The organism is Pseudomonas sp. QD4 (genome assembly GCF_049199125.1).
Lineage (GTDB): Bacteria > Pseudomonadota > Gammaproteobacteria > Pseudomonadales > Pseudomonadaceae > Aquipseudomonas.
The window spans coordinates 1,841,036-1,887,475 of record NZ_JBLZOM010000001.1; the positions used below are offsets into that span (position 1 = coordinate 1,841,036).

The 46,440-nt window shown below is 65.3% G+C and carries 51 protein-coding genes and 1 pseudogene (1 of these 52 running past the window's edge); 31 read left to right on the forward strand and 21 right to left on the reverse strand.

The window, feature by feature from the left end; all coding sequences use genetic code 11:
* A protein-coding gene (gene ftrA / locus ACOZJV_RS07980; protein WP_201130396.1) for a transcriptional regulator FtrA crosses the window boundary here: on the forward strand, positions 1 to 414 show its 3' portion. 561 nt of this gene lie to the left of the window's left edge; 414 of the gene's 975 nt are visible here — the last part of the coding sequence; its start codon lies beyond the left edge, outside the window; the stop codon is at positions 412 to 414.
* Positions 415 to 429: 15 nt separating this feature from the next.
* Here ftrA and cobF read toward each other — a convergent pair whose 3' ends face one another.
* Positions 430 to 1,191, reverse strand: coding sequence for a precorrin-6A synthase (deacetylating) (cobF, locus tag ACOZJV_RS07985; RefSeq protein WP_421547286.1), 762 nt, complete (start codon positions 1,189 to 1,191; stop codon positions 430 to 432).
* A gap of 58 nt (positions 1,192 to 1,249) precedes the next feature.
* Positions 1,250 to 1,813, reverse strand: coding sequence for a histidine phosphatase family protein (locus tag ACOZJV_RS07990; RefSeq protein ID WP_421547287.1), 564 nt, complete (start codon positions 1,811 to 1,813; stop codon positions 1,250 to 1,252).
* Positions 1,814 to 2,240: 427 nt separating this feature from the next.
* On the opposite strand from ACOZJV_RS07990, the gene ACOZJV_RS07995 reads away from it, so the two are divergent.
* The 5 genes from ACOZJV_RS07995 (at position 2,241) to ACOZJV_RS08015 (ending at position 7,368) form a co-directional block, all read left to right on the forward strand.
* Positions 2,241 to 3,095 carry a MurR/RpiR family transcriptional regulator gene (locus ACOZJV_RS07995; RefSeq protein ID WP_078473686.1) on the forward strand — a complete coding sequence of 285 codons (855 nt, stop codon included), beginning with the start codon at positions 2,241 to 2,243 and terminating at the stop codon, positions 3,093 to 3,095.
* 2 nt (positions 3,096 to 3,097) lie between these two features.
* On the forward strand, positions 3,098 to 3,742 hold the full coding sequence (locus ACOZJV_RS08000) for an isochorismatase family cysteine hydrolase (protein ID WP_201130388.1): 645 nt from the start codon (positions 3,098 to 3,100) through the stop codon (positions 3,740 to 3,742).
* Positions 3,739 to 5,091, forward strand: coding sequence for a glutamine synthetase (locus tag ACOZJV_RS08005; RefSeq protein WP_421547288.1), 1,353 nt, complete (start codon positions 3,739 to 3,741; stop codon positions 5,089 to 5,091). Before ACOZJV_RS08000 ends, ACOZJV_RS08005 begins: the two co-directional genes overlap by 4 nt.
* On the forward strand, positions 5,075 to 5,827 hold the full coding sequence (locus ACOZJV_RS08010) for an N-formylglutamate amidohydrolase (RefSeq protein WP_421547289.1): 753 nt from the start codon (positions 5,075 to 5,077) through the stop codon (positions 5,825 to 5,827). The genes ACOZJV_RS08005 and ACOZJV_RS08010 overlap by 17 nt, the downstream gene beginning before the upstream one ends.
* A gap of 191 nt (positions 5,828 to 6,018) precedes the next feature.
* Complete coding sequence (locus tag ACOZJV_RS08015) at positions 6,019 to 7,368, forward strand: APC family permease (protein WP_421547290.1); 1,350 nt, start codon at positions 6,019 to 6,021, stop codon at positions 7,366 to 7,368.
* A gap of 94 nt (positions 7,369 to 7,462) precedes the next feature.
* Here the strand turns inward: ACOZJV_RS08015 and ACOZJV_RS08020 are convergent, their stop codons facing one another.
* Entirely contained in the window at positions 7,463 to 8,548 is a 1,086-nt protein-coding gene (locus ACOZJV_RS08020; RefSeq protein WP_078473691.1) for a diguanylate cyclase, read from the reverse strand.
* 203 nt (positions 8,549 to 8,751) lie between these two features.
* Between ACOZJV_RS08020 and ACOZJV_RS08025 the strand changes: the two genes are divergently transcribed.
* The 3 genes from ACOZJV_RS08025 (at position 8,752) to hglS (ending at position 12,747) form a co-directional block, all read left to right on the forward strand.
* Positions 8,752 to 10,206: a flavin-containing monooxygenase gene (locus ACOZJV_RS08025; protein ID WP_421547291.1), complete on the forward strand. Its 1,455-nt coding sequence runs from the start codon at positions 8,752 to 8,754 to the stop codon at positions 10,204 to 10,206.
* Between the two features lie 25 nt (positions 10,207 to 10,231).
* A complete protein-coding gene (locus ACOZJV_RS08030; protein WP_078473693.1) occupies positions 10,232 to 11,173 on the forward strand; it encodes an alpha/beta fold hydrolase in 942 nt (313 codons plus the stop codon).
* Positions 11,174 to 11,352: 179 nt separating this feature from the next.
* Positions 11,353 to 12,747, forward strand: coding sequence for a 2-oxoadipate dioxygenase/decarboxylase HglS (gene hglS, locus ACOZJV_RS08035; protein ID WP_421547292.1), 1,395 nt, complete (start codon positions 11,353 to 11,355; stop codon positions 12,745 to 12,747).
* 68 nt (positions 12,748 to 12,815) lie between these two features.
* Here hglS and ACOZJV_RS08040 read toward each other — a convergent pair whose 3' ends face one another.
* A complete protein-coding gene (locus ACOZJV_RS08040; RefSeq protein WP_421547293.1) occupies positions 12,816 to 13,493 on the reverse strand; it encodes an SMI1/KNR4 family protein in 678 nt (225 codons plus the stop codon).
* A 117-nt stretch (positions 13,494 to 13,610) separates the two neighbouring features.
* Positions 13,611 to 14,519, reverse strand: a complete 909-nt coding sequence (locus tag ACOZJV_RS08045) for a LysR substrate-binding domain-containing protein (protein ID WP_421547294.1) — start codon at positions 14,517 to 14,519, stop codon at positions 13,611 to 13,613.
* A 157-nt stretch (positions 14,520 to 14,676) separates the two neighbouring features.
* Between ACOZJV_RS08045 and ACOZJV_RS08050 the strand changes: the two genes are divergently transcribed.
* The 18 genes from ACOZJV_RS08050 to ACOZJV_RS08135 all read left to right on the forward strand — a co-directional run bounded on the left by ACOZJV_RS08050 (position 14,677) and on the right by ACOZJV_RS08135 (position 24,157).
* On the forward strand, positions 14,677 to 15,801 hold the full coding sequence (locus tag ACOZJV_RS08050) for an NAD(P)/FAD-dependent oxidoreductase (RefSeq protein ID WP_421547295.1): 1,125 nt from the start codon (positions 14,677 to 14,679) through the stop codon (positions 15,799 to 15,801).
* A complete protein-coding gene (locus ACOZJV_RS08055) occupies positions 15,791 to 16,123 on the forward strand; it encodes a (2Fe-2S)-binding protein (RefSeq protein WP_421547296.1) in 333 nt (110 codons plus the stop codon). Before ACOZJV_RS08050 ends, ACOZJV_RS08055 begins: the two co-directional genes overlap by 11 nt.
* On the forward strand, positions 16,113 to 17,519 hold the full coding sequence (locus ACOZJV_RS08060; RefSeq protein ID WP_421547297.1) for an NAD(P)/FAD-dependent oxidoreductase: 1,407 nt from the start codon (positions 16,113 to 16,115) through the stop codon (positions 17,517 to 17,519). Before ACOZJV_RS08055 ends, ACOZJV_RS08060 begins: the two co-directional genes overlap by 11 nt.
* The gene (locus ACOZJV_RS08065) at positions 17,516 to 17,869 is read left to right on the forward strand and encodes a RidA family protein (protein ID WP_421547298.1); all 354 of its coding nucleotides are present in this window, start codon (positions 17,516 to 17,518) and stop codon (positions 17,867 to 17,869) included. The genes ACOZJV_RS08060 and ACOZJV_RS08065 overlap by 4 nt, the downstream gene beginning before the upstream one ends.
* A gap of 150 nt (positions 17,870 to 18,019) precedes the next feature.
* A complete protein-coding gene (locus ACOZJV_RS08070) occupies positions 18,020 to 18,802 on the forward strand; it encodes an ABC transporter substrate-binding protein (RefSeq protein WP_078473701.1) in 783 nt (260 codons plus the stop codon).
* Between the two features lie 129 nt (positions 18,803 to 18,931).
* Positions 18,932 to 19,348 (forward strand): GlcG/HbpS family heme-binding protein, encoded by a 417-nt coding sequence (locus ACOZJV_RS08075; protein ID WP_201130371.1) that lies wholly within the window; start codon positions 18,932 to 18,934, stop codon positions 19,346 to 19,348.
* Positions 19,349 to 19,521: 173 nt separating this feature from the next.
* Positions 19,522 to 19,815, forward strand: coding sequence for a type II toxin-antitoxin system RelE/ParE family toxin (locus ACOZJV_RS08080; RefSeq protein ID WP_201130370.1), 294 nt, complete (start codon positions 19,522 to 19,524; stop codon positions 19,813 to 19,815).
* Position 19,816: 1 nt separating this feature from the next.
* On the forward strand, positions 19,817 to 20,107 hold the full coding sequence (locus tag ACOZJV_RS08085) for an addiction module antidote protein (RefSeq protein WP_078473704.1): 291 nt from the start codon (positions 19,817 to 19,819) through the stop codon (positions 20,105 to 20,107).
* 154 nt (positions 20,108 to 20,261) lie between these two features.
* Positions 20,262 to 20,600 (forward strand): DUF7668 domain-containing protein, encoded by a 339-nt coding sequence (locus tag ACOZJV_RS08090; RefSeq protein WP_078473705.1) that lies wholly within the window; start codon positions 20,262 to 20,264, stop codon positions 20,598 to 20,600.
* A gap of 28 nt (positions 20,601 to 20,628) precedes the next feature.
* The gene (locus tag ACOZJV_RS08095; protein WP_078473706.1) at positions 20,629 to 20,928 is read left to right on the forward strand and encodes a DUF3349 domain-containing protein; all 300 of its coding nucleotides are present in this window, start codon (positions 20,629 to 20,631) and stop codon (positions 20,926 to 20,928) included.
* 145 nt (positions 20,929 to 21,073) lie between these two features.
* Positions 21,074 to 21,514 (forward strand): hypothetical protein, encoded by a 441-nt coding sequence (locus ACOZJV_RS08100; protein ID WP_421547299.1) that lies wholly within the window; start codon positions 21,074 to 21,076, stop codon positions 21,512 to 21,514.
* Positions 21,511 to 21,891 carry a hypothetical protein gene (locus ACOZJV_RS08105; RefSeq protein WP_421547300.1) on the forward strand — a complete coding sequence of 127 codons (381 nt, stop codon included), beginning with the start codon at positions 21,511 to 21,513 and terminating at the stop codon, positions 21,889 to 21,891. Before ACOZJV_RS08100 ends, ACOZJV_RS08105 begins: the two co-directional genes overlap by 4 nt.
* The gene (locus ACOZJV_RS08110) at positions 21,888 to 22,265 is read left to right on the forward strand and encodes a hypothetical protein (protein ID WP_421547301.1); all 378 of its coding nucleotides are present in this window, start codon (positions 21,888 to 21,890) and stop codon (positions 22,263 to 22,265) included. The genes ACOZJV_RS08105 and ACOZJV_RS08110 overlap by 4 nt, the downstream gene beginning before the upstream one ends.
* Positions 22,262 to 22,708, forward strand: a complete 447-nt coding sequence (locus tag ACOZJV_RS08115) for an SMI1/KNR4 family protein (protein WP_421547302.1) — start codon at positions 22,262 to 22,264, stop codon at positions 22,706 to 22,708. The genes ACOZJV_RS08110 and ACOZJV_RS08115 overlap by 4 nt, the downstream gene beginning before the upstream one ends.
* A gap of 62 nt (positions 22,709 to 22,770) precedes the next feature.
* Positions 22,771 to 23,121 carry a hypothetical protein gene (locus tag ACOZJV_RS08120; protein ID WP_421547303.1) on the forward strand — a complete coding sequence of 117 codons (351 nt, stop codon included), beginning with the start codon at positions 22,771 to 22,773 and terminating at the stop codon, positions 23,119 to 23,121.
* 39 nt (positions 23,122 to 23,160) lie between these two features.
* Complete coding sequence (locus tag ACOZJV_RS08125; RefSeq protein WP_078473712.1) at positions 23,161 to 23,610, forward strand: SMI1/KNR4 family protein; 450 nt, start codon at positions 23,161 to 23,163, stop codon at positions 23,608 to 23,610.
* On the forward strand, positions 23,607 to 23,849 hold the full coding sequence (locus ACOZJV_RS08130; RefSeq protein WP_421547304.1) for a hypothetical protein: 243 nt from the start codon (positions 23,607 to 23,609) through the stop codon (positions 23,847 to 23,849). The genes ACOZJV_RS08125 and ACOZJV_RS08130 overlap by 4 nt, the downstream gene beginning before the upstream one ends.
* Positions 23,846 to 24,157, forward strand: a complete 312-nt coding sequence (locus ACOZJV_RS08135) for a hypothetical protein (protein WP_078473714.1) — start codon at positions 23,846 to 23,848, stop codon at positions 24,155 to 24,157. The genes ACOZJV_RS08130 and ACOZJV_RS08135 overlap by 4 nt, the downstream gene beginning before the upstream one ends.
* 235 nt (positions 24,158 to 24,392) lie before the next feature.
* On the opposite strand, the gene ACOZJV_RS08140 is transcribed toward ACOZJV_RS08135, so the two are convergent.
* The 4 genes from ACOZJV_RS08140 to ACOZJV_RS08155 form a co-directional block, all read right to left on the reverse strand.
* A complete protein-coding gene (locus ACOZJV_RS08140; RefSeq protein ID WP_078473715.1) occupies positions 24,393 to 24,977 on the reverse strand; it encodes a hypothetical protein in 585 nt (194 codons plus the stop codon).
* Positions 24,978 to 25,138: 161 nt separating this feature from the next.
* Positions 25,139 to 26,221: a lipocalin-like domain-containing protein gene (locus ACOZJV_RS08145; protein WP_421547305.1), complete on the reverse strand. Its 1,083-nt coding sequence runs from the start codon at positions 26,219 to 26,221 to the stop codon at positions 25,139 to 25,141.
* Positions 26,211 to 28,691 carry an FtsX-like permease family protein gene (locus ACOZJV_RS08150; RefSeq protein WP_421547306.1) on the reverse strand — a complete coding sequence of 827 codons (2,481 nt, stop codon included), beginning with the start codon at positions 28,689 to 28,691 and terminating at the stop codon, positions 26,211 to 26,213. Before ACOZJV_RS08150 ends, ACOZJV_RS08145 begins: the two co-directional genes overlap by 11 nt.
* Before the next feature lies 1 nt (position 28,692).
* Positions 28,693 to 29,361, reverse strand: coding sequence for an ABC transporter ATP-binding protein (locus tag ACOZJV_RS08155; protein ID WP_201130360.1), 669 nt, complete (start codon positions 29,359 to 29,361; stop codon positions 28,693 to 28,695).
* A gap of 181 nt (positions 29,362 to 29,542) precedes the next feature.
* Between ACOZJV_RS08155 and ACOZJV_RS08160 the strand changes: the two genes are divergently transcribed.
* A complete protein-coding gene (locus ACOZJV_RS08160; protein ID WP_421547307.1) occupies positions 29,543 to 30,091 on the forward strand; it encodes a YniB family protein in 549 nt (182 codons plus the stop codon).
* Positions 30,092 to 30,103: 12 nt separating this feature from the next.
* Here the strand turns inward: ACOZJV_RS08160 and ACOZJV_RS08165 are convergent.
* Positions 30,104 to 30,251 (reverse strand): annotated as a pseudogene (locus ACOZJV_RS08165) (vancomycin resistance protein); the annotation flags it as partial.
* Between the two features lie 128 nt (positions 30,252 to 30,379).
* On the opposite strand from ACOZJV_RS08165, the gene ACOZJV_RS08170 reads away from it, so the two are divergent.
* Complete coding sequence (locus ACOZJV_RS08170) at positions 30,380 to 30,928, forward strand: YniB family protein (RefSeq protein WP_078473720.1); 549 nt, start codon at positions 30,380 to 30,382, stop codon at positions 30,926 to 30,928.
* On the opposite strand, the gene ACOZJV_RS08175 is transcribed toward ACOZJV_RS08170, so the two are convergent.
* The 11 genes from ACOZJV_RS08175 to pedF all read right to left on the reverse strand — a co-directional run bounded on the left by ACOZJV_RS08175 (position 30,902) and on the right by pedF (position 43,181).
* Positions 30,902 to 31,744 carry a VanW family protein gene (locus ACOZJV_RS08175; protein WP_201130359.1) on the reverse strand — a complete coding sequence of 281 codons (843 nt, stop codon included), beginning with the start codon at positions 31,742 to 31,744 and terminating at the stop codon, positions 30,902 to 30,904. The genes ACOZJV_RS08170 and ACOZJV_RS08175 overlap by 27 nt on opposite strands.
* Before the next feature lie 65 nt (positions 31,745 to 31,809).
* The gene (locus ACOZJV_RS08180) at positions 31,810 to 33,537 is read right to left on the reverse strand and encodes a NahK/ErcS family hybrid sensor histidine kinase/response regulator (RefSeq protein WP_421547308.1); all 1,728 of its coding nucleotides are present in this window, start codon (positions 33,535 to 33,537) and stop codon (positions 31,810 to 31,812) included.
* Positions 33,521 to 34,684, reverse strand: a complete 1,164-nt coding sequence (gene ercA / locus ACOZJV_RS08185; RefSeq protein WP_078473723.1) for an alcohol dehydrogenase-like regulatory protein ErcA — start codon at positions 34,682 to 34,684, stop codon at positions 33,521 to 33,523. Before ercA ends, ACOZJV_RS08180 begins: the two co-directional genes overlap by 17 nt.
* Before the next feature lie 233 nt (positions 34,685 to 34,917).
* Entirely contained in the window at positions 34,918 to 35,832 is a 915-nt protein-coding gene (pqqB, locus tag ACOZJV_RS08190) for a pyrroloquinoline quinone biosynthesis protein PqqB (RefSeq protein ID WP_421547309.1), read from the reverse strand.
* A 64-nt stretch (positions 35,833 to 35,896) separates the two neighbouring features.
* A complete protein-coding gene (gene pqqA, locus ACOZJV_RS08195) occupies positions 35,897 to 35,968 on the reverse strand; it encodes a pyrroloquinoline quinone precursor peptide PqqA (RefSeq protein ID WP_011060521.1) in 72 nt (23 codons plus the stop codon).
* Positions 35,969 to 36,197: 229 nt separating this feature from the next.
* Positions 36,198 to 37,718: an aldehyde dehydrogenase family protein gene (locus ACOZJV_RS08200; RefSeq protein ID WP_078473725.1), complete on the reverse strand. Its 1,521-nt coding sequence runs from the start codon at positions 37,716 to 37,718 to the stop codon at positions 36,198 to 36,200.
* A gap of 259 nt (positions 37,719 to 37,977) precedes the next feature.
* On the reverse strand, positions 37,978 to 39,750 hold the full coding sequence (locus ACOZJV_RS08205) for a PQQ-dependent methanol/ethanol family dehydrogenase (protein WP_078473726.1): 1,773 nt from the start codon (positions 39,748 to 39,750) through the stop codon (positions 37,978 to 37,980).
* 346 nt (positions 39,751 to 40,096) lie between these two features.
* Complete coding sequence (locus tag ACOZJV_RS08210) at positions 40,097 to 41,026, reverse strand: quinoprotein relay system zinc metallohydrolase 1 (protein WP_421547310.1); 930 nt, start codon at positions 41,024 to 41,026, stop codon at positions 40,097 to 40,099.
* 41 nt (positions 41,027 to 41,067) lie between these two features.
* The gene (locus tag ACOZJV_RS08215; RefSeq protein ID WP_078473728.1) at positions 41,068 to 41,829 is read right to left on the reverse strand and encodes a quinoprotein dehydrogenase-associated SoxYZ-like carrier; all 762 of its coding nucleotides are present in this window, start codon (positions 41,827 to 41,829) and stop codon (positions 41,068 to 41,070) included.
* Positions 41,830 to 41,838: 9 nt separating this feature from the next.
* Positions 41,839 to 42,714 (reverse strand): substrate-binding periplasmic protein, encoded by an 876-nt coding sequence (locus ACOZJV_RS08220; RefSeq protein ID WP_078473729.1) that lies wholly within the window; start codon positions 42,712 to 42,714, stop codon positions 41,839 to 41,841.
* Positions 42,715 to 42,719: 5 nt separating this feature from the next.
* Positions 42,720 to 43,181 (reverse strand): cytochrome c-550 PedF, encoded by a 462-nt coding sequence (gene pedF / locus ACOZJV_RS08225; protein WP_020299999.1) that lies wholly within the window; start codon positions 43,179 to 43,181, stop codon positions 42,720 to 42,722.
* A 252-nt stretch (positions 43,182 to 43,433) separates the two neighbouring features.
* Here pedF and exaA point away from each other — a divergent pair, with 252 nt between their 5' ends.
* Together exaA and ACOZJV_RS08235 are read left to right on the forward strand one after the other, a co-directional pair.
* Positions 43,434 to 45,329, forward strand: a complete 1,896-nt coding sequence (exaA, locus tag ACOZJV_RS08230; RefSeq protein ID WP_078473730.1) for a quinoprotein ethanol dehydrogenase — start codon at positions 43,434 to 43,436, stop codon at positions 45,327 to 45,329.
* Positions 45,330 to 45,519: 190 nt separating this feature from the next.
* Positions 45,520 to 46,179: a pentapeptide repeat-containing protein gene (locus ACOZJV_RS08235; protein ID WP_078473731.1), complete on the forward strand. Its 660-nt coding sequence runs from the start codon at positions 45,520 to 45,522 to the stop codon at positions 46,177 to 46,179.
* The last annotated feature ends 261 nt before the right edge of the window (positions 46,180 to 46,440 follow it).

A 46,440-nucleotide genomic window follows, 5' to 3' on the forward strand; every position in this document is an offset into this window, starting at 1 on the left:
CGGCGCCTGGTGATGTCGCCGCAGCGCACCGGCGGCCAGGCCCAGTTCATTCCGGCGCCGGTCAGCCGTACGCCGCGCAGCGACCTGTCGAAAGTCATGCAGTGGGCGCGCGAACACCTGCATGAGCCACTGGAGGTGCGCGATCTGGCCCGCCAGGCGCTGATGAGCGAGCGCACATTCTTGCGGCGTTTCAGCGAAGCCACCGGTGCCTCGCCCAAGGCCTGGCTGCAACATGAGCGCCTGGCCCGGGCCCGGGAATTGCTGGAAAGCGGCAGCGAACACACCGAGCACATCGCCCTGCGCTGCGGTTATCGCTCGGTGGAGAGTTTTCGCGTGGCGTTTCGCAGCGTGGTGGGGGTGCCGCCCTCGGTGTACCGCGAGCGCTTTGGCCGAGGCGCCAAGACCCCGGTATAAAGCCCGCGGCGCCCGTCAGGCGTCCGGTTTGCGCAGCAGGTAGGTGTCCATGATCCAGCCATTGGCCTCCCGCGCCGCCTTGCGCACGCGCTGGATTTCATCCGCCACGTCCTGCAACCGGCCGCTGATCAGAATCTCGTCCGCGGTGCCCAGGTAGGCGCCCCAGTAGATATCCAGTTCGCGGTCCAGCACCTGGCGATAGGAGTCCTCGGCATCGAGCATCACCACCAGGCTGTCGGCGTCGCTCACCTGCCCCGCTGCCAGGCGACGCCCGGTGGTGATTTCCACGGAGCGACCGATGCGGTTGAGCGGCACTTTATGCTGCGCGGCCAGGGCCTGGACGCTGGTGATACCCGGGATGACCTCGAACTCAAAGCGGCAGCGACCGCTGTCCAGAATCGCCTGCAGGATGCGAAGGGTGCTGTCGTACAACGCCGGATCGCCCCAGGCCAGGAAGGCCCCGGTCTGGCCATCGGCCAATTCCTCGTCGATCAGGCGTTCGAAGGTCGCCTGCTTGTCGCGGTTGAGGTCCTCGACGCTGGCCTGGTAATCGACATCGCCACGCAGCCGCTCCGGGCTTTGCGCCTGCACGAAACGGTAGCCCGGCTCAGTGATATAGCGCTCGCAGATCTCGCGGCGCAGGTCGATCAATGAGTCCTTGCTCGCCCCCTTGTCCATGAGGAAGAACACGTCGCTGCGGTTCAGCGCCTTGACCCCCTGCATCGTGATGTAGTCGGGGTTGCCGGCACCGATGCCGATGATCAGGAGGGTTTTCATGGGCGGTTCTCAATCTGTGGGCAGGAGCCCGGTATGGGGGGCTTAGGGACCCGGCCACTTATGGCCGGGCATCCAGGCGCAGGCGCCAGCGCCCGTTGAAGCGTAGTTCGAGGGCCGACAGCGGCTCGACATCAATGTGATTGAAGCTGGCCAGCGGGCATTGCATGACCTGCAGCAAGGCCGCGCGAATCAGCAGCGGATGGGTCACCGCCAGTACATGGCCGGGGCTCTGGCTCACGCTCTCCAGCCAGGCCGCGACCCGCTCGCACAACTGCGCCACCGACTCACCGCCATGGGGCGCCGCCTGGGGGTCGGCCAGCCACGCCTGCAAGGCTTGCGGCTGGTTCTGCTGCAAGTGATCCAGCGCCACCCCCGCCCAATCGCCCATGTCGCAGTCGCGCAAGGCACTGACGATCTGCGGCTCGGCACCATACAACCCGGCGCTCTGCCGTGCCCGCAACTCCGGGGCACTGAGCAGGCGCGGCGGACGCTTGAACAGCGCCGCCCGCGAGCCGGCGAGTGCTTGCCAGTCAAGCTCCAGCGGCTCGTCCTGGGGGAAGCACGCGCGTTTCTGGGCGACGGTTCGGGCATGACAAATCAGGGTCAAGCGGGTGGCTTGCACGGGGCATTCTCGAAAAAGGGCCATCGACGGCCTGGGCTGAGGTTGCGTTTGTAGCATGGCCGACGGGCAATTTCCCACTGCGTTGCCAACCCCGACCTAGGCGCCCTACCGGCCAGCGTCCGCACGCGGCCCGAGCCTGGCGGCAGCGGCTATAGGTGTGGTCAATGTGGCGAGGGTGCTTGCTCCCACTGGACCGGCCGGCGCGCCGGTGCGCAGCCGTCCCATTTTTAGGGCCGCTTCGCGCCCCAGCGGGAGCAAGCTCCCTCGCCACAGGTACGGTGTTAGTTCTTAAGTGAACAGCATTACGCCCCCTTGCGGGGCATTTCACCTGCGCTGAAACTTTCGCTGGACATGTAGCGTAAATTACATAAATACTAATTTCACTAGATATGAAATAAAAACAACACACGACATTCAAGGCGCTGCCATGTCCTCGCTCAGAGAGCTGATCACCGACCCCGCACTGGAACTCACCCCCGCCGAGCGCAAGGTGGTCCGGGCCCTGCTCGACCACTATCCGCGCAACGGCCTGGGGCCCATGTCGCGCCTGGCCGAGCATGCCGGGGTCAGCGATCCGACCATCGTGCGCCTGGTGAAAAAGCTCGGGTTCGGCGGTTATGCCGAGTTCCAGGAAGCCCTGCTCAGCGACATGGATGACCGTCTGCGCTCGCCCAGCACCCTGTTGCAGCCGCGCTCGCACCTGCAACAGGACGACGCCTGGAATCACTACCTGAATGACAGCGCCCGGCGCCTGGTGGAGACCCAGGCGCTGACCCAGCCCGAAGACATCCGCATCCTCCTGGAGTGGCTGCTCGACAGCCGGCACGCCGTGTACTGCTTCGGTGGCCGCTTCAGCAGCTTCCTCGCCGGCTACCTGCTCAACCATCTGCGGCTGCTGCGCCCGGGCTGCTTCGCCCTGGAAGACAACGCGCACCTGCCCGACCGCCTGTACGACCTGCAACGCCAGGACATCGTGCTGCTGTTCGACTACCGCCGCTATCAGGCCCAGGCCCTGCGCGTGGCCAGCGCGGCCAAGGCGCGCTACGCCCGGGTGGTGCTGTTCACCGACATCTACGCCTCGCCCCTGCGCGAACTGGCGGACCTGGTGATCAGCGCCCCGGTGGAGTCGGTCTCGGCCTTCGACACCCTGGTGCCGGCCCTGGCCCAGGTCGAAGCGCTGATCGCCAGCCTGACCTTGCGCGGCGACCATCTTGAAGATCGCCTGGAGGGTATCGACGCCCTGCGGGACAGCTTTGCCACCCACCTGCTGGAGGATCAGTAAGCATGTTCAGCCTGCCCCATCGCTCGCCCCGCGACCTGCCCTTTGTCGCCGACCACACCGCCCTGCTGCTGGTGGATATGCAACGTGCCTGGCTCGAACCGCAGTTCGACCCGCACCTGCAGGACGCCGACGCACAGTACTTCCTGCAACGGACACGGACCCAGGTGATCCCCAACCAGCAACAGCTCCTGGCAGCCATGCGTGGCGCCCGGCAGAACGTGCTGCACACCCTGATCGAAAGCCTGACCGCCGACGGCCGCGACCGCTCGCTGGACCACAAGCTGTCGGACATGCACTTGCCCAAGGGCAGCCCGCAGGCGGCGATCATCGATGAACTGGCGGCCGGGGAAAACGAAATCATCCTGCCCAAGACCTCGTCCGGGGTCTTCAACTCCACCAATATCGACTACGTGCTGCGCAACCTGCAGACCCGGCACCTGATCATCGCCGGCATCGTCACCGACCAGTGCGTGGACATGGCCGTGCGCGATGCCGCCGATCGCGGCTACCTGGTGACCCTGGTGGAAGACGCCTGCGCCACCTACACCGAGGCGCGGCACCTGGCCTGCCTGAATGCGATCAAGGGTTATTGCTGGATCACCGATACCCGGACCGTGCTCGACCGCCTGCATGAGTTGGCGGCATGAGCCGGGGTAGCGGCGTGACGCCGCTGACCGCCGTGGCCATGACCAGCATCGTCACCACCGACCTGATCGGCGTGACCCGCGGGCGTTCCTTTCCCAGCGACGAGCTGGACAGCTACCAGGCTGCCGGCTGTGGCTGGGTCCCGGCCAACAGCGCCCTGACCCCGCAGGACCAGATTGCCGAGGCCAACCCCTGGGGCGCCTATGGCGACCTGCGGCTGATTCCGGACATGGCGAGCCGGGTCAGCGTCGCCAACGGCCCGGATCCCGAGGCCGCGCCCCTGGATTACGTCCACGCCGATATCTGCGAAACCGACGGCACGCCCTGGGCCGCCTGCCCGCGCACCCTGCTGCGCGAAGAGGTGGCGCGTTATCGCGACGACCTGAAACTGCAGATCACCGCCGCCTTCGAACACGAATTCAACCTGCAGGGCGCCCCCGCGCAAGCCGAGCAACTGGCGTTCTCCCTGGGCGCCCAGCGCCAGGGGGCGAACTTCGGCGGCTGGCTGCTCAGCGCCCTGCGCGCCGCCGGGGTCGAGCCGGAGATGTTCCTCCCCGAGTACGGCAAGCAACAGTACGAGATCACCTGCCGCCCGACCTCGGGCGTGGCCGCCGCCGACCGCGCGGTGAACGTGCGGGAGATCACCCGGGAAATCGCCCGGCAACTGGGGCAGCAGGTGAGCTTTTCACCCAAGGTGTCGCAGCATGCGGTGTGCAATGGCGTGCACCTGCATATCAGCCTGCAAGACCTCGACGGCCGGCCGAAGCTCTACGACCCGCAGGCCGACAATGGCCTGTCGCAACTGGGCCGGCGCTGGGCCGCCGGGGTGCTCAAGTACCTGCCGGCGCTGTGCGCCTTTACCGCACCGACGCCGATCTCCTACCAGCGCCTGCAACCCCATCACTGGAGCGCCGCCTACGCCTGCCTCGGGCAACGCAACCGCGAAGCCTCGTTGCGTATCTGCCCGACCGTCAGCCTCGGCGGGAAGGACGTGGCGCCGCAGTACAACCTGGAGTTTCGCGCCCTGGACGCCACCGCCTCGCCGCACCTGGCCATGGCCATGGTGCTGATCGCCGGGCGCCTGGGGATCCAGCAGGGGCTGGCCCTGCGCGCCACCACCGATGATGCGCCCGACACCCTGAGCCCGGCTCAGCTCAAGGAGCGCGGCATCGTCGCCCTGCCCGGCTCCCTGGCCCAGGCCCTGGAGCTGCTGGCCGCCAGCCCGGCGCTGACCCTGGCCGTGCCCAAGCCACTGCTCGACACTTACCTGGCGGTCAAGCACGAAGAACTGCGCCTGACCCAAGACCTCGACCCGGCCCAACTCTGTGAACACTATGCACGCCTCTACTGAAACCCCCGAGCTTGGCTACTACGACCGGCCGGCCTATGGCCTGCTGCGTGAAGCGTCCGAGCACCCGCTGATCCTGGTTTGCGAGCACGCCAGCCGCTATATCCCCGCGCCGCTCAACGACCTGGGTCTGGACCCGGAAGCGGCGCAGCAGCACATCGCCTGGGACATCGGTGCCCTGGCGCTGGCCGAGAGCCTGTCCGAGGCCCTGGGCGCGACGCTGCTGACGGCCAATTACTCACGCCTGCTGATCGACCTCAATCGCCCGCTGCACGCCCCCGACAGCATCCCGCTCAAGAGCGAGATCTACCCGGTGCCGGGCAACCAGGCGCTGGATGAAGCCACCCGCGAATACCGGCGCCAGTGCCTGTTCCGGCCGTTTCACTCACGCCTGGCGAGCTTGATCGACGAGCGCCTGGCCGCCGGAAAAACGGTACGGGTGGTGGGCATCCACAGCTTCACCCCGGTGTACTTCGGCGAGCCGCGCCAACTGGAAATAGGCGTGCTCTACGACCGCGCCCGGGCCTACGCCGAACGCCTGGTGGCCGGCCTGGGCCAACACCCGTTGCAGGTGGCGGGCAACCAGCCGTATCGGATCGAGGCCGGCAGCGACATGACGGTGCCGGTGCACGGCGACGGGCGCGGCCTGGACTCGGTGTTGATCGAGGTGCGCAACGACCTGCTGCGCACCCCGCAAGCGGTAAGGCGCTGGAGCGATTACCTGGCGCCGCTGTTGTAGACCCTGCTGTCGAATCACGCTGTCGCTGTTGCACCAACTGCTGTTTGCCGGACCGGTAGAACAATTACAAAAACCGCCGTGGTGTGTCTTTTAACCTGCCAGGTTCGAACACCGGGCCTTGTTCAACGTGCGCTCGCGCCACGTTGCGCGGGCCTGCACCCCACTCAATACCTGCTCAGGAGCACTGTGTCATGGAGATTGAACAATTCGGCTACAAACAGGAACTCAAACGCGGACTGACCCTCAGGGACCTGGTGGTCTACGGGATGATTTTCATGATCCCCATCGCGCCGTTCGGGGTCTATGGCTACGTCAACCAGGAAGCCCCGGGCATGGTGCCCCTGGCGTACATCATCGGCATGGTGGCGATGGTCTTCACCGCCCTCAGCTACGGCTGCATGGCCCGGGCCTTTCCCATCGCCGGCTCGGTCTATTCCTACGCCCAGCGCGGCCTCAACCCCCAGGTCGGCTTTATCGCCGGCTGGCTGATGCTCCTGGATTACCTGCTGATCCCGCCGCTGCTGTACGTCTACGCGGCCATGGCGCTGAACCACCTGTACCCGGACATCCCCAAGGTCGGGTTTATCCTCGCGTTCCTGGTCAGTGCCACCTTCGTCAACCTGCGGGGTATCACCTTTACCGCGCGGATGAACATCGTGTTTCTGCTGGCGCAACTGGTGGTGCTGGGGATCTTCCTGTTCTACGCCTGGACGGCCCTGCACGGGGGCGCCGGCAACGGTCAACTGACCCTGGCGCCGCTGTACAACCCGCAAGGTTTCCACTTCGGCATGTTGATGCAGGGGGTGTCGATCGCGGTGCTGTCGTTCCTGGGTTTTGACGCGATCTCGACCCTGGCCGAAGAGGTCAAGGGCGACCCCGGGCGCAGCGTCGGCCGGGCGGCGTTGATCACCCTGGTGGTGATGGGGCTGATCTTTGTCGTGCAAACCTGGATCGCCACCGACCTCGCGGCCGGCATGGGCTTCAAGTCCGCCGACACCGCCTTCTACGAGATCGCCGAGATCGCTGCCGGCAGCTGGCTGGCGACCCTGACCGGGGTGGCCACGGCCCTGGCCTGGGGCGTGGCGGTGGCGATCACCTCGCAAGCCGCGGTGTCGCGCCTGCTGTTCGGCATGGCCCGCGACGGCAAGCTGCCCAAGGTCCTGGCCCGGGTCCATCGCAAACACAACACGCCCCATATCAGCATCTACCTGGTGGCCGTGCTGTCGCTGCTGATCTGCTACCTGTTCATCGACTCGGTGGACACCCTGACCTCACTGGTCAACTTTGGCGCCTTGAGCGGGTTTATCCTGCTGCACCTGACAGTGATCAACTACTACTGGCGCCGGCTCAAGTCCGGCCAGGTGATCCGCCACCTGGTGTGCCCGGCCATCGGCCTGCTGATCGTCTGCGCGATCCTGTTCAACATGGGGATCGAGGCACAGAAACTGGGCGCCATCTGGATCGTCGTCGGCGTGGTGTACCTGTTCCTGCTGAACAAACTGGGCAACGGCGAACCCTACAAAATCCAGGAACCTCTGTAGCCGCTAGCGCGAGGTTGCGCGGGTCCTATCAATCGATAGGAACCGGCGCACCTGTAGCCGCTGCCGCCAGGCTCGGCAGCGGCTACAGGTGGGGTCAATGCAAGGAATTGAGCAGCACCCGCGACGGCACGTCTCCCGGTCGGCAGCTGACTTTGTTGCGGCCGGTGGTCTTGGCTTCGTACAGCGCCTGGTCGGCGTCGTCCAGCCAGTTGACCGCGTCGCTGTACTCCGGATCAAACGCCGCCAGGCCAATGCTCAGGCTGACTTGCAGCGCCGGGTTCTGCTCGTAGCCCAGGGCACCGAAGCGGGTACGCAGGCCTTCCATCAACTGGGCCGCCTGCTCCAGGGGCACGTCCGGCAGGATCACGCAAAACTCATCACCGCCATAACGGCCGATCTGATCACTGACCCGCAGGTTCTGGCGCAGGATCTTGCTCAGTTGGCGCAGCACGATATCGCCGGCCACATGGCCGTAGGTGTCGTTGATGACCTTGAAGTGATCAATGTCGATCAGGGCAATGGCCCCACCCTGCTGCTGGCGTCGGCAGCGTTGGAACTCAACCTCCAGCTGATCCTTCCAGGCGCCATGGTTAAGTAGCCCGGACAAGCTGTCGGTGCGGCTCAGGGCCAACAGCTCGCGCTTGTGCCCGGCCAGCACGCACGCCTGCTGGTAGCAGATATACCCCAGGGCCAGCGGGTACAACGTCAGCATCGGCAGGCAGGCATAGACTTGCAGTTGGCTGGTTTCGGCGATGAACAACGGGCTGAACAGCAGCAGCGAGACGCCGATCCCCAGGGCCTGGGCCAGGCTCCCGGCGAGAAAGAAACGCACACCGCCAATGGCGATATTGTTCATCGCCATCATCGCCAGGGTGGTCGTGGTCGGCAGCGGATTGAAATGCATGGCGCCGACCCAGAACCCGCCGAGGAACGAGTCCACCAGCAAATTGCGGTGTTCGCCGCGAAACGGCACCCGTGACCGGCGCGCCCACTGGTACGCCAGGTGCGGCCAGGCAAAGGCGTTGAACAGCATGAAGCCCCAGAGCCAGGCCGGGGGCTGCAGCGGTTGCATGGCTGCGGCGACGCAGAAGAAGCCCAGGGCCAGACCCAGGATCCGCGACTTGTATAGCCTCCTGGCCAATGAAAGTCCCTTCCCTGGTGTATGTGGCGTAGGGGCCAAGGCTCCTCCGTGCAAGCAGTACGAGGGTCGATGAGGCTACTGGGACTGCCGAGCAGTCTACCAGCGAAGAGTCAAATAGCCATTACCCCTTCCCCCCTGTTTACAGCGCCCTGGCCCGGCATTGCGGGAATATTTGGCTATAACTGACGGTGGGCACATAACATTACTCTGCGCCCGCTTGCCAAGTACCCCGGAGGAGGCGCATGCACAGCTATCAGGTACTGATCATCGGCAGCGGTTTTGGCGGACAGTGTGCAGCGGTCAATCTGCTCAAGGCGGGGATAGATGATTTCCTGCTGCTGGAGCGCCGCAACTTCCCTGGCGGCACCTGGTGCCAGAACACCTACCCCGGCGCCGCGGTCGATGTGCCCTCGCCCCTGTACTCCCTGTCGTTCGCGCCTTACCGGTGGAGCCAGATGTACGCCACCCAGGACGAATTGCAGCGCTATACCCAGCATCTGCTGCACCAGCAAGGCTTGCAGGGCAAGGTGCTGCTCGGGGCCGAGGTCGAGGCCATGGACTGGGACTCGGCGCAGCAACGCTGGATCGTCCAGACCCAGGCCCGCGGTCGATTCCAGGCGCAGTTCGTGATCAACGCCTCGGGGCCCTTGAGCCAACCGCTGATTCCGCCCTTCCAGGGCCTCGCCGACTTCACCGGCCACCAGTTCCACAGCAACCAGTGGGACCACCACTACGACTACCGTGGCAAGCGCGTGGCGATTGTCGGCAGTGGCGCCAGCGCGGCGCAGATCATCCCGGCAATTGCCGCCGATGTCGCCCAGTTGCATGTGTTCCAGCGCAGTGCGCACTGGGTGCTGCCGCGCCCTGACCGGCACTTCAGTGCCATAGAACGGCGCCTGCTGGGGTTCAAGCCGGCCTACACCCTGCTGCGCTGGTTGATCTATTGGCAGCTGGAAAGCCGGATCATCGCCTTCAAGTATTCACGGCCGGCAATGACCCTGGTGCAGCGCCACGCCCTGCGCCTGCTCAAACGCCAGGTGCCCGACCCGCAACTGCGCCGCCAACTGACGCCGGACTACAGCATCGGCTGCAAGCGGGTGATCCTGTCCAACACCCTGTACCCGGCGCTGGGGCGAGCCAACGTCAGCCTGCACGGTCGCGAGCAAGGCATCCAGAGCCTCGACGCCAGCGGCATCAACACCCAAGACGGCCAGCACCTGGAGCTGGACCTGATCATCTGGTGCACCGGCTTCGACACCACCGACGGCATGATCGCCTACCCGGTGCGCGGTAAGGACCGCCAGTTGTTGCGCGATGCCTGGGCGCCCTACCCGCGCGCCTACCTGGGCACCTGTGTGCCGGGGTTCCCCAACCTGTTTATCCTCTGCGGCCCCAACACCGGGATCGGCCACACCTCGCTGCTGTTCATCATCGAATCCCAGACCCGCTACATTCTCAGCTGCATCCGGGCCCTCAAGACCCAGGGCTTGCAGGCCATTGAAGCTCGCCCGGAAGCGGAGGCGCGCTACACCGCGATGATCCACCGCGAGATGCAGCGCACGGTGTGGCAATCCGGCGGTTGCCAGAGCTGGTACCGCAGCAGCAGCGGGCATGTGACGGCGCTGTTTCCCGGCTTCAGCTTCAGCTACCACTGGCTGACCCGGGGCCTCAAGCCCGTGGACCATCAACTGTCCTGACCCGTGCCCGCACAGGAGCCACCCGATGTTCGTGATTGTCGCCCTGCTCGCCCTTGGCCTGTTCTGGTGCTATCGCACCTACCCGCGCATCGGCCATTGGCTGTATGACGCCAGCAGCGCGCTGGAGGCCCGGCTCTACCGGTTGAAAAAACACCCGGTGGCCATCGATGGCATGACCCTGGCGACTTACATGGGCGGCCCGACCACCGCCAGCCAGACCCTGTTGCTGCTGCACGGCTACAGCGCCGACAAAAGCATCTGGCTGCGTTTTGCCCGGCACTTCAGCAAAGACTGCCGGGTACTGATCCCGGACCTGGGCGGCCACGGCGCCACCGGCTTCGACGCCAGCCAGGACTACAGCATCCCGGCCCAGGGCCGACGCCTGCTGCAATTGCTCGACGCCTGCCAGGTGGCGCGGGTGCACCTGGTCGGTAACTCCATGGGCGGCTATATCGCAGCGTGGCTGGCGGCCACCAGCCCGGAGCGGGTAGCGTCACTGACCCTGTTCGACCCCGCCGGCGTCAGCGCGCCCGAGCCCAGCGACCTGGAGCGCATGCTGGCGGTGGGCCGCAATCCGTTCCTGATCGACACCCGCGCCGACTTCGACACCTTCTACGGCATGACCATGGCCGATCCGCCCTGGGTGCCGGAGGTGGTCCTGGCGGCCATCGCCGAACGCTACCGGCAGCGGCGCCCGCAGCTGGCGAAAATCTTCGACGACTTCCATGGCAGTGCGCCCATGGAACCCCTGCTGGGCTCGATACAGGCCCCGACCCTGCTGCTCTGGGGCCGCGAGGACCGGCTGCTGCATGCCAGCAGCGCGCTGATCTGGGCCCGGGGCATCCCCCAGTTGCAGGTGGAGATCTGGCAAGGCATCGGCCATATGCCCATGGTCGAGCGCCCTAACCGCAGCGCCCGGCTGTATCGCCAGTTCCTGCAACAGGCAGCCCTGCGCAATAGCCGCTGAACGCTCGTGCCCACTTTGCCAGCGGCGCCCGGGCACGGCGCCCGACGCGCGGCGCCCGAACGGCAGTGCATTCATTTGCAGAATGAAGTTCAGAGGAAACTTCGTTTGTCAGCGCCCCCTACGCCGAACAGAATCGGCCCCACTCCACCCTTGATGTCACTGCACCGGGAATCCTGTTTATGAGCAACCAGAGCTTCGTCAGCCCTGACCTGATCCGCCAACGCTTTTCGCGGGCAATGTCGGACATGTACCGCGATGAAGTGCCGTTGTATGGCGCGCTGATGGAACTGGTGGCCGAGGTCAACGCCCAGACCCTGGAACAGCATCCCGACCTGGCCCGGCACCTGCGCCAGACCGGTGAAATCGAACGCCTGGACCTGGAGCGCCACGGCGCCATCCGCGTCGGCACCGCGACCGAACTGGCGACGCTGAGCCGCCTGTTCGCGGTCATGGGCATGCAGCCGGTGGGCTATTACGACCTGACCCCGGCCGGGGTCCCGGTGCACTCCACGGCCTTTCGCGCGGTGCATGAAACGGCGCTGCACATCAGCCCGTTCCGGGTCTTCACCTCGCTGCTGCGCCTGGAACTGATCGAGAACCCCGAACTGCGCGCCTTTGCCGAATCGGTCCTGGCCCGGCGCTCGATCTTCACCGCCCGGGCCCTGAGCCTGATCGCCCAGTGCGAAGCGGATGGCGGGCTGAACAAGGCAGATGCCGAGGCGTTCGTCGAGCAGGCCCTGGAAACCTTCCGCTGGCACCACAGCGCCACCGTCACCGCCGCGCAGTATCAGCAACTGAGCGCCCAGCATCGGCTGATCGCCGACGTGGTGGCGTTCAAGGGTCCGCACATCAACCACCTGACCCCACGCACCCTGGACATCGACCAGGTGCAACGCCTGATGCCCGCCCACGGCATCACCCCCAAGGCCGTGATCGAAGGCCCGCCACGGCGGGACTGCCCGATCCTGCTGCGCCAGACCAGCTTCAAGGCCCTGGAGGAAACCGTGGCCTTCACCGACCAGGAACAGAGCCAGGGCAGCCACAGCGCACGCTTCGGCGAAATCGAACAACGCGGTGCGGCCCTCACCCCCAAAGGCCGCGCCCTGTACGACCGCCTGCTGAATGCCGCCCGCGACCAGCTCAATGCCTTCCCCAACGAGTCCAACGCCGATCGCTACGACGCCCTGATGCGCGACCACTTCGAAGCCTTCCCCGACAGCCACGACGCCATGCGCGAAGAGGACCTGGCGTACTTCCGCTATTTCGCCACCGAACAGGGCCTGGCCGCACGCGAACAGGCCCAGCGGCCCACGACCCTGGCCGCACTGATTGCCGCCGGGCACGTGCACTTCGAACCTCTGGTGTATGAAGACTTCCTGCCGGTCAGCGCCGCCGGGATCTTCCAGTCCAACCTCGGCGACGACGCACAAAGTCACTACGCCGGCCAGTCCAACCAGCAGGCCTTCGAACAGGCCCTGGGCCGGCCGACCATCGATGAATTGCAGCTCTACGCCCAGACCCAGCAGCGCTCGCTGGAGCAGTGTGCGAGTGCCTTGGGCCTGCCCGGGTTGTGAATACAGGCGGCGCGTGATCCACCGCCATGGCGCTGACGTTGTCGGTGGATCCTGACCTCAGCGCCGCTTCAACCCTGCCCGCACTCCCATCTGGCGGTCACTGAAAACCGCTCCGCGACAGGCTCGGGCACAACCGCCAGCGCAACCCGCGCCTGTTCTGCCGTGATCAACGCGTGCGGGTTTGCATGGGCTTGCTGCACCTGCGCCACCAGTTGCTTGAGTCCGGCCTTGAAGGGCTCCGGCAGGCAGTTTTCCATAAGCTGCAAGTTGGCGATCACGCAGTGCCTGGCGTCGTCGAACGCCCAGTCGTCGTCAAGCAGATGCTCGATATCCTGGGCAGACTCCACCAGCAATCGGTAGGCGAACCCGGCAAACGACAGGTTTTCCACTTCGCTGGACTCTCGGTCATGCCAGACCAGGGCGACGCCGACCTGCCCGTCTTGCAGGGGAGTCAGGCAGTACGCGTCGCCGGCACCGGACTGGGCAAACGGCAAGAACCGCCGCCCGTCCTGGTAGGCCGGTTTGAGCCATTCTTCGATAACCTCGCCGGCCTGTTGCCCGTCGATCCACTCGAAGTCGTAGGCGCAGGACAACGCCGGTTGTGCCGACAGGGTGTACTCACGCCACCCCTTGCTCCAGTCCTCACGGCTATTGCCGTAGCGGGTCCGTCCCTCGGCCAGCAGCCGCCGCAGCTCCGCCGGCAAGGTTATGCCTGCGGTCTCGGCCAGCCGTTCAAAATCGCTCATGTGCATTCACTTCTGCAAAGTTCGGCGGGGTCATCCGCGCAAAAAGTCCGACGCATCTTAGGGCATGTACCAGCGCCGGTTGAACCCTGGGCAGCGAAATTCGCCGCGCCCGGATCCCTACTGCACCCGATACGCCGACGGCACCTGGGTCGCGACGAACTCGCGCATGTGCTCGACAAAGCGCTCCTGCAATCGGGACAGGGGCGCCTGGGGCGGCAGCAGCAGGCTGAAGTCCATTTCGATGGCCGGCTCGAAGGCACGGAAGACCACGCCCTGCCCGCGGTATTCCAGGGCGCTGATGGCATCCACCAGCGCCACCCCGGCGCCCTCTTCGACAAACAGGCACATGGGCAGCGACAGCTGGGTTTCCAGGCGCAAGTGGCGCTGCACGCCATGGGCGGCAAAGATCGCGTCGACGTGCTGGCGCGAGGCGATGGCATGGGGGTAGGAAACAAACGCCTCGCCCTCCAGGTCCTCGGGCACGATCAGCGCCTGCGCCTCCAGGCGATGCCCCACCGGCAAGGCGCAGAGCATGCGCGATTTCAGCAGTTTCTCCGCGCGCGGGCTGGGGTAGGTGTTGGGCTCGACGATCACCCCCAGGTCGCAGCGCCCGCCGACCACCAGGTCGACCACCTCGCGCGAGGAGTGCACCACCAGGCTGATCTGCACCTCGGGGTGTTCACGCTGGAAGGCGGTGATGGCCCGCGGCATGAATCCCAGGCCCATGGCCGGGGCACAGGCGATCTGCAACGAGCCGCGCTTGAGGGTGCGAATTTCCTGGGCGGTGCGGGCAATGCGCTCGACGCCGAGTAATGAGCGCTGCACCTCCTCATACAGCACCAGCGCCTCGGGCGTCGGCTGCAGGCGCCCCTTGAGACGCTCGAACAGGGCAAAGCCGATGTCTTCCTCCAGCGCGCTGATCAAGCGCGTCGCGGCGGGCTGGGAGATATGCAGCATCTCGGCGGCGCGGGTCACGGTCTGGCCGAGAATCACCGCACGAAAGGCTTCCAGCTGACGCAAATTCATCCCACCGCACCCCATAACAAAAAGACATGACCTGCGCAAAATAAAGCATTTTTCATCGCTGCATCAGCCCCCTAGCATCCCAGCCATGCCTCAACCGCCTCAGCCCGCACTCGATTTATCGGGATAACGCCTGACCGGCCTGGAACTGGACCCACCCATGCAAAAACCTGATGCACTGATAATCGGCGGCGGCCTCGTGGGCCTGGCGATCGCCTACGGCATGGCCCGCAGCGGGCGCCAGGTGCGCGTGCTGGACGAGGGCGACAGTGCCCTGCGCGCGGCCCGTGGCAACTTCGGCCTGCTGTGGGTGCAGGGCAAGGGCTATCGCAAAAGCGCCTATGCCCAGTGGACCCGGCAGTCGGTGGCGCTGTGGCCGCAACTGGCGGCGTACCTGCGCGAGGACAGCGGCGTGGATGTCTGCCTGCAACAGGCCGGGGGGTTCCAGCTGTGCCTGTCCGAGGCGGAAATGGCCGAGGAAAGCCAGCGTCTGGCCTGGCTGCAGCAAGCCCTGGACGGCGACTACCCCTTTGAACTGCTGAGCCCGGGCGAGCTGCGCAAACGCCTGCCCGGCGTCGGTCCGGATGTGGTCGGGGCCTGCTATTCGCCGATGGATGGCCAGGTCAACCCGCTGAAATTGCTGCGAGCGCTGTATGCCGGCTGCCGCCGCCATGGGGTGCAGATCGACAACGGCCATCGGGTCGACGCCATCCGCCAGGTCGGTGATGACCTTGAAGTGCGCGCTGGCGACCAGCGCTGGCAGGCCGGGCAACTGGTGCTGGCCGCCGGCCTGGGCAACCGTTCGCTGGGCGCCCTGCTCGGCGCCGAGGTACCGGTGCAGCCCAATCGCGGGCAGATCCTGGTCACCGAGCGCCTCGCGCCCTTTTTGCACTACCCCACCACCTATGTGCGCCAGACCGACGAAGGCACGGTGCAGCTCGGCGACTCCATGGAAGCCGTGGGCTACGACGACCGGGGCAGCGCCGAGGTGATGGCCGACATCGCCCAGCGCGGCGTGCGCTGCTTCCCCTTGCTGGCCGATGTACGCCTGGTTCGGGCCTGGGGTGCGCTGCGGGTCCTGAGCCCGGATGGCCTGCCGATTTACCAGACGCTGCCCGAGTGCCCGCAGGTGTTTGTCGCCAGTTGCCACAGCGGCGTCACCCTGGCCGCGGCCCACGCCCTGATGCTGGCGCCGTGGCTCAGCGGCCAGGGCCAACTTCCCGACGTGCAGCCTTTCGGCCTGGCGCGCTTTCAATCTGCCAGCGAGGTGCAGCATGCCGGCTGATCGCCTGTTTCAACCCATGTCCGCCAGCAACCCGACCCTGACCATCGAATTCGACGGCCAACCCCTGCGGGTGCCGGCCGGTGTTTCCCTGGCGGCGGCGCTGCTCGCCAGTGGCGTGCGCAGCACCCGCAGCAGCGTGGTCAGTGCCAGCCCGCGGGCGCCGTTTTGCATGATGGGGGTGTGCTTTGAGTGCCTGGTGGAGGTCGACGGCCAAGCCAGTTGCCAGGCCTGCCTGCTGCCGGTGCGCGAAGGCATGCGTGTGCGCAGCCAGCACGGGGTGCGTGCAGTGTCGACTACCGAGGGGGCCGACGATGAAGCCTGAACCTGTGGACCTGCTGATCATCGGCGCCGGCCCCGCCGGCATGGCGGCTGCTATCGAGGCCTGCGGCCTGGGCTTGAGCGTGACGGTGCTCGACGAACAGGCCAGCCCCGGCGGGCAGATCTACCGTGATGTGCGCCTCGCCGACCCTCAGCGCCTGGCCGTGCTGGGTGCCGACTACCAGGCCGGGCTGGCCCTGGTCGAGCGCTTCCTGGCCTGCGGCGCGCGCTATATCCCCCAGGCCTCGGTGTGGCTGGTGAGCCCGCAACAGCAAGTGCATTTTCTCCACCAGGGCCAGGCGCGCACCCTCCACCCACGGCGCCTGCTGATTGCCTGCGGGGCCTACGAACGCGCCCTGCCGATTCCCGGCTGGACCCTGCCCGGGGTGATGAACGCCGGCGCTGGGCAGATCCTGCTCAAGGGCGCTGCGCTGCTGCCGGCGGTGCCGGTGCTGCTGGCCGGCTGCGGCCCGCTGCTGTACCTGCTGGCGGCGCAATACCTGCGGGCCGGGGTCCAGGTCGCGGCCCTGGTGGACACCAGCAGCCACGCCGACCTGCTGCGCGCCTGGCGCCAGATCCCGGCGGCCCTCGGCGGCTGGCGCGAACTGCGCAAGGGCCTGGGCCTGCTGAGGCAACTGCGGCGTGCCGGGATCCGCCATTTCCGGGGCGCGCGCGACTTGCAGATCGAGGGCCAAGACCAGGCCCGGGCCCTGCGCTTTCGCTGCGGCGGGGATGAACATCGGCTCCCGGCGCAATTGATCCTGTTGCATCAGGGCGTGGTGCCCAACACCCAGATCAGTTGGTCGCTGCGCCTGGAGCACCAGTGGGACGAACAACAACTGTGCTGGACCGTGCACCGCGACCCGTTTGGAGAAACCAGTCAGCCCGGCGTGTTTATCGCCGGCGATGCCGCGGCCATCGGCGGCGCCCTGGCCGCGCGGGAACAGGGGCGGATAGCGGCCCTGGGAATCGCCCGTCAGTTGCAGCCCCATGCTGCCGCGCAGATCAATGCCCAACTGCCAGCGCTGCGCCGCGCCCTGGCCCGGCACCTGGCGGCCCGTCCGCTGATCGACGCCCTGTACCGCCCGCAGCAGCAGAACCGCATCCCCGCCGACGACGTCATCGTCTGCCGCTGCGAAGAAGTCAGCGCCGGCGACCTGCGCCACTACGTCGACCTGGGCTGCCTCGGGCCGAACCAGGCCAAGGCTTTCGGCCGCTGCGGCATGGGCCCCTGCCAGGGCCGCCTGTGCGGGCTCAGCGTCAGCGAAGTGATCGCCGAGCGGCGCCAGGTTTCCCCGGCCGCCGTCGGCTACTACCGCATCCGCCCGCCACTCAAACCCATCACCCTCACCCAACTCGCAGGTGAAGCCTGCCTCGACCGTTCCCAGGAGCACCCATGACCTCTATCCAGCGTATCCAAAGCAACCCACGGCTAAGCCGCGTGGTGGTGCACAACCAGGTGGTCTGGCTCAGCGGCATCGTCGCCGCCGATTGCAGCCAGGACATCCAGGGCCAGACCCGCCAGGTGCTGGAGCGTGTCGACCAGTTGCTGGCCGAGGCCGGCACTGACAAGAGCCGCCTGCTCAGTGTGCAGATCTGGATGAAAGACATGACCGCCGATTTCGACGCCATGAATACGCTGTGGAGCGCCTGGGTCGACCCCACGCAAACCCCGGCCCGAGCCACGGCCCAGGTGGCTTTCGACGACGCCGAGATCCGCCTCGAGCTGATCGTCACCGCCGCCGTCTGAGGTTCAGGCAAGCCGCCCGCACACGCGGGCAACCGGTCAGGGCAGCCACCTGCGAGCCGCCCGACCCTGCGTTCTCATTGCGACTGCCGATAACGGGCGCCTTGCATTGGCGAGTGCCCGATGTACAACAACACGCATCCGGAGCTTTGTATGAACCTGAAAAAAACCCTCACCGTCCTTGGCCTGGCCAGCCTCGCCAGTTTCGGCGCCAGCACCCAGGCCGCCGAGAAAACCCTGCGCGTGGGCATCGAGGCGGCTTACCCGCCGTTTGCCTACAAGACCAGCGACAACCGCCTGGAAGGTTTCGACTACGACATCGGCCAGGCCCTGTGCGCCAAGATGCAGGTCACCTGCCAGTGGCAGGAACTGGAATTCGACGGCCTGATCCCGGCGCTCAAGGTGCGCAAGATCGACGCGGCGATTTCTTCGGTGTCGATCACCCCCGAGCGCCTCAAATCGGTGGACTTCAGTGACCGCTACTACCGCATCCCGGCCAAGCTGGTGACCCGCAAGGGCAACGGCATCGAGGCCATTCCAGCGTCCCTGGCCGGCAAGCGCATTGGCGTACAGCGCGCCACCAACTTCGACCGCTACGCCTCGGCCACCTTCGAGCCGGCCGGTGCGCAGATCGTGCGCTACGGCTCGCAGAACGAAATCTACCTCGACCTGCTGGCCGGCCGCGTCGACGCCACCCTGGCCAGTTCGGTGGCCGTCGAGGAGGGCCTGCTCAAACGGCCCGAAGGCGGCGACTATCACTTTGTCGGGCCCAGCTTCACCGACCCGCAGTACTTCGGCACTGGCATCGGCATCGCGGTGCGCAAGAACGACCCGCTGAGCGCCGAACTGAACCAGGCCCTGGCGGCAATACGGGCCGACGGCAGCTATGAGCAGATCCGCAAGAAGTACTTCAACTTCGATATCTACGGCGAGTAAGCCCTACCCCTGGCGGACGCCGTTGCGGCCCGCTAGCCGGCAACGGTGAACGTGCCAGACCTAACCCCCACGAAGCTGGCCGGGCGCGTGACACGCGCCTGGCCAGTGGCGCTCGATAGAGGAAACAGCATGCGCAACAAACCGGTCCTGTCCCAGCCCGACGTCACCCAGATGCTACTTGCAGCCGAGCACGCCGCCCGTGAACGCGGCTGGGCCGTGAGCATTGCCGTGGTCGATGACGGTGGCCATCCCCTGGGCCTGCTGCGGCTCGACGACGCGGCGCCCATCAGCGCCTACATCGCCACGGAAAAAGCCCGCACCGCCGCCCTCGGCCGCCGCGACAGCGGGGCCTATGAACAGATGATCAACGGCGGTCGCCAGGCATTTCTCAGCGCACCGCTGCTGCAAGGCATGCTTGAAGGCGGGGTGCCGATCCTGCACCTGGGGCAATGCATCGGCGCGATTGGCGTTTCCGGCGTCAGGCCCGAGCAGGACGCGGAACTGGCGCGCCTGGCTGTCGCCGCGCTGGACGCCGTGCAAGGCTGAAGCTCGCGCCCCTGGCTCTGGCCGGGGATTTGCACCGAACATTCCGATACGAAAAATGCCGCCCTCCCCGCACCCTTCGCTGCTTACCTTATAGCCAGGCATTCGTTGTGAGCCGCCAGTCGGATGGCTTCATGACGGCATTGTTTTTTGTCTCTATATGGATACACTCAGCCATGGATTACACGCTCCAGCAGACGCCCGGTTTTGCGCGCTGGCATGCCTCACTTCGCGATCTGCGGGCCAGGATCGCCATCGCACGGCGCCTCGAGCGCGCGGCGGCGGGCAACCTCGGCGACGTCAAGGCGCTGGGCGGCGAACTCGGTGAAATGCGCGTCGATATCGGCGCCGGCTACCGCATTTATTTCATTCGGCGTGGCACCTGGCTGATCATTCTGCTGCACGGTGGCGACAAGGCGACCCAGGCAGCCGACATCCACAAGGCCCGCGCCCTGGCAAAGGAGTTTTAATATGGCTGGCACACTTGTTCCCTTCGACATGGCAACCCTGCTCGACAGCGACGAGGCCATCAGCGAGTACCTGTCCCAGGTCCTGGCCGACGGCGACACCGATGAACTGCTGCGCGCCCTGGGCCACGTCGCCCGTGCACGGGGCATGGCCCAGGTTTCCCGCGACTCGGGCCTGGGCCGCGCCAGCCTCTATAAAACCTTCGCCCCCGGCGCCAAGCCGCGCTTCGACACCGTGGTCAAGGTCATGCGCGCCCTGGGAATTCAACTGCGTACCCAAGTGACCCACGGCTGAAGCCGGCAGGCGGCCCTGAACACCCGGCAGCCTGTCGCCCTGGCGCAGGCATCGCGGCGAACAACCCCGGCAGGTCGCAAAAAAACCAGTGCGCCGGCTTGTAAAAAGCACCGCACCGCGACAGGCTTCGCCCTCACTTGAAAGGCCCTGGACAATGGACGTCGATCCCCCTCTGCAACAGCAAATCCGCGAGCTGGTCAATGCACTGGTGACAGCGGACTACGCCACCCTTTGCGCTGAAGGCTGGCTCGGCCGGCTGCGCCAGGACGACGTGCAACTGTGCCTGCACGAATACGGCGCCACGCTGGTGGCTCCGCCCCCCGCCTTTATCGACAGCATCGAGCGCTACGCCTATCAGGATGGGTCGGGCCTGCACCTGGACGTACCGCTGTGGACCGCCGAGGAAGGTTTGAGCGACCTGACCCTGTCGCTGCAAGTGCTGTTCGAAGGCGACCGCCCACAGCTGCAGATGCTTGACCTGCACGTGCTTTGAACCATCGCTCCAGGTGAGGACCTGCTCCATGCCAACCAGCTTGAAGATGCTGCAGATCGCCTACCCGCAGGGACTGCCCGACGCGGACTACCGGCCCTTGCTGGCGTTGCTCTACGAACACTTTTCCGACCGCAATCTGGCCGAACTGATCGCCACGCTCAGTGCCAGGGATCCGGATCGGGTGCTCAACGATATTTACCGCGTCCACGGCACCGACAAACCCGATGCCGCAAACGTGAAGCGGGTGCAGCAGCACCTCGAAGCCCTGGGACTCAGCAGCCTTTACAGCGCCGAGCAGAGCCATGGCGAGCGGCCCCATGGGCACTGAACAGCCAGGGCCCGAACAAAAACCGCCCCCGGAAAAATAAGCAGCTGATCGGCAAGCACTTACTGTGTAAAAATCCCCCGGCAGCGCCCCCTCTGCCCGGGTCGCTGGCACAAGGAAGCGTTCATTCACATCAACAGGGAACGGCATGATCGTCCTATCAGCAGGCAACGTGGTCGACCCACGGACAATCACTCAACGCGAGCCGGGTTTTTCGCAGAAAGTCGACCGCCCTACCAAGGCCTTCAGCTTCAGCGTGACCCTGGATGAATTGCGCCCGGCGTTCTTTGCCCTGGCCGATATCTTCATCGCCGAATGCCCGATCGATGACCAGCAATACGGCACCGTCGACATCCCCGAAATACAGGTTCTGGGCTACCCGGACCTACAGACCCTGGCCGAGCGCTGGCCAGACGTGGCGGCCTGGCTGATCCGCGAGTACCTGTGGCAGGAATTGCTGGAGCATCTGTTTCCCTACAATGAGGGCTGCCTGGAACTGGTGATCAACAACCTGTTCACCTCCGAGCTCAACGGCGATGTGCTGACGGTAACCGGTGAAACCTTCGATGCAGTAAAGCCGCGCCAATGAAGGTTCGTCTGTTGCAATTCCAGCCCTCGGACCCGGCCCGGGTCAGCTTCCTCAGCGCCCACGGCACGGGCCAGGCCAACTGGTCGGGGCCGCGGCCGGCGCTCGACGCCTGGCTGGAGGTCGAGCTCGACCTCGACGATGCATTCCACTGGGGGGAAAACCTCAAACCCAGTACCCACCACGACTGCCAGCTGCGCGTCCAGGATGATGCCCTGCACCTGCGCGCCGAGCTGATCGCCATCGAGGCCGACGGCACCGGGGCGCTCAACGTTGGCGGCTCGATTGTGCTGATTTCCCTGGCACCAAACCCGGAGGCTCGCACCGGGTGGGTCGAACTGGTCGCGCGCGATGTCACGTTGCAGGGTGTTGCACTATGACCCCGTCAACGCCAGGCCCGGACACCCCGTTCTGTGTCGCCGACGGCAGCATCCAACACCTCGGCAGCAGCCCCGGGCTGTTGCGCGTCGAGTTTATCGATTGGCAGCAACAGCCCTGGGTGCTGTCCTTCACCGGGCTGGTGGCCTACCAGAGCCTCGGCGCCGAAGGCACGGAGATAGCCGAATTGAGCCGCGCTTCTCTGTCGCAACTGCTGGCCCAGGTGGACCCGGGGGAGTTGTCATCGGCCCCTGACAGCTACAGTTTTATCTGCGCCTGGAGCGGCCGCCCGGTGCTGAGCATCATCGCCGACGACTGTCGGTACGATCGGGCACCGCAACCGCAACCAGGCCCTCCATCGAGCGCACAACCATGACTGACTATCAGCCCCTGATCGACGCCCTGGACGCCGGCGACGAGGAAACCTTCTGGTTCGGCCCCGCCAGCGCGGAGCAGATACAGCGCCTGCAAGGCCTGCTGAAACTGCAACTGCCTGCCGACCTGGTGGCGTTCCTGCTGACCTGCGGCGGCGGAGGCGTGGTGCAATCGGAAATCGCCGGCATTGAAGACAACGACGCGACACTCTGCAATGGCGGCAGCCTGCTCTACGCCACCACCTATTGCCGCAGCGAATTCGGCTTGCCCGAACACCTGGCCGTCATCTACCTGCGTGACGACGAAGTCTGCTGGGCCGTGGATTGCAGCGACCAGGGCCAGGGCCGGGTGCTGAGTTACAGCCTGTTCCAGCGCAAGATCGAGCGCGTGCTCAACCCGAGCTTCTCGCTGTTTTTCCAGGACTACGTGAACCTGCGACTGTGACGCCATCGAGCGTCCACACCCGGCACTTCCCACTTTCTACTACGGGCTCAGCGAACCAGACCATGTCCAGAATCAGAATTGCCTCAACCCTGCCGCTGAAAAACCTCGAAGCCACCAAGTTCCTTCACCAACGCTTGGGCCTGCCACTGTCCATGGCCAGCGCCAAACTGGCGGCGGGCGCAACCGGGTTCTTCTACGACGGGCAGGTCTACAGCAACGAGCATGTGCAACAAGCGGCCACGTTGCGTGCGATCCTGGCGTTTTTCCAGGCCCGGGAAATCCCCCTGACCATCCATGAAATCAGCGCCGAACAAGACTGGAGCGAGCTGGACCCGCAGCAACTGGACAACGTCACCCTCGACGAGGAATGCCTGGGCAACCTGCTGGACAGTTGCGAGGGCCAGTACTCATGAATCGCAGGCATCTCCCTGCCCCATCACCGGGTGTGCAGCATGGACTTTGAAATCTTTGAGCGCCTGATCGACGATGCGCGCCAACGGCAGCCGATCTGGTTCGAACTGGAGACGGACCAACCGCCGAACGCCAGCCAGATCCAGCATGCCCAGCAGCAATTGAACTGCCTGTTGCCCGACGACTACCTCAGGTTCATCAGCCGCCATGGCGGCGGCTTCTTTGCCCTGGGCACGGTCTACTCGCTGGACCCGGACAGTAGCTTGAACCTGGTCCAGCTCAACCAGCAATACGCTGCCCTGCGCGGCCAACATGTGCTGTTCTCCGATAACGGTTGCGGTGACCTGTACGGTTTTGCAATCAGGGACGGTCGCTGCCTGCCCCGGGTGTCGATCTACCGGCACGACGATGAGCGCTGGAGCAGCTTCGCCCCGGCCGACTTCCTGCAATTCCTGCTGGCCCATTGCGTCAACTATCAGGAGCGCACATGACGTACCACGACGTATTCATCAACCGCACCGAGCAGTTTTGCCTCGGTATCGAGCAGGAGTCGGGCCGGACCTATATGTCCACCCCGATACGCCCGGGCCACAGCCTGGTGGAGTTCGATCATTACTTCGAGCTGGACGCGGCGTCCTTCGAGCTGTTCCAGCGTGATCCGCAGGCGGCCCGTGCCTTCCTCGAGCGCTGCCTCAAGGGTGATGTCGCGCCGATGGTGGCCTGCCCATGAGAACCTTTTACGTGATCGCCGAAAAAGACCTGTTTCCCCAGTACCCCCATCACGCCGAGTGGCCCAAGCAGGTTGCCTACTGCTTTGAGCAGCGCCTGTTCATGCTGAGCGAGGGTAAAGGCCATGGCATGGGCGGCAGCACGATTCCCCAGGAACAGATCCGCAAGCCCGGCTGGCTGGAGGTATTGGCCGGGGCCGAGGGGCTGTGGTTTCTGGATTTTATCGAGACGGAACAGTTTGCGGACGAGGCGCAATTCGCGGCAGCGTTGAGCCGGAAGATCGGTCCGTTGCAGACCTTGAAGTGCTGAAGCCCTGCCTTGCATCACGTCGAAAAAAAGGTGTTCGCCCAGTGCTTTGGCCTCGGCAATCCATGCACTGGTAAAGAGCCTTTGCACCGGGCGAACGGGGGCTATTTTAATCGAACGTCCGAAAAAAGTCCGTGCACAGATTCTGAACAAATCTGCACACAATCACCGCGCTGAATGTTCGATTTGAGACACCCATTGCGCCTCAAACCGAACCGGGTGCGGCGACAAACCTCGATCAGCTTTCATGCTCGCTGGTGACCTTGAGCACGTCGGTGTAAGTCACCACCACGCTCTGGCCGACCTTGAGGTCCTTGAGGCGGGCCTGGACTTCCGGCTTCTCGACGCTCACGACCTTTTTATTGCCGGCCGGGCCTTCGAATGTCAGTTGGTTTTTCTTCAGGTCGATGGCGGTGATTTTCAGCTGCACCTGGACCTGGCGATAGGCCTCGCCACCCGGATTGGGGTTGTCCTTGGTGGCACGGATCACCCCGCTGCTTTCGCTGGCATCCGGCGCGCCTTTATCCACCTGGGTGTCGAGCACGGCGACCACCGAATGGGTGACCAGGACCTTGACCTGATCGCCCACCTTGAGGTTGCCCAGGTCCTTGGCCTGGTCACTGAGTTGCACATGCACCGGCTTGCCGCCTGCGCCTTCCAGAACCACCTGGTGCTTGGCCGCATCCACGGACAGGACCTTGGTCACCACCTCATCGGCTTCCACCGCGCCAGCCAGCGGGATATCCGCCGCATGGGCACTGAGGCTGGCGGCTGACAGCAGAGTGGCCAGGGCAATGGCCTTGGTTAAAGTGTGCAGTTTCATAGGGCTACATTCCTTGTGGTTGAAAACAAAACCGACCGCCAATCGAGGTGTTCGATCAGGCGTGGGGCATGAGCATAGACGCTGCTGGCGAGTGCGCCCGCCAGGTCGTCATCCCGGCCACCCACTGCACGCCACACCCGGCGCCCGATTTTGCCGCGACCTCAGTAGCCGGTCATTTCCAGGTAACCGCTGCCGCCATGGCTGCCACTGAGGCGTACCGGTCCCTCCCAGTAAGGAATGCTCAGGTTCATCCAGGCCTTGGGATTCAGTGCCTGGGTGCTGATATCCAGGCCCCTGGAGCGAATTTTCAGCTGCCAGCGGGTTGGCAAGTCGCGACCGGCGACCCGGGTCAGGTCCAGGGGCAGCAGTTCGATATCATCCTTGTGCAAGGTCTGGGTGCGGCCATCGGCGCTGATCCAGGTGCCGGTCAGGTACGGCTCCCGATCGTTCTCCCGAACCCGAAACAGCATCAGCCGCACGCCACTGTCCAGGTGCAGCGAGAACCAGTCCCAACCGCTCTGCCCGGCCGCCAGTGGCTGGCTGCTCCACTCGCGGTCGAGCCAGGCCGGGCCGCTGACCTGATAGGTCTTGCCATCGATCTGCAAGCTGCCCGCCGCCTGGAAAAACGGCTGGCTGTAGTAATAGGAGGCCTGGCCCTGCTCCGACTTGCGGCTGTAGCCGCCCTCGCCCTGCAACACCAACGGCTGGCTGGCGCGCAATTGCAATTGGTAGGCAAAGCCCGGCCCGCTGGCCTGCACCTGCAGGTGGGCCAGGGGATCGCCGACGGGCGTGAGGCTGCGCAGGCTCCAGTCGTCGATCCAGGCCTGGAACGGCTGGGCACTGACCCCGGCCTGGCCCACCCCGCCCCGGGCCAAACGCTCGGCGGCGTGATGGGCGTCGGCCGACGTAGCCGCCGCGTGCCCCAGCCACACCACCGGCGCGCCCCAGCCGGGCTGCTCGGGGCCGGGCCGCAAGGCGCTGCGAAACAGCGTCCATTGCACGCCGAAGTGCTGGCCTTGAGGGTCCACCAGATCGGCGGTGAGGTACCACCATTCGATGCGAAACCCCTCATGGGCGCCGTGATCGGCGGGAAACCCGAACGTGCGGCCCGGCACCACCTGGGCGAAGTCGGCCGCCTGGTTGCCCAGCCCGGCGAAGCCCTGTTGCGGTGCAGCGGGCTGATCACAACCGCCCAGGCACAGGCTCAACACCAGCAACAGGCGGCATGCCCGATCAATGCTCATCGGCAAACGTCCTCAGCAGGTCCACAGGTTGCGTGCGGTAAAGCGTGAACAGCGGCCAGGCCGACGCCAGCAAGGTGGCCAGCAGCGCCAGCCCCAGCAGTTGCAGCAACTGCCATGGAAACACCCGCAACGGCAGGCGCCAGCCGAAGGCCTGGACGTTGATCACGGTGTCCAGGCACCAGGCCAGGGCGATGCCCAGGGGCAGTGCCAGGACCAGGGTCAGCACCGCCAGCAGCCAGGTCTGGCCCAGGTTGAGCAGCATCAGTTGGCGCCGGGTCACGCCCAGAGCCCACAGCGGCGCCAACTGGCCCAGGCGGCTCTGGCTCTGGGTCAGCAGGCTGATAAACAGCGCCACGCCGGCCACCCCCAGGGTCAGGCTGTTGAGGGCTGCCGTGGCGGCGAAGGTGCGCTCGAAGACCTGGCTCGACCAGCCCTTGAGTTGCACCTGATCGATGATCCGGCTGTCGTCGAGGGCAAACTGCTGGTGCAAGCGGCTGACCAGGGGGCCGATGGCCGACGGCTCGATCCTCAGGTTGAAACGGCTCGGCGTCAGTTGCGGCCAGTGCTGCAACAGGTGCCCGGCGTTGACCAGGATATGGCCCTTGGGGTTGCCGTAGTCGGCGTAGATCCCCACCACCTGCGGCGCCCATTGGCCTTCGGGCACCGGGATCGGCAAGCGGTCGCCGACGCGCACCTTGAGCCGACGCGCCAGCTGTTCGCTGAGCATCAGGCTGTCGTCCCGGGCCAACTGGTCCCAGGGCTGCTCGCCCAGGGCTTCCAGCAGCGGCCAGTGCTGGCGGTAGGTTGGATGGTCGATGACCCCGTACAGCTCCGCCGGCCAGCCCTGCAATTGCAACGGCACCAGCCAGCTGGGCAGCAGCGCTTTTACTTCCGGCTGCGCGGGCAGCCACTGCTGCAGCTCCCGGGCCTGGGCCGGGCTTTGGGGGTTGAGGTACAGCTCGGCGGTCAGGCGCTGTTCGAGCCAGTCAGTGAAGGTCTGGCGAAAGCCCGACGTCATGCTGCCGGCGCCGATATTGGCCGCCAGGGCCAGCAGCAGCGCCATCAACGCCAGGCTCAGTGCCGGCAGTTGCTGACGGCAATCGGCGAAAAACCACTGCCCCAGTACCGAGCGACTGCGCCCCAGCAGGCCGCCGAGCAAGGCATCGAGCAGCACCGGCAATCCCAGGGCCGCCCCCAGCAGCAAGGCCGCCATCAGTACAAAGCCGCTGCTCAGGCTGTCGCCCAGCCACCAGGCCGCGCCCGCCACGGCCAACGCCAGGGCGGCGACCCGGCCCTGGCGCCGCAGCCAGCGGGCGTGGGCCTGATGCCAGGCCTGGGGGTTGGCCAGGGCCAGCAGCGGCAGGCGCGCGGCACGCAGCAGGCTGTTGCCGCCGGCAAGCAAGGCCCCCAACAGGCTCAGGCCGATGCCGCTCAGCCACCACCCGGGGCTCAGGTTCAATTGCCCCGCCACCTCGGCGCCGTACAGCCCGCGCAGGCTGGCAGCGACATCCGGCAGCAACCACCCCGCCAGCAGGTAACCGCTGGCCACCCCGGCAATCCCGCCCAGCAGCGCCAGGCCGCCCAGCTCCACCGCCAGGCAGAAGATCAGCATCCGCGCGCTGACACCGCAGGCACGCAAGGTTCGCAGCAGGCTGCGGCGCTGCTCCAGGGCCAGGCCGATGGCGGCGTGGACGATAAACAGCCCGACCACAAACGACAGAAAGCCCAGGGCATTGAGGTTGAGGTGAAAGCTTTCGGTCAGGCGCGACAAGTCGCTCTCATCGGCGCCCTGCTTGAGCCGCAACTGCCCGGCCAGCTCGGCGGGCAACGGCGGTGCATGGGCGGCGAAGTCCCGGGGCAACAGCAGCCGCGATACTTGCCCCGGCTGGCCCAGCAAGGCCTGGGCAAAACCGATATCCAGCAACAGCATGCCCGGGGCCATGTCGGCCTGGCTGTGCAACGGCGGCAGCACCTGGCCATCCGCCGTCTGCGGCTGCTGGCCCTCGTGATAACCCAGGGCAGCCAGGGTCTGCGGCGCGACCCAGGTGCGCCCGGGCGGGCCGAAAAAGTCGACGATCTGCCGCAGGTCCAGGGCCTTGCCGGCCACCGCGGCCCCGGCCGGCAGCGACAGCGGCTCGATCCCCATCAATTGCAGGCGCACCTGCGGATGTTCCTTGAGCGTAATGCGCCCTTGCAGCACGGGCGATACCGGCCAACCGGCACGGCGCAGGCTGACGAACCAGGCTTGAGTAAAGTTGCCGGCGCTGGCCGTGCCCAGACTGGCCTGGGGCTCGCCGCCGATCAGTTGGCTGGCCCGGGCGTAGCTGTCACGGGCCTGGCTGTTGAGCGCCAGGACTCCGGTCAGCAGGCTGGTGGCCAGCCACAAACCAGTCAGCACACTGAAGAACTGCACCGGGTGCCGCCGCCAATGGCTGAGCAGCGCGCCCAGGGCGCCTGTGAAGACCCCCATCTCAGTGCCCGTCCGGGTCGGCCAGGCGTCCGCCGTGCAACAGCACAATCTGCCCCAGGCGGCTCGCGACCCGCTGACTGTGGGTAACCATCAGCAGGCTGGTGGGGCTGTCGGCCAGCAGGTCGAGCAACAGCTGCAGCACTTCGTCGCTGGTGGCTTCGTCGAGGCTGCCGGTGGGTTCGTCGGCCAGCAGCAGGCCAGGCCTGGACGCCAGCGCGCGGCCGAGGGCGACCCGTTGCTGCTGGCCACCGGACAACTGCTCCGGGTAGCGCCGCAGCAACTCGCCCAGGCCCAGGCGCTCCACCAATTGCGCCTGCCAGCGCGGATCGAAACGCCCGGCCAGGCGCGCCTGGAACGCCAGGTTGTCGTCAACCCGCAGGCTGCCGATCAGGTTGAACTGCTGGAACACCAGGCCCACTTCCGTGCGGCGCCAGTTGGCCAGCTGGTGTTCGTTCATGCGCTCCAGCGGCTGCCCGCCAACGCGAATGCTGCCGCGATCAACCTGATCCAGCCCCGCCACCAGGTGCAGCAAGGTGCTCTTGCCGCTGCCCGACTCACCCATCAGCGCCAGGCTGCCGCCCTGCCCCAGTTGCAAGTCGACACCCTGCAGCACCGCCAACGGCCCCTGGGGCGTGGCGTAACTCTTGAACACTCCTTGTACATCGAGCATGGGCTGAATCGTCCGACCGAAGATGAGGCCCAAGGATAGCGCGTGCAGCGCCCGAGGCCGGTTGAAACATTCGCCGCTCCAGGCAGTCAATGCCTGAGCGCCCATCAACCCGCGCCGCCCCTATCGGCCTGGCGCGGCGGAATATAGTATTGCAGCCCTTTTTTCATTGCAGGAAGCATCCATGACCTACACCAGGGTCCAATTGCAGTACCGGCTGTACATCGCCGCAGGCGCACTGTTGTTTACCGGCGCTTTGATCTCGACCTTTTTCTCTACCCTGAAAATGCTCTATTGGCGCCTGGACAGCTACACCACCATGGCCTCGACTATCAATCGCCCGATCAAGTACTTCGTGTACCTGGTCAACGACAACACCCAGGCGCTGAACTGGTTCTGGGACAACAGCCCGACACCCAGTTTCATCGACCTGAGCTACCCGTCCCACTGGAAATTTTTGCTGATCTACCTGCTGATCTTCGTCGGCGCGGCGCTGTTCGCTACGGGCCGGGGAATGATGCGCAAGGTCGAAGCAGTCGAGCCGCTGATCGAAGCCCAGCTCAAGGCCCCGGTGGAGGAAGGCGTACCGGCCAAGACCCTGCAACAGCTGGAAGACTCGACCCTGGTGGACAAGGCTCCGTCGTTCTTCAGCCAGGTCCGCCTGCTTGTGGTCTGGCCGCTGGGCGCCGCGGCGGTCTACCTGGGCCTACTGTGGATGCTGGGCATCATCTGATGCCCGACGCTGGCGACCGACCAGCCGGCGGAACGAAACGTACTCGCCCGGGGCAATGCGCCCCATCGCTACTGGCCAGCGCCAGCCGCAGGTTGATCACCTTGTTGTGCGGCAGGGCCAGGTCGGAGTCACCCAGCTTCCGGATCAGTTTCGAGGTGTGCGTGGCGCTGAAACCTTCGCCGCTCCAGGCAGTCAATGCCTGAGCGCCCATCAACCCGCGCCGCCCCTATCGGCCAGGCGCGGCGGAATATAGTATTGCGCCCCTTTTCTTCATGGCAGGAAGCACACATGAACTACACCCGCGCCCAATTGAAATACCGGCTGTTCATCGGCGTAGGTGCACTGATGTTCACTGGCGCCTTGATCTCCACCGTGTTTTCCACCCTGCAGATGTTCAAGTGGCGCCTGGACGACTACACCGCCATGGCCGGCACCATCAACCGGCCGATCAAGAACTTCATGTACTGGCTCTACGAAAACACCCGGCCCCTGGACTGGTTCTGGAGTAACAGCCCGGTCCCGGATTTCATTCGGCTCAACAGTTCGCAACACTGGAAATACCTGGTGATTTACCTGCTGATCTTCGTCGGTGCCGCACTGTTCGCCTCGGGCCGGGCACTGATGCGCAAAGTGGCGGCCGTCGAACCCCATATCGAGGCCCAGCTCAGCGCCCCGGCGCAGGACGGCGTGCCGGTGATGACCCGCCAGCAGTTGGAGGACTCGACCCTGATCGGCGACGTGCCTTCGTTCTTTTCCCAGGCGCGCCTGCTGTACGTGCTGCCCCTGGGCATCGCGGTGGTCTTCCTCGGCCTACTGTGGACGCTGCGGGTCCTGTAACGGCGGGTCCAGCAGCTCGTCCGCCACCGGGTACTTGACCACGACCCGGTTGCGGTACAGCAACTCCCGGCGCTCCAACTGCGGGTTCTGGCCCTTGGTCAGCACATCGCGCCAGATCTCGTTCTCACGCAGCACCCGGCTGCCCTCGCGAGTGAAGCGATGGCCGCGCTGGTAGATGTGGTAATTGAAATCCCGCGGCTGCTCGCACAGCAGCTCGCCTTCAAGCTGAGACTCGCCGACCTTCAACTTGAGCTGGAAGGTGCTTGTGCTCGGGTTATGCAGCACCAGGTCGATGTAGTTGTAGAAGATCGCCGCCCCCGAGCCGAATGGCAGCACCCGGCCCTCGTCGGGAAAGGGGTCGAAGCTGTGGTTGGAACGCTCGACCACCACCAGCGGCGAGTGGATCGCCATCCAGTGAATCAGGTTGCTCAACTGGCAGATGCCACCACCGATGCCGCTGCGCGCCTCGCCGAACGACAGCTCCATGCCTTCGACAAACCCCCGCTCGCGGCTTGGGCGACCGACCAGGCGGCAAAACGAAAAGTACTCGCCCGGGGCAATGCGCACCCCATCGATACTGGCCACCGCCAGCCGCAGGTTGATCACCTTGTTGTGCTGCAGGGCCAGGTCGGAGTCGCCCAGTTTGCGGATCAGTTTCGAGGTGTGCTTGATATAGCGGTACGCCAGGCGCTCGCTGCCCGCCTCGGGGCGCGCATAACGCCGGCGGCCAAAGCGCCAGGCCAGGTGCCGCACCAGGCGTTTTTGCCGGACCCGTAGCCAGTACAGGAGCGGGTGATACAGCGACAGGGGTTTCATCGATTGGCCCGCAGCCTTCGTCCGTGAAAAAACTGCGGCATCTTAACGGCAGCGCCCGGCGCAGCCTAGCCCAGCAGTTGGCTGAGCACCGCCCGCAGCTTGCCCGGCTTGACCGGTTTGTTCAGCAGCGGCGCGCCGAGCTGTTGCAGGGCGCGGCGGCACTGGTCGCTGCGGTCGGCGGTGATGATCACCGCTGGCAGCGGCAAACGGAAATGTTCCCGCAGGTTGTGCACCACCTCGCACCCTATGACCCCGTGATCGAGGTGGAAGTCCGCCAGGATCAGCTCCGGCGCCCGCCCTTGCAGAACCTCCAGTGCCCCCGCCTCGTCGGTCGCGGTCAGCACCTCGCAACCCCACTGCCCGAGCAGCGCGGCCATGCTTTCCAGGATGCTGACTTCGTTGTCCAGCACCAGCAGGCGTCGGCCCGGCAACGGGTTGCCGGTGCTCGGCTGCGGCATGGCCAGGCTGATGGGCAGCGGCACTTCGCCAGACAGCGGCACATCGATGCTGAACACCGAGCCGCGCCCTGGCTGGGAACGCACCAAAACCGGGTAGCCGAGGATCTTGGCAATGCGCTCGACAATCGCCAGGCCCAGGCCGACGCCCTTGCGATCGGCCGCGCGGCCGACATCCAGCTGGTTGAATTCGAGGAAGATCGAGTCCAGGCGATCGGCAGCAATACCGCGGCCGGTGTCCCAGACCTCCAGGCGCAGCATGGCCCCACGTCGGCGGGCACCGAGCAGGATGCTGCCGCGCTCGGTATAGCGGCAGGCGTTGCTGAGGAAGTTGCGCAAGATGCGCGTCATCAGCCGCAGGTCGGTGCGCATCGCGAAATCACCGATGCGCGCGCGCAAATCGAGCCCGGTCGCCTCGGCCACCGACTGGAATTCCGAGACCAGCGGCGCCAGCAGTTCATCCAGGCGGTACAGCGCCACATCCGGCTTGACCGCGGCCTGGTCGAGCTTGGAGATATCCAGCAGATCGGTGAGCAGATCTTCGGCGCCTTCCAGGGCCTGGTGCGTACGCTCCACCAGCACCTTTTCGGCAGCGGGCAACTGGCGTTCACGCAGGGTGGAAATCAGCAGCCGCGCGGCATTCAAGGGTTGCAGCAGGTCATGGCTGGCGGCGGCCAGGTATTTGTCCTTGCTGCGGTTGGCGGCTTGCGCGGCGTCCCGGGCATCGCGCAGGGCCTGTTCGACCTGTTCCCGCTGGGCGATCTGCTGCTGCAGGTTACGGTTGGCCTCCAGCAGTTCGTCGGTGCGTGCCGCGACCCGTTGTTCAAGCTGGTCATTGAGTTGTTGCAGGCGCTGCTGGGCCAGTTTGCGCTCGGTGATATCGGCGACGAAGCCTTCCACCAGTTCATCCTGGTCCGGCTTGAGCAACAGGTTCATCAGCACATCGATGCTGCTGCCGTCCTTGCGCCGCAGCTGGGTTTCATAGCCCAGCAGGCTGCGCTGGCGTTGCAGCATTTCGCCTATGGCTTCCAGCTCCGGGGCACCGCCGACAAACAGGTTGCCGGCCAGGTCCGCCAGGGAAAACAGCACCTCCTGCGGGTCCTGATAACCGAGCATCCGCGCCAGGGCCGGGTTGGCGGCGCGCATGCCTTGCAGCAGGCTGCCCTGGAACACGCCATGCACGGCGTTCTCGAACAGCCATTTGTAGCGGTTGCGCTCGGCTTCCAGGTCGTCCAGGCGCGCCGCCAGCTCCGGGTAGTGACTCTTGCGCGCCGAGTGGTTGCCCAGCCCCAGCAGTCCGGCGAGGGCGCGTTGCTGCTCCTCAGAGCGCTTCGCCATACACGACCTCGACGTCACGCTGGCTCGATTCCCGCGGGTTGGTGAGGATGCACGGGTCATCCATGGCGTGCTCCGAGAGGAACGGAATATCCGCGGTGCGCACGCCGTGCAGGCCCAGGGTTTCGTGGAAGCCGATGGCGTGCTTGAGGGCGATCAGGTGTTCGACCAAACGCCCGCAGATCTGCCGATGGTTGAGGCCGCGACAGTCGATGCCGAAGGTCTCGGCAATCACCTTGAAACGCTCCGGGGCCGAGCTGTAGTTGAAGGCCACCACGTGCTCTACCAGCACCGCGTTGCACAAGCCGTGAGGCAGGTCGAGGAAGCCGCCGAGGCTGTGGGACATGGCGTGCACCGCGCCCAGGATGGCGTTGGAAAACGCCAGGCCGGCCTGCATGCTGCCGAGCATGATTTTTTCCCGCAGAGCGATGTCGGTCGGGTTGGCGATCATCTGCACCAGGTTGCCGTTGATCAGGCGCATCGCCTCCAGCGCGTGGGGGTCGGTCAGTGGACCGTGGCCGGTGGAGACAAAGGCTTCAATGGCATGCACCAGGGCATCGATGCCGGTACAGGCGGAGAGGAACGGGTCCATGCTCAGGGTGGTTTCCGGGTCGATCAGCGACACATCCGGCACCACCGCCTTGCTGACGATAGAGAACTTCATCCGTTCCTGCTGGTTGGAGATGATCACGAACTGCGACACATCGGCCGAGGTGCCGGCCGTGGTGGGCACCAGGATCAGCGGCGGGCTCGGCACGCGGATCATGTCCACGCCTTCGAACTCAAGGATGCTGCGCCCGTGGGCGACGACGATGCCGATGGCCTTGCCGCAATCCATCGGGCTGCCGCCGCCGACCGCGACGATCACGTCGCAGCCGTTCTCGCGGTAGATCTCGGCGCCCAGCATCACCTCTTCCACCCGAGGGTTGGGCGAGACCGCGCTGTACAGGCAATAGTCGACGCCCTGGGCCTGCAGGCTGGCCTCGATATCGGCCACCCAACCGGCGGCGATCACCCCGGGGTCACTGACCACCAGCACCTTGCGCGCACCGAAGGTCTTGGCATAGTTGCCGACGTTGTGCCGACAGCCGGCACCGAAGATGATTTCCGGGGAAACGAATTTACGCAGCAGACTGAGATTCTGGCCCATGGGAAGCCTGTTTCTTGTTGTTCTGGAAGATGAACGCCAGCCTAAAGCATCCCGCTGCGAATGCAATCCGACCATCGGGTACCCCTGTAGCCGCTGCCTGACCTACGCCGTGGCAGTTCGAACACCACCCAATGCCTGTCGCCGCTGCCGAGCCGGCGAGGCTGCGCCGGCCCTGAAGCACGCCGTGGAACTGCGGTGGTTCCCGAGCCTGCGGCAGCGGCTACAGCAGGGGCTCAGAGGTGAATGTCCATCCCATCGAACGCGACCTCGATCCCGCGCCTGTCGAGCAGCGCCCGTTCGGCGGAGTCCTCATCGAGGATCGGGTTGGTGTTGTTGATATGAATCAGCACCTTGCGCGCCCTCGCAAAGCCGTCTAGCAGTTCGAGCATGCCGCCAGGGCCGCTTTGTGCCAGGTGACCCATTTCACTGCCCAGTTTGTCGCCGACTTCGCAGACGCGCATTTCATCGTCGCGCCACAGCGTGCCATCCACCAGCAGGCAGTCGGCGCGGCGCATCCAGCCCAGCAGCTCCGGGTCTACCTGGCCCAGGCCCGGCGCATAAAACAAGGTGCCGCCGCTGCGCAGGTCCTCGACAAACAGGCCGATGTTGTCCCCCGGGTGCGGGTTGCCCCGGTGCGGCGAATAGGGCGGCGCGCTGCTGCGCAAGGGGATTGCCCGCAACCGCAGGTGCTCGCAGGCCGGGACGCTGAAGGCCTCGCCCGAGAGATCGATCGGCTGCCAGTCGAGGCCGCCGTTCCAGTGACTGAGCATGTTGAACAAGGGGAAGCCGCTGCTCAGGTCCTGATGGACCATCTCGGTGCACCAGACCTGATGCGGGCAGCCTTCGCGCAGGCTGAGCAGGCCGGTGCAGTGATCGATCTGGCTGTCCAGCAGGACGACCCCGGCAATCGCCGTGTCCCGCAGCTGCCGCGCCGGTTGCAGGGCCGGGAAGGATTCGAGTTGGGCGCGGATGTCCGGCGAGGCGTTGCACAGGATCCAGTCGACGCCGTTGTCGCTCAGGGCAATCGAGGATTGGGTACGGCGCAGGGCGCGCACGCTGCCGTCGCGCACGCCGGCGCAGTTGCGGCAGTTGCAGTTCCACTGCGGGAAGCCGCCACCGGCCGCGGAACCAAGAATGCGGATATGCATGGGCAAGCTCCCGGAATCGAGGAAGACTCCGGCCAACGCAGACGATTGACCGGAGCGGAACGCATCAGCGGTTGGCGAAATACATGGTCACTTCGAAGCCAATACGCAGATCGGTGTACGCGGGTTTATGCCACATGGGTCAATCCTCTTCTTGTGCCGGGCGATTCCGGTAGAGGCATTAATGCACGGGGGGCAACGGGGCCGAATGCTACTTTGGGACAAGCTGGCGGGGTGCGTTGGTAGGGGATGAGGTTGGGGGGCAACGCAAAACGGCGCGGCGTCCACCCAAGACGTCGCGCCGTTTTATTGTGTTCCTCCAGGTCGGAGCGAGGCAGCACCCAACTGCCCTGCTACGACCCTGGCTTTTAGAAAAAGCCCAGGGGATTGATGTCGTAGCTCACCAGCAGGTTTTTGGTCTGCTGGTAGTGGTCGAGCATCATTTTGTGGTTCTCCCGACCCACGCCGGACTTCTTGTAGCCACCGAACGCGGCGTGGGCCGGGTACAGGTGGTAGCAGTTGGTCCACACGCGACCGGCCTTGATCGCCCGGCCCATGCGGTACGCGCGGTTGATGTCGCGGGTCCAGAGGCCGGCACCGAGGCCGAACTCGCTGTCGTTGGCAATCGCCAGGGCTTCGGCTTCGTCCTTGAAGGTGGTCACGCCCACCACCGGGCCGAAGATTTCTTCCTGGAACACGCGCATTTTGTTGTGGCCCTTGAGCAGGGTCGGCTGGATGTAATAGCCGCTGGAGAGGTCGCCCTCCAGGTGCTCGGCAGCGCCTCCGGTGAGCAGCTCGGCGCCCTCCTCCTGGGCGATTTTCAGGTACGAGAGAATCTTGTCGTACTGCTGTTCCGACGCCTGGGCACCGACCATGGTTTCGGTGTCCAGCGGGTTGCCGCGCTTGATCTTGACGATCTTCTTCATGACTTCAGCCATGAAGGGTTCGTAGATCGACTCCTGGACCAGCGCCCGCGACGGGCAGGTGCAGACTTCGCCCTGGTTGAAGAACGCCAGCACCAGGCCTTCGGCAGCCTTTTCAATAAACTGCGGCTCGGCCTGCATGATGTCTTCGAAGAAGATGTTCGGTGATTTTCCGCCCAGTTCCACGGTGGACGGAATGATGTTCTCGGCCGCGCATTTCATGATGTGCGAGCCCACCGGCGTGGAGCCGGTGAAGGCGATCTTGGCGATACGCGTGCTGGTGGCCAGGGCCTCGCCCGCTTCGCGACCAAAGCCCTGGACGATGTTCAGCACCCCGGCCGGCAACAGGTCGGCAATCAGCTCGGCGAACACCATGATCGACAGCGGCGTCTGCTCGGCCGGCTTGAGCACCACGCAGTTGCCGGCGGCCAGGGCCGGGGCGAGTTTCCAGGCGGCCATCAGCAGCGGGAAGTTCCACGGGATGATCTGCCCGACCACGCCCAGGGGCTCGTGAAAATGATAGGCGGCAGTGTGTTCGTTGATCTCGGCGGCCGAACCTTCCTGGGCGCGGATGCAACCGGCGAAATAGCGGAAATGGTCGGCAGCCAGGGGCACGTCGGCATTCAGGGTTTCGCGGACGGCCTTGCCGTTGTCCCAGGTTTCGGTGATCGCCAGGATCTCCAGGTTCTGCTCGATACGGTCGGCGATTTTCAGCAGCACCAGGGAGCGGTCCTGGGCCGAGGTCTTGCCCCAGGCGTCAGCGGCGGCGTGGGCGGCGTCCAGGGCCTTTTCCACATCTTCGGCACTGGAGCGGGGGAATTCGGCGATCACTTCACCGGTGACCGGCGAGGTGTTGCTGAAGTACTGGCCATTGACCGGGGCCACGAACTCGCCGCCGATAAAATTGCCATAGCGCGGCTTGAAGGAAACGACAGCGCCTGGGGTTCCGGGTTGTGCGTAGATCATGCTGGGCCTCTGCTTGGGTCGAAGCCTGTCGGTCAACAGGCGATACCCCGATGGTAGAGAGCCCCGGGCCCCAGACGAATGCGCCGTTGGCAGGGGGACTCTCGTTATTTGGTAGTAGGGCGGGGCCGCTTGCGGCCCAGTTGCAAGCCTGGAGCTGCAAGCGGCAAGTGTGGAGCGGAACGCAGTCAGCTTGCCGCTCGCGCCTGCTGCACATCCAAAGCGCTACACCAAAAGCTCGTTACTTGCAGCTTGTAGCTCACTACTGCTTCACCAAAGCCTTGGGCAATTTGAAGGTCCAGAGCATGCCGCCCTGGTTGAAGTCCTTGACGCGCTTGGCCACTTCCCCGCCCCACAGCGGCACCGCGCCGCCCCAGCCGGAGAGCACCGAGACGTATTGCTCGCCGTCCATTTCCCAGGTCACGGGCGAGCCCAGGACCCCGGAGCCGGTCTGGAACTCCCAGACTTTCTCGCCGGTCTTGGCGTTGAAGGCCTGGAGGAAACCTTCCGGGGTACCGGTGAAGACCAGGTTGCCCTTGGTGGTCAGGACGCCGCCCCACAGAGGCGCGTAGTTCTTGTGGCGCCAGACTTCCTTGCCGCTGACCGGGTCGATGGCCCGCAGCACGCCGATGTAGTCCTCATTCAGCGGCTTGATGGTAAAGCCCGCACCGAGGAACGCCGCGCCCTTCTTGTAGGCGATACCTTCGTTCCAGATGTCCATCCCCCACTCGTTGGATGGCACGTAGAACAGCCCGGTGTCGCGGTTGTAGGCCATCGGCATCCAGTTCTTGGCCCCGAGGAAGGCCGGGGCGACGAACACCGAAGAACCCTTGGCCTCGCTGCCCGGGGCGCCCGGACGGCTGGCTTCGTTGTAGATCGGCCGGCCGTTTTTATCCAGGCCGGTGGCCCAGGTGATCTTGTCGACAAATGGGAAGCCGCGGATGAACTTGCCGTTGGTGCGGTCCAGCACGTAGAAGAAACCGTTGCGGTCGGCGGTGGCCGCCGCTTTGATTTCCTTGCCGCCTTCCTTGTAGTTGAAGGAAATCAGCTCGTTGACGCCGTCATAGTCCCAGCCGTCGTGGGGCGTGCTCTGGAAGTGCCATTTGATGCTGCCGTCGTCCGGGTTCAGGGCCAGGCGCGACGATGAGTAGAGGTTGTCGCCGGGGCGCAGGTGGGAGTTCCACGGTGCCGGGTTGCCGGTGCCGAACAGCAGCAGGTTGGTTTCCGGGTCGTAGTAGCCCCCCAGCCACGGCGCCGCACCGCCGGTCTTCCACAGGTCGCCGGGCCAGGTCTTGCCGGCCTCGCCACCGGAGATGCCGTTCTCCACCGCCTTGCCGTCCTTGTAGACGTAGCCCATATGGCCCTCGACCGTGGGCCGGGTCCACAGCAGGTCGCCGTTTTTCGGGTCGTAGGCTTCGATCTTGCCGACCACGCCGAACTCGCCACCGGCGACCCCGGTGATCAGCTTGCCGTTGATCACAATCGGGGCGGCGCTGATGGAATAGCCTTCCTTGTGGTCGGCGACTTTCTTGCTCCACACCACCTTGCCGGTGTCTTTGTTCAGGGCCACCAGCTTGGCGTCCAGAGTGCCGAAGAACACCAGGTCGCCATACAACGCCACGCCCCGGTTGATCACGTCGCAGCAGGGGCGGATGTCATCCGGCAGGCGCGCGTCGTATTGCCAGAGCTTCTTGCCGGTGCGCGCATCCACGGCGAACACCCGCGAATAGGAGCCGGTCATGTACATCACCCCGTCCTTGATCAGGGGCTGGGCCTGCTGGCCGCGCTGCTTCTCGCCGCCGAACGAAAACGCCCAGACCGGCCGCAGCTCCTTGACGTTGTCGACGTTGAGGGTGTCCAGCGGGCTGTAGCGCTGACCCTGGACCCCGAGGCCGTTGGTGACGATCTGCTCGGGGTTCTGCGGGTCCTGGAGGATTTCCTGATCGGTGACACCAGCCAGCGCCGTACCGGACAGCAGCATGGCGCTGAGCAACAGGCTCACGGCGAAGGACGGGCGACGTGCGGGATGGGACATGGCGGCTACCTCTGCGGTTTTTTGTTGTACCCGGGAAATTTTCCCGGTCTGGCGCAGATTCTTGGTCCCGGCCCGCTTCCCAACAATTACCCGCAGTACGGAGTTTTCTAGTTCCTTGGTGGGGGGTGAATGTAAGAGCGCGGCTGTGAACACTCCTGTGGCGAGGGCGCTTGCTCCCGCTCGGCTGCGCCGCGGCCGTAAAACCTGGGTACGGGTTGCATCAGGCAGACTCCATGCGCCGGGGTTGGGGTTGCTTTGCAACCCAGCGGGAGCACGCGCCCTCGCCACATGAAGCCCTTCAGCAGCGCCAACACCTTCGTCACAGAAAAAGCCCTCGGCGCCTGGACTACTGCGTGTCCACACGCCGCAACTGTTGCCGCTCATAACGCGGGTACAGGTGGCTGACGCTGCGGATCAGCTCGTAACGGCTCAGGCTGATGCCGGCAAAACGCTCGGGGATGGGGCGGCGGATCATCTCGGCCATGTCATCGCCCTGGGCCGCGCCGTCGCGCATCAACTGGTCGAGCCAGCCCAGGTAATCGCGCATCTGGGCAAAGGGCGCGGCATCGCTGGCCAGCGGCCCGTGACCGGGGACGATCAGTTTCCAGGGCAGGCCCTGCAAGGTGTCCAGGTCCTTGAGCCAAACGTCCAGCCCGGGGCTGTTGGGGGTGGTCAGGGCGCGCTGGTAAAACACCAGGTCACCGGCGAACAACACCCCAGTTTTTTCATCCAGGATCGCCAGGTCCGCCCCGGTGTGCCCGCCCAACCCCAGCAGGCGCAACGGGTGGCCACCGATGTTCAGGGTGCCGGGCTCCAGCACCTGGGTCGGCAGCACCACCTCGGTGCCGCGCATCCAGTCGCCCACCATGCGGTACATGTTCTCGGCCATGGCATCGCCCTGCTGGCGCAGCAGGTCGGTGGTGCCGGCCAGGGCGCCGATCGGCACGTCGGCGAAGGCCTGGTTGCCCAGCACATGGTCCGGGTGATGGTGGGTCAGCAGCACCTGGATCACCGGCTTGTCGGTGGTCGCGGCGATTGCCCGGCGCAGGGCTTCGCCATAGCGCCGGGAAGGCCCGCTGTCGATCACCACCACCCCGCTGTCGGTGACGATAAACCCGGTATTGACGATATTGCCGCCATTGTTCTTGGCGAAGTTGTCGGTGCTGCCCTCAAGCAGCCAGGTGCCTTCGGCGATCTGCCGGGGCTTGAGGTGGTAGTCCAGCTCGGCCCACGCCGGCAGGCACAGGCTCAGGCACAACAGCAGTATCCAGCGCATGGCGCGCTCCCTTGTTCAGCGAATGGGGTGCGGCAATGGGCTCAGGGAATCGCTGCCTCGAACTCATTGCCGCTGTTGTCACGCAGCAGCAGGCGGGTCTGCCCGGCGCCCTCGAGGTCGAACCCCAGGTTGGGGTTTTCGCTGACCGCCGGAAACAGCTCCAGGCGCGCCAGCACCTGGCCCTGGGCGTCCTGCAGTTCGGCGTGGTTGAGGAAGAATTCGGGGATGCCGCTGACCATGCCGTTGTCCATCGGGTGCGCCACCTGCAAACGCAGGCGGCTGGAGTCGCCGCGGGGGTAGCGCCCGCCCAGGACTTCGCCGATGTGCTCCTCCCAGCCGGGCTGGGTGCGCACCACACTGGGCGCGGTACAACCGCCGCCGGCGGCGTCGATCAGGGTCGAGCCGACGTGCCACAGGCCGTCGCGGGTCTGCACCGCCGCCCGCAGCGGCGTGGCCTGCTCGATACGGATGCGGATCGACAACCAGGGCTGTACCCCGGGCCCGGGCTGGAAGTCGACAATCTTCGGCAACGGGTTGAGCTCGGCCCAGGCGAGGATCTTCACCACCTGCCCCGCGAAGGCCCGGGCGTCGATCTCCAGCGGCACCTGCCGTGCATCCTCGGCAAAGGGCGGCGCCAGCAGCTTGACCCGGTCATCGAAAACAAAGGGCGCATCGCCGAGCATCTGCTTGTGGTAGAAGGCCCACATCACCGAGGGCACCGGGTCCTTGCCCGGGTCGACCGTCGCCGCCTGGCCTGCCAGGGGCAGCCAGCAGATCAGCAGCCAACTCGCTCGCCAGTTCATCACACGCTCCTATTGATACATCTGCGGGACTTCGTAACGCAGGCCGTAGCCGGCGTAGAGCGCCTTGAGCGTGCCGTCGCGGATCAGCCCTTCCAGGGCCTCTTCCACGGCGTAGGCCAGCTGGCGATTGCTTTCATGCACCGCCATGCCGATCTCCCACAGCTGCTTGCCCATGTTCGGGTAGGCGTTTTCGGCGAGCGCCAGTTGCGGGTCGGCGGCCTGGTGCACCTGCCAGTCGATCTCGCCGCGCATGGCCATGACGGCGTCCACCTCGCCGGCTTTCATCGCGGCAAAGGCCTGGCCGACATCGGGGTAATGATGGGTCTTGGCACTGAGCATGCCGTTGAACACCGAGGTCAGGTAAAACGACGGCACGCTGTCGACCTCGACCCCGATCGGGTGCTGCTCGAACACCGCCACGCTGGCCACCGAGTCCAGGCGGCGCCGGTCATAGGCCACCTGCCAGCACTCGCTCTGGTACGGGCCGAACATCACCACATGGTCATTGTTCAGTTCCCCCAGCTCGTTGCGTTTTTGCGCGTAGTCATGGTCGTAGGGCACGCGCATCATCAGGTCGGCCAACTGCTGGTTGCGCAGCTGGCTGCCGCGCCAGATGTAGTCGCGCAGGTCGTCGTCGAGTTTTTCCCCGGGCGGCGCCCAGATCAGTTGCAGGCGTACGCCCAGGGCCTTGGCCAAGGCTTGCGCCAACTCGACGTCGACTCCCTTGGCCTGGCCCTGGTCCTCGAAGCTGTAGGGGGCGAAGTCCTTGTAGACAGCGACCTTCAATTCGCCGTCGGCGATCATCTGGTCGAAGGTGCGCACCTGCGCCTGCGCCGCCTGGCAGCACAGCAGCAGGCCGGTCAACAGCGCGGCAAACAGGCGCATGGCGCTTACTCCTCGACGTGCACGCTGTCCAGGTAAGTGCGCACCGCCCACAGGGCTTCCTGGCTCAGGTAGTCGGCCATTTTCGGCATGTACACCCGGCCGTCACGCACGGCGCCATGGCGCACGCGTTCGACAAACCACTCATCGCCGGCTTCGCCGACATCGAGCATGCGCAGGTCAGGGGCGATACCGCCGGACTTGGCTTCAAGGCCATGGCAGGCCGCGCAGTTCTGGTTGTAGGCCGAGGCGCCGATTTCCACCGCCTTGTCGTGTTCCGCGGAGGTGCGGTACGGGTTGACCGCCGCCCAGCCGTCGCCATCCACGGTCACGCCTGCGTCCTTGACAGGGGTCAGGCCTTTGGTTTCCACCGCCTGCGGCACCACGTTGCCATGGGCCCAGACCGCACCGGTACTGATCAACCCGGCCAGGAGCCCTACCGCGAGCAAGGCGTTGCGTTTTGTTGTCATTGTTATGCCCTCAAGATTGCACGCAAGACCTCTCTACAGAGGCTATGCCGCCATCTTATGAACACCCCCGCGCCAGCCGTATGCTGCTTTGGTGGTCGGCCCCTACTCCCTTGGTAGTAGGGCTTGTGGCGAGGGCCTAAATCATGTGCCGCCTGGGAACTTTTCCCGGCAAGGGCGGGACTTTTTCCGTATCTGCAAAACCGGCGGCAACCCACCCTATGCAGGCCAAAACCTCCACTGGGAACTGCAACCATGACAATAAGATCGCTACCCGCCCTTTCGCCCCTGACCCTGTCTGTGCAAGCCTTTTTGCTGGTCAGCAGCCTGTCGCTGACCTCGGCCGCCGTGGCCGCCACCGCCCCGGCGGCGCCTGCCACCAAGAACGTGACCTGGGAAGACATCGCCAACGATCACCTGACCACCAAGGACGTGCTGCAGTACGGCATGGGCACCAATGCCCAGCGCTGGAGCCCCCTGGCCCAGGTCAACGACAAGAACGTGTTCAAGCTGACCCCGGCCTGGTCCTACTCCTTCGGTGACGAAAAACAGCGCGGCCAGGAATCCCAGGCCATCGTCAGCGACGGCGTGGTCTACGTCACCGGTTCCTATTCCCGGGTGTTCGCCCTCGACGCCAAGACCGGCAAGCGCCTGTGGACCTACAACCACCGCCTGCCGGACAACATCCGTCCGTGCTGCGACGTGGTCAACCGCGGGGCGGCGATCTTCGGTGACAAGATCTACTTCGGCACCCTCGATGCGCGCCTGATCGCCCTCGACAAAAACACCGGCAAAGTGGTGTGGAACAAGAAATTCGGCGACCACAGCGCCGGCTACACCATGACCGGCGCCCCGGTGCTGATCAAAGACAAGGTCACCGGAAAGGTGCTGCTGATCCACGGCAGCTCCGGCGATGAATTCGGCGTGGTCGGCCAACTGTTCGCCCGCGACCCGGACACCGGTGAAGAGGTGTGGATGCGGCCCTTCGTCGAAGGCCACATGGGCCGCCTGAATGGCAAGGACAGCACCACCACCGGCGACGTCAAGGCGCCGTCCTGGCCCGATGACAAGACCACCGAAACCGGCAAGGTCGAAGCCTGGAGCCACGGCGGCGGTGCCCCCTGGCAGAGCGCGAGCTTCGATGCCGAAACCAACACCATCATCGTCGGCGCCGGCAACCCCGGCCCGTGGAACACCTGGGCCCGGACCTCGAAAGACGGCAACCCCCACGACTACGACAGCCTCTACACCTCGGGCCAGGTCGGCGTCGACCCGAGCACCGGCGAGGTCAAGTGGTTCTACCAGCACACGCCGAACGATGCCTGGGACTTCTCCGGCAACAACGAGCTGGTACTGTTCGACTACAAGGACAAGGACGGCAAGGTGGTCAAGGCCACCGGTCACGCCGACCGCAACGGCTTCTTCTACGTCGTGGACCGCAACAACGGCAAACTGCAGAACGCCTTCCCCTTCGTCGACAACATCACCTGGGCCAGCCATATCGACCTGAAGACCGGTCGCCCTGTGGAAAACGAAGGCCAGCGTCCGGCCAAGCCATTGCCGGGTGAAACCAAGGGCAAGCCAGTGGAAGTCTCGCCGCCGTTCCTGGGGGGCAAGAACTGGAACCCCATGGCCTACAGCCAGGACACCGGGCTGTTCTACATCCCGGGCAACCAGTGGAAGGAGGAGTACTGGACCGAGGAGGTCAACTACAAGAAAGGCTCGGCCTACCTGGGGATGGGGTTCCGCATCAAGCGCATGTACGACGACCACGTCGGCACCCTGCGTGCGATGAACCCGACCACCGGCAAGGTGGTGTGGGAGCACAAGGAACACCTGCCGCTGTGGGCTGGGGTATTGGCGACCAAGGGCAACCTGGTGTTCACCGGCACCGGGGACGGTTTCTTCAAGGCCTTCGACGCGAAAACCGGCAAGGAGCTGTGGAAGTTCCAGACCGGCAGCGGCATCGTTTCGCCGCCGATCACCTGGGAACAGGATGGCGAGCAGTACATCGGCGTGACCGTGGGTTACGGCGGCGCAGTACCGCTGTGGGGTGGCGACATGGCTGAGCTGACCAAGCCGGTGGCGCAAGGCGGTTCGTTCTGGGTGTTCAAGATCCCGAGCTGGGATACCAAGACCGCCCAGCGCTAACCGACGTGTGGCGAGGGCGCTTGCTCCCGCCGGGCCGGGCTGGCGTACCAGCGCGCAGCGGCCCCGAAACCCGCCCACACGCTAGCTCAGGCATAGCGCGTGGGCCGGGTTCACCACGGCTACGCCCCGGGGCGCCGGCCAGCCCGCGCCCTCACCACACCCGCCTTCACTCCAGCCGGAGAACCGCACCATGAACTATCTGCCACTGGCCCTGCTGCTGACCCTCTCCCCTGCCTTCGCCGTGAATGTCGACGACGACGGCAACGATGTCCCCCTGACCATCAACGGTTGCCTGATCGACGAATCCAGCCAGTGCCCTGGCGCCAACTTGCGCGGGGCCAACCTGGCCAACCAGGACCTGCGCAAGATGAACCTGGCCGGCGCCGACCTGCGCGATGCCGACCTGCGCCATGCCCAGCTGGACCTGGCCAACCTGGAAAAAGCCCAGCTGCAAGGCGCCAACCTGACCCGCGCCAGCTTGCAGCAGAGCAACCTGCGCCTGGCGGACTTCACGGGCGCCAAGCTGATGTCGATTCAGGGCTGGGGGATGTTTGCCCAGGGGGCGCAGTTTCAAAACGCCAATTTGAGCGGTGCCTATCTGCAATTTGCCAGGTTGTCCGGGGCCAAGTTGCACCAGGCCAATCTGCAGGCTGCCGACCTGGAAATGACCTGGTTGAGCAAGGCGGATTTGCAGGGGGCGGATTTGCGGGATGCCAATCTGCAGGAGGCCAAGTTTGGCGAGAGTAATCTGGAGCGGGCGAACCTGAGTGGGTCGCGGCAGCATTATGCGAATTTTCAGGATGCGAATATGGAGGGGTGTGGGGGGTGTCCGGGGAGTTGGGATAAGTAGGGGGTCGGTCGGGGGATTTGGGATTGGGGGCAGATCCGTTGCTGCGGTTGTGGCGACTATGGGTTCCGCCCTTACGGCGGGTCACTTTGGAAAAGCCGGAATGCCGGCCCAGCCCAAAGTAACCAAAGGGCTCTTGCCCCACCACTTGGTGCCTCGCCTAGGCTCGGCATGCCCTCACTCCGGCATTGATCCGTGGGCCGCCGCGATGGGGCCAACCCGGCCCCCCCCCGCTAAACCCCGGGGCCGGCCGGGTGGCCCCCG

What these genes read in the sequence shown, in the direction of transcription:
- ACOZJV_RS08215 (WP_078473728.1), bottom strand. Translation starts at nt 41,829, where the DNA reads ATGAACTGGCGAGCGAGTTGGCTGCTGATCTGCTGGCTGCCCCTGGCA.
- ACOZJV_RS08090 (WP_078473705.1), top strand. Translation starts at nt 20,262, where the DNA reads ATGGACGTCGATCCCCCTCTGCAACAGCAAATCCGCGAGCTGGTCAAT.
- ACOZJV_RS08220 (WP_078473729.1), bottom strand. Translation starts at nt 42,714, where the DNA reads ATGCGCCTGTTTGCCGCGCTGTTGACCGGCCTGCTGCTGTGCTGCCAG.
- exaA (WP_078473730.1), top strand. Translation starts at nt 43,434, where the DNA reads ATGACAATAAGATCGCTACCCGCCCTTTCGCCCCTGACCCTGTCTGTG.
- ACOZJV_RS08030 (WP_078473693.1), top strand. Translation starts at nt 10,232, where the DNA reads ATGTTCGTGATTGTCGCCCTGCTCGCCCTTGGCCTGTTCTGGTGCTAT.
- ACOZJV_RS08115 (WP_421547302.1), top strand. Translation starts at nt 22,262, where the DNA reads ATGACTGACTATCAGCCCCTGATCGACGCCCTGGACGCCGGCGACGAG.
- cobF (WP_421547286.1), bottom strand. Translation starts at nt 1,191, where the DNA reads ATGAAAACCCTCCTGATCATCGGCATCGGTGCCGGCAACCCCGACTAC.
- ACOZJV_RS07995 (WP_078473686.1), top strand. Translation starts at nt 2,241, where the DNA reads ATGTCCTCGCTCAGAGAGCTGATCACCGACCCCGCACTGGAACTCACC.
- ACOZJV_RS08005 (WP_421547288.1), top strand. Translation starts at nt 3,739, where the DNA reads ATGAGCCGGGGTAGCGGCGTGACGCCGCTGACCGCCGTGGCCATGACC.
- pedF (WP_020299999.1), bottom strand. Translation starts at nt 43,181, where the DNA reads ATGACAACAAAACGCAACGCCTTGCTCGCGGTAGGGCTCCTGGCCGGG.
- ACOZJV_RS08045 (WP_421547294.1), bottom strand. Translation starts at nt 14,519, where the DNA reads ATGAATTTGCGTCAGCTGGAAGCCTTTCGTGCGGTGATTCTCGGCCAG.
- ACOZJV_RS08085 (WP_078473704.1), top strand. Translation starts at nt 19,817, where the DNA reads ATGGCTGGCACACTTGTTCCCTTCGACATGGCAACCCTGCTCGACAGC.
- ACOZJV_RS08145 (WP_421547305.1), bottom strand. Translation starts at nt 26,221, where the DNA reads ATGAGCATTGATCGGGCATGCCGCCTGTTGCTGGTGTTGAGCCTGTGC.
- ACOZJV_RS08055 (WP_421547296.1), top strand. Translation starts at nt 15,791, where the DNA reads ATGCCGGCTGATCGCCTGTTTCAACCCATGTCCGCCAGCAACCCGACC.
- ACOZJV_RS08205 (WP_078473726.1), bottom strand. Translation starts at nt 39,750, where the DNA reads ATGTCCCATCCCGCACGTCGCCCGTCCTTCGCCGTGAGCCTGTTGCTC.
- hglS (WP_421547292.1), top strand. Translation starts at nt 11,353, where the DNA reads ATGAGCAACCAGAGCTTCGTCAGCCCTGACCTGATCCGCCAACGCTTT.
- ACOZJV_RS08140 (WP_078473715.1), bottom strand. Translation starts at nt 24,977, where the DNA reads ATGAAACTGCACACTTTAACCAAGGCCATTGCCCTGGCCACTCTGCTG.
- ACOZJV_RS08235 (WP_078473731.1), top strand. Translation starts at nt 45,520, where the DNA reads ATGAACTATCTGCCACTGGCCCTGCTGCTGACCCTCTCCCCTGCCTTC.
- ACOZJV_RS08100 (WP_421547299.1), top strand. Translation starts at nt 21,074, where the DNA reads ATGATCGTCCTATCAGCAGGCAACGTGGTCGACCCACGGACAATCACT.
- ACOZJV_RS08070 (WP_078473701.1), top strand. Translation starts at nt 18,020, where the DNA reads ATGAACCTGAAAAAAACCCTCACCGTCCTTGGCCTGGCCAGCCTCGCC.
- ACOZJV_RS08080 (WP_201130370.1), top strand. Translation starts at nt 19,522, where the DNA reads ATGGATTACACGCTCCAGCAGACGCCCGGTTTTGCGCGCTGGCATGCC.
- ACOZJV_RS08210 (WP_421547310.1), bottom strand. Translation starts at nt 41,026, where the DNA reads ATGCGCTGGATACTGCTGTTGTGCCTGAGCCTGTGCCTGCCGGCGTGG.
- ACOZJV_RS08040 (WP_421547293.1), bottom strand. Translation starts at nt 13,493, where the DNA reads ATGAGCGATTTTGAACGGCTGGCCGAGACCGCAGGCATAACCTTGCCG.
- ACOZJV_RS08180 (WP_421547308.1), bottom strand. Translation starts at nt 33,537, where the DNA reads ATGGCGAAGCGCTCTGAGGAGCAGCAACGCGCCCTCGCCGGACTGCTG.
- ACOZJV_RS08025 (WP_421547291.1), top strand. Translation starts at nt 8,752, where the DNA reads ATGCACAGCTATCAGGTACTGATCATCGGCAGCGGTTTTGGCGGACAG.
- ACOZJV_RS08050 (WP_421547295.1), top strand. Translation starts at nt 14,677, where the DNA reads ATGCAAAAACCTGATGCACTGATAATCGGCGGCGGCCTCGTGGGCCTG.
- ACOZJV_RS08155 (WP_201130360.1), bottom strand. Translation starts at nt 29,361, where the DNA reads ATGCTCGATGTACAAGGAGTGTTCAAGAGTTACGCCACGCCCCAGGGG.
- pqqB (WP_421547309.1), bottom strand. Translation starts at nt 35,832, where the DNA reads ATGCATATCCGCATTCTTGGTTCCGCGGCCGGTGGCGGCTTCCCGCAG.
- ACOZJV_RS08065 (WP_421547298.1), top strand. Translation starts at nt 17,516, where the DNA reads ATGACCTCTATCCAGCGTATCCAAAGCAACCCACGGCTAAGCCGCGTG.
- ACOZJV_RS08160 (WP_421547307.1), top strand. Translation starts at nt 29,543, where the DNA reads ATGACCTACACCAGGGTCCAATTGCAGTACCGGCTGTACATCGCCGCA.
- ACOZJV_RS08075 (WP_201130371.1), top strand. Translation starts at nt 18,932, where the DNA reads ATGCGCAACAAACCGGTCCTGTCCCAGCCCGACGTCACCCAGATGCTA.
- ACOZJV_RS08000 (WP_201130388.1), top strand. Translation starts at nt 3,098, where the DNA reads ATGTTCAGCCTGCCCCATCGCTCGCCCCGCGACCTGCCCTTTGTCGCC.
- ACOZJV_RS08125 (WP_078473712.1), top strand. Translation starts at nt 23,161, where the DNA reads ATGGACTTTGAAATCTTTGAGCGCCTGATCGACGATGCGCGCCAACGG.
- ACOZJV_RS08135 (WP_078473714.1), top strand. Translation starts at nt 23,846, where the DNA reads ATGAGAACCTTTTACGTGATCGCCGAAAAAGACCTGTTTCCCCAGTAC.
- ACOZJV_RS08150 (WP_421547306.1), bottom strand. Translation starts at nt 28,691, where the DNA reads ATGGGGGTCTTCACAGGCGCCCTGGGCGCGCTGCTCAGCCATTGGCGG.
- ACOZJV_RS08015 (WP_421547290.1), top strand. Translation starts at nt 6,019, where the DNA reads ATGGAGATTGAACAATTCGGCTACAAACAGGAACTCAAACGCGGACTG.
- ACOZJV_RS08120 (WP_421547303.1), top strand. Translation starts at nt 22,771, where the DNA reads ATGTCCAGAATCAGAATTGCCTCAACCCTGCCGCTGAAAAACCTCGAA.
- ACOZJV_RS08175 (WP_201130359.1), bottom strand. Translation starts at nt 31,744, where the DNA reads ATGAAACCCCTGTCGCTGTATCACCCGCTCCTGTACTGGCTACGGGTC.
- ACOZJV_RS08010 (WP_421547289.1), top strand. Translation starts at nt 5,075, where the DNA reads ATGCACGCCTCTACTGAAACCCCCGAGCTTGGCTACTACGACCGGCCG.
- ACOZJV_RS08200 (WP_078473725.1), bottom strand. Translation starts at nt 37,718, where the DNA reads ATGATCTACGCACAACCCGGAACCCCAGGCGCTGTCGTTTCCTTCAAG.
- ercA (WP_078473723.1), bottom strand. Translation starts at nt 34,684, where the DNA reads ATGGGCCAGAATCTCAGTCTGCTGCGTAAATTCGTTTCCCCGGAAATC.
- ACOZJV_RS08095 (WP_078473706.1), top strand. Translation starts at nt 20,629, where the DNA reads ATGCCAACCAGCTTGAAGATGCTGCAGATCGCCTACCCGCAGGGACTG.
- ACOZJV_RS08170 (WP_078473720.1), top strand. Translation starts at nt 30,380, where the DNA reads ATGAACTACACCCGCGCCCAATTGAAATACCGGCTGTTCATCGGCGTA.
- ACOZJV_RS08105 (WP_421547300.1), top strand. Translation starts at nt 21,511, where the DNA reads ATGAAGGTTCGTCTGTTGCAATTCCAGCCCTCGGACCCGGCCCGGGTC.
- ACOZJV_RS08130 (WP_421547304.1), top strand. Translation starts at nt 23,607, where the DNA reads ATGACGTACCACGACGTATTCATCAACCGCACCGAGCAGTTTTGCCTC.
- ACOZJV_RS08060 (WP_421547297.1), top strand. Translation starts at nt 16,113, where the DNA reads ATGAAGCCTGAACCTGTGGACCTGCTGATCATCGGCGCCGGCCCCGCC.
- ACOZJV_RS08110 (WP_421547301.1), top strand. Translation starts at nt 21,888, where the DNA reads ATGACCCCGTCAACGCCAGGCCCGGACACCCCGTTCTGTGTCGCCGAC.